The sequence below is a fragment of the Mycobacterium sp. ZZG genome (assembly GCF_054786995.1).
Genome location: NZ_JBTBFV010000028.1, coordinates 1 through 55,788, shown reverse-complemented (window position 1 = coordinate 55,788; position 55,788 = coordinate 1). Strand labels below are relative to the sequence as shown.

Annotated in this window: 56 protein-coding genes and 4 pseudogenes (1 of these 60 only partly in view); 29 read left to right on the top strand and 31 right to left on the bottom strand. The window is 67.3% G+C overall.

What is annotated here, in order from left to right; translation table 11 throughout:
* Nucleotides 1-1,171, bottom strand: the 5' portion of a protein-coding gene (locus ACXMYJ_RS16710; RefSeq protein ID WP_260754897.1) for a cystathionine beta-synthase. 224 nt of this gene lie to the left of the window's left edge; only the first 1,171 of its 1,395 coding nucleotides appear in the window; it begins with the start codon at nt 1,169-1,171; the stop codon falls past the left edge of the window.
* A gap of 53 nt (nt 1,172-1,224) precedes the next feature.
* On the bottom strand, nt 1,225-2,295 hold the full coding sequence (locus ACXMYJ_RS16705; protein ID WP_260754898.1) for an alpha/beta hydrolase: 1,071 nt from the start codon (nt 2,293-2,295) through the stop codon (nt 1,225-1,227).
* A 192-nt stretch (nt 2,296-2,487) separates the two neighbouring features.
* Between ACXMYJ_RS16705 and ACXMYJ_RS16700 the strand changes: the two genes are divergently transcribed.
* Genes ACXMYJ_RS16700 through purT form a run of 3 tightly spaced genes read left to right on the top strand, consistent with a single transcriptional unit; the run spans nt 2,488 to nt 5,963 of the window.
* On the top strand, nt 2,488-3,474 hold the full coding sequence (locus ACXMYJ_RS16700) for an SGNH/GDSL hydrolase family protein (RefSeq protein ID WP_260754899.1): 987 nt from the start codon (nt 2,488-2,490) through the stop codon (nt 3,472-3,474).
* Between the two features lie 46 nt (nt 3,475-3,520).
* Nucleotides 3,521-4,738, top strand: a complete 1,218-nt coding sequence (locus tag ACXMYJ_RS16695) for an acetyl-CoA C-acetyltransferase (protein WP_260754900.1) — start codon at nt 3,521-3,523, stop codon at nt 4,736-4,738.
* A gap of 22 nt (nt 4,739-4,760) precedes the next feature.
* Nucleotides 4,761-5,963: a formate-dependent phosphoribosylglycinamide formyltransferase gene (gene purT / locus ACXMYJ_RS16690; protein ID WP_460357770.1), complete on the top strand. Its 1,203-nt coding sequence runs from the start codon at nt 4,761-4,763 to the stop codon at nt 5,961-5,963.
* Here the strand turns inward: purT and ACXMYJ_RS16685 are convergent.
* Nucleotides 5,944-6,891 (bottom strand): hypothetical protein, encoded by a 948-nt coding sequence (locus tag ACXMYJ_RS16685; protein WP_460357767.1) that lies wholly within the window; start codon nt 6,889-6,891, stop codon nt 5,944-5,946. The two genes, purT and ACXMYJ_RS16685, sit on opposite strands and share 20 nt — an antisense overlap.
* A 214-nt stretch (nt 6,892-7,105) precedes the next feature.
* A complete protein-coding gene (locus ACXMYJ_RS16680) occupies nt 7,106-7,957 on the bottom strand; it encodes a Bax inhibitor-1/YccA family protein (protein ID WP_260754903.1) in 852 nt (283 codons plus the stop codon).
* Between the two features lie 169 nt (nt 7,958-8,126).
* Between ACXMYJ_RS16680 and ACXMYJ_RS16675 the strand changes: the two genes are divergently transcribed.
* From ACXMYJ_RS16675 to ACXMYJ_RS16665, 3 genes are read left to right on the top strand one after another with little or no spacing between them, the layout of a single operon-like run.
* Entirely contained in the window at nt 8,127-9,170 is a 1,044-nt protein-coding gene (locus ACXMYJ_RS16675) for an enoyl-CoA hydratase/isomerase family protein (protein ID WP_460357765.1), read from the top strand.
* Entirely contained in the window at nt 9,167-9,940 is a 774-nt protein-coding gene (locus ACXMYJ_RS16670; RefSeq protein ID WP_260754905.1) for an enoyl-CoA hydratase, read from the top strand. Before ACXMYJ_RS16675 ends, ACXMYJ_RS16670 begins: the two co-directional genes overlap by 4 nt.
* Nucleotides 9,941-9,949: 9 nt before the next feature.
* Nucleotides 9,950-11,662 (top strand): alpha/beta hydrolase, encoded by a 1,713-nt coding sequence (locus ACXMYJ_RS16665; RefSeq protein WP_460357762.1) that lies wholly within the window; start codon nt 9,950-9,952, stop codon nt 11,660-11,662.
* Here the strand turns inward: ACXMYJ_RS16665 and ACXMYJ_RS16660 are convergent.
* Together ACXMYJ_RS16660 and ACXMYJ_RS16655 are read right to left on the bottom strand one after the other, a co-directional pair.
* A complete protein-coding gene (locus ACXMYJ_RS16660) occupies nt 11,659-12,027 on the bottom strand; it encodes a rhodanese-like domain-containing protein (RefSeq protein ID WP_260754907.1) in 369 nt (122 codons plus the stop codon). The two genes, ACXMYJ_RS16665 and ACXMYJ_RS16660, sit on opposite strands and share 4 nt — an antisense overlap.
* Nucleotides 12,027-12,548 carry a cupin domain-containing protein gene (locus tag ACXMYJ_RS16655; protein ID WP_260754908.1) on the bottom strand — a complete coding sequence of 174 codons (522 nt, stop codon included), beginning with the start codon at nt 12,546-12,548 and terminating at the stop codon, nt 12,027-12,029. The genes ACXMYJ_RS16660 and ACXMYJ_RS16655 overlap by 1 nt, the downstream gene beginning before the upstream one ends.
* Before the next feature lie 263 nt (nt 12,549-12,811).
* Here ACXMYJ_RS16655 and lpqV point away from each other — a divergent pair, with 263 nt between their 5' ends.
* Together lpqV and ACXMYJ_RS16645 are read left to right on the top strand one after the other, a co-directional pair.
* A complete protein-coding gene (gene lpqV / locus ACXMYJ_RS16650) occupies nt 12,812-13,258 on the top strand; it encodes a lipoprotein LpqV (protein ID WP_460357759.1) in 447 nt (148 codons plus the stop codon).
* A gap of 78 nt (nt 13,259-13,336) precedes the next feature.
* Nucleotides 13,337-14,326: a patatin-like phospholipase family protein gene (locus ACXMYJ_RS16645; RefSeq protein WP_460357756.1), complete on the top strand. Its 990-nt coding sequence runs from the start codon at nt 13,337-13,339 to the stop codon at nt 14,324-14,326.
* On the opposite strand, the gene ACXMYJ_RS16640 is transcribed toward ACXMYJ_RS16645, so the two are convergent.
* Nucleotides 14,315-15,193, bottom strand: a complete 879-nt coding sequence (locus tag ACXMYJ_RS16640; RefSeq protein ID WP_460357754.1) for a patatin-like phospholipase family protein — start codon at nt 15,191-15,193, stop codon at nt 14,315-14,317. The genes ACXMYJ_RS16645 and ACXMYJ_RS16640 overlap by 12 nt on opposite strands.
* A complete protein-coding gene (locus ACXMYJ_RS16635; RefSeq protein ID WP_460357751.1) occupies nt 15,193-16,242 on the bottom strand; it encodes an NAD(P)H-dependent amine dehydrogenase family protein in 1,050 nt (349 codons plus the stop codon). Before ACXMYJ_RS16635 ends, ACXMYJ_RS16640 begins: the two co-directional genes overlap by 1 nt.
* Nucleotides 16,243-16,412: 170 nt before the next feature.
* Between ACXMYJ_RS16635 and ACXMYJ_RS16630 the strand changes: the two genes are divergently transcribed.
* The 3 genes from ACXMYJ_RS16630 to ACXMYJ_RS16620 all read left to right on the top strand — a co-directional run bounded on the left by ACXMYJ_RS16630 (nt 16,413) and on the right by ACXMYJ_RS16620 (nt 19,775).
* Entirely contained in the window at nt 16,413-18,059 is a 1,647-nt protein-coding gene (locus ACXMYJ_RS16630) for a serine/threonine-protein kinase (RefSeq protein WP_460357748.1), read from the top strand.
* 49 nt (nt 18,060-18,108) lie between these two features.
* Nucleotides 18,109-19,296, top strand: coding sequence for a lipid-transfer protein (locus ACXMYJ_RS16625; protein WP_460357745.1), 1,188 nt, complete (start codon nt 18,109-18,111; stop codon nt 19,294-19,296).
* 173 nt (nt 19,297-19,469) lie between these two features.
* Nucleotides 19,470-19,775, top strand: a complete 306-nt coding sequence (locus ACXMYJ_RS16620) for a hypothetical protein (protein ID WP_460357742.1) — start codon at nt 19,470-19,472, stop codon at nt 19,773-19,775.
* 132 nt (nt 19,776-19,907) lie between these two features.
* Here the strand turns inward: ACXMYJ_RS16620 and ACXMYJ_RS16615 are convergent, their stop codons facing one another.
* Nucleotides 19,908-21,293: a cation:dicarboxylate symporter family transporter gene (locus ACXMYJ_RS16615; RefSeq protein ID WP_260754916.1), complete on the bottom strand. Its 1,386-nt coding sequence runs from the start codon at nt 21,291-21,293 to the stop codon at nt 19,908-19,910.
* Nucleotides 21,294-21,398: 105 nt separating this feature from the next.
* Between ACXMYJ_RS16615 and ACXMYJ_RS16610 the strand changes: the two genes are divergently transcribed.
* Nucleotides 21,399-22,976, top strand: a complete 1,578-nt coding sequence (locus ACXMYJ_RS16610) for a sensor histidine kinase (protein WP_260754917.1) — start codon at nt 21,399-21,401, stop codon at nt 22,974-22,976.
* Entirely contained in the window at nt 22,973-23,662 is a 690-nt protein-coding gene (locus tag ACXMYJ_RS16605) for a response regulator (protein WP_260754918.1), read from the top strand. Before ACXMYJ_RS16610 ends, ACXMYJ_RS16605 begins: the two co-directional genes overlap by 4 nt.
* Nucleotides 23,663-23,677: 15 nt before the next feature.
* Here ACXMYJ_RS16605 and ACXMYJ_RS16600 read toward each other — a convergent pair whose 3' ends face one another.
* The 4 genes from ACXMYJ_RS16600 to ACXMYJ_RS16585 form a co-directional block, all read right to left on the bottom strand.
* Nucleotides 23,678-24,748 (bottom strand): beta-propeller fold lactonase family protein, encoded by a 1,071-nt coding sequence (locus ACXMYJ_RS16600; protein WP_260754919.1) that lies wholly within the window; start codon nt 24,746-24,748, stop codon nt 23,678-23,680.
* 469 nt (nt 24,749-25,217) lie between these two features.
* Nucleotides 25,218-25,625 carry an STAS domain-containing protein gene (locus ACXMYJ_RS16595; protein ID WP_260754920.1) on the bottom strand — a complete coding sequence of 136 codons (408 nt, stop codon included), beginning with the start codon at nt 25,623-25,625 and terminating at the stop codon, nt 25,218-25,220.
* A gap of 26 nt (nt 25,626-25,651) precedes the next feature.
* On the bottom strand, nt 25,652-25,891 hold the full coding sequence (mbp1, locus tag ACXMYJ_RS16590) for a microaggregate-binding protein 1 (RefSeq protein WP_260754921.1): 240 nt from the start codon (nt 25,889-25,891) through the stop codon (nt 25,652-25,654).
* Between the two features lie 67 nt (nt 25,892-25,958).
* Nucleotides 25,959-26,330: an STAS domain-containing protein gene (locus ACXMYJ_RS16585; RefSeq protein WP_260754922.1), complete on the bottom strand. Its 372-nt coding sequence runs from the start codon at nt 26,328-26,330 to the stop codon at nt 25,959-25,961.
* A 264-nt stretch (nt 26,331-26,594) separates the two neighbouring features.
* Here ACXMYJ_RS16585 and ACXMYJ_RS16580 point away from each other — a divergent pair, with 264 nt between their 5' ends.
* From ACXMYJ_RS16580 to ACXMYJ_RS16565, 4 genes are all read left to right on the top strand, one after another.
* On the top strand, nt 26,595-26,873 hold the full coding sequence (locus tag ACXMYJ_RS16580) for a hypothetical protein (RefSeq protein WP_396884632.1): 279 nt from the start codon (nt 26,595-26,597) through the stop codon (nt 26,871-26,873).
* Between the two features lie 139 nt (nt 26,874-27,012).
* On the top strand, nt 27,013-27,300 hold the full coding sequence (locus tag ACXMYJ_RS16575) for a hypothetical protein (protein ID WP_260754923.1): 288 nt from the start codon (nt 27,013-27,015) through the stop codon (nt 27,298-27,300).
* Between the two features lie 91 nt (nt 27,301-27,391).
* Entirely contained in the window at nt 27,392-28,723 is a 1,332-nt protein-coding gene (locus ACXMYJ_RS16570; RefSeq protein ID WP_260758251.1) for an MFS transporter, read from the top strand.
* Nucleotides 28,724-28,808: 85 nt separating this feature from the next.
* On the top strand, nt 28,809-29,057 hold the full coding sequence (locus ACXMYJ_RS16565) for a hypothetical protein (RefSeq protein WP_231750823.1): 249 nt from the start codon (nt 28,809-28,811) through the stop codon (nt 29,055-29,057).
* Here the strand turns inward: ACXMYJ_RS16565 and ACXMYJ_RS16560 are convergent.
* Nucleotides 29,040-29,804 (bottom strand): TMEM165/GDT1 family protein, encoded by a 765-nt coding sequence (locus ACXMYJ_RS16560; RefSeq protein ID WP_443188488.1) that lies wholly within the window; start codon nt 29,802-29,804, stop codon nt 29,040-29,042. The genes ACXMYJ_RS16565 and ACXMYJ_RS16560 overlap by 18 nt on opposite strands.
* 327 nt (nt 29,805-30,131) lie before the next feature.
* Nucleotides 30,132-31,478, bottom strand: a complete 1,347-nt coding sequence (locus ACXMYJ_RS16555) for an acetamidase/formamidase family protein (RefSeq protein WP_260754925.1) — start codon at nt 31,476-31,478, stop codon at nt 30,132-30,134.
* 114 nt (nt 31,479-31,592) lie between these two features.
* Between ACXMYJ_RS16555 and ACXMYJ_RS16550 the strand changes: the two genes are divergently transcribed.
* Nucleotides 31,593-31,997: a hypothetical protein gene (locus tag ACXMYJ_RS16550; protein WP_460357732.1), complete on the top strand. Its 405-nt coding sequence runs from the start codon at nt 31,593-31,595 to the stop codon at nt 31,995-31,997.
* A 72-nt stretch (nt 31,998-32,069) separates the two neighbouring features.
* Entirely contained in the window at nt 32,070-32,219 is a 150-nt protein-coding gene (locus ACXMYJ_RS16545) for a hypothetical protein (RefSeq protein ID WP_260754927.1), read from the top strand.
* Here ACXMYJ_RS16545 and ACXMYJ_RS16540 read toward each other — a convergent pair.
* Entirely contained in the window at nt 32,198-33,502 is a 1,305-nt protein-coding gene (locus ACXMYJ_RS16540) for a ClC family H(+)/Cl(-) exchange transporter (RefSeq protein WP_460357729.1), read from the bottom strand. The two genes, ACXMYJ_RS16545 and ACXMYJ_RS16540, sit on opposite strands and share 22 nt — an antisense overlap.
* 145 nt (nt 33,503-33,647) lie before the next feature.
* Nucleotides 33,648-33,959: a GNAT family N-acetyltransferase gene (locus tag ACXMYJ_RS16535; protein ID WP_460357726.1), complete on the bottom strand. Its 312-nt coding sequence runs from the start codon at nt 33,957-33,959 to the stop codon at nt 33,648-33,650.
* Nucleotides 33,960-34,102: 143 nt separating this feature from the next.
* Here ACXMYJ_RS16535 and ACXMYJ_RS16530 point away from each other — a divergent pair, with 143 nt between their 5' ends.
* Nucleotides 34,103-35,464, top strand: a complete 1,362-nt coding sequence (locus ACXMYJ_RS16530) for a wax ester/triacylglycerol synthase domain-containing protein (protein ID WP_260754930.1) — start codon at nt 34,103-34,105, stop codon at nt 35,462-35,464.
* A 7-nt stretch (nt 35,465-35,471) separates the two neighbouring features.
* Here the strand turns inward: ACXMYJ_RS16530 and ACXMYJ_RS16525 are convergent, their stop codons facing one another.
* Nucleotides 35,472-37,160, bottom strand: coding sequence for a hypothetical protein (locus ACXMYJ_RS16525; protein WP_260754931.1), 1,689 nt, complete (start codon nt 37,158-37,160; stop codon nt 35,472-35,474).
* 277 nt (nt 37,161-37,437) lie between these two features.
* On the opposite strand from ACXMYJ_RS16525, the gene ACXMYJ_RS16520 reads away from it, so the two are divergent.
* Nucleotides 37,438-38,280 carry an aldo/keto reductase gene (locus ACXMYJ_RS16520; RefSeq protein ID WP_260754944.1) on the top strand — a complete coding sequence of 281 codons (843 nt, stop codon included), beginning with the start codon at nt 37,438-37,440 and terminating at the stop codon, nt 38,278-38,280.
* 110 nt (nt 38,281-38,390) lie between these two features.
* Here the strand turns inward: ACXMYJ_RS16520 and ACXMYJ_RS16515 are convergent, their stop codons facing one another.
* From ACXMYJ_RS16515 to ACXMYJ_RS16505, 3 genes are all read right to left on the bottom strand, one after another.
* Nucleotides 38,391-38,879 carry a GreA/GreB family elongation factor gene (locus ACXMYJ_RS16515; RefSeq protein WP_260754945.1) on the bottom strand — a complete coding sequence of 163 codons (489 nt, stop codon included), beginning with the start codon at nt 38,877-38,879 and terminating at the stop codon, nt 38,391-38,393.
* The gene (locus ACXMYJ_RS16510) at nt 38,876-39,277 is read right to left on the bottom strand and encodes a hypothetical protein (protein ID WP_260754946.1); all 402 of its coding nucleotides are present in this window, start codon (nt 39,275-39,277) and stop codon (nt 38,876-38,878) included. The genes ACXMYJ_RS16515 and ACXMYJ_RS16510 overlap by 4 nt, the downstream gene beginning before the upstream one ends.
* Before the next feature lie 311 nt (nt 39,278-39,588).
* Nucleotides 39,589-40,206 (bottom strand): HdeD family acid-resistance protein, encoded by a 618-nt coding sequence (locus ACXMYJ_RS16505; protein WP_396884634.1) that lies wholly within the window; start codon nt 40,204-40,206, stop codon nt 39,589-39,591.
* Between the two features lie 310 nt (nt 40,207-40,516).
* Here ACXMYJ_RS16505 and ACXMYJ_RS16500 point away from each other — a divergent pair, with 310 nt between their 5' ends.
* The 5 genes and pseudogenes from ACXMYJ_RS16500 to ACXMYJ_RS16480 all read left to right on the top strand — a co-directional run bounded on the left by ACXMYJ_RS16500 (nt 40,517) and on the right by ACXMYJ_RS16480 (nt 44,436).
* On the top strand, nt 40,517-40,696 hold the full coding sequence (locus ACXMYJ_RS16500; RefSeq protein WP_443188490.1) for a hypothetical protein: 180 nt from the start codon (nt 40,517-40,519) through the stop codon (nt 40,694-40,696).
* Between the two features lie 226 nt (nt 40,697-40,922).
* Nucleotides 40,923-41,126: pseudogene (locus ACXMYJ_RS16495) on the top strand (transcriptional regulator); the annotation flags it as partial.
* Nucleotides 41,127-41,168: 42 nt separating this feature from the next.
* Entirely contained in the window at nt 41,169-42,293 is a 1,125-nt protein-coding gene (locus tag ACXMYJ_RS16490; RefSeq protein ID WP_460357719.1) for a hypothetical protein, read from the top strand.
* Between the two features lie 985 nt (nt 42,294-43,278).
* Complete coding sequence (locus ACXMYJ_RS16485) at nt 43,279-43,536, top strand: hypothetical protein (protein ID WP_460357717.1); 258 nt, start codon at nt 43,279-43,281, stop codon at nt 43,534-43,536.
* Nucleotides 43,537-44,232: 696 nt separating this feature from the next.
* Nucleotides 44,233-44,436 (top strand): hypothetical protein, encoded by a 204-nt coding sequence (locus tag ACXMYJ_RS16480; protein ID WP_443188493.1) that lies wholly within the window; start codon nt 44,233-44,235, stop codon nt 44,434-44,436.
* A gap of 310 nt (nt 44,437-44,746) precedes the next feature.
* On the opposite strand, the gene ACXMYJ_RS16475 is transcribed toward ACXMYJ_RS16480, so the two are convergent.
* From ACXMYJ_RS16475 to ACXMYJ_RS16435, 9 genes and pseudogenes are all read right to left on the bottom strand, one after another.
* Nucleotides 44,747-45,589, bottom strand: a complete 843-nt coding sequence (locus tag ACXMYJ_RS16475) for an NAD(P)/FAD-dependent oxidoreductase (RefSeq protein WP_460357714.1) — start codon at nt 45,587-45,589, stop codon at nt 44,747-44,749.
* A 61-nt stretch (nt 45,590-45,650) separates the two neighbouring features.
* A pseudogene (locus ACXMYJ_RS16470) lies at nt 45,651-45,836 on the bottom strand (FAD-dependent oxidoreductase); the annotation flags it as partial.
* Nucleotides 45,824-46,126, bottom strand: a complete 303-nt coding sequence (locus tag ACXMYJ_RS16465; RefSeq protein ID WP_460357711.1) for a nitrile hydratase accessory protein — start codon at nt 46,124-46,126, stop codon at nt 45,824-45,826. The pseudogene ACXMYJ_RS16470 and the gene ACXMYJ_RS16465, both read right to left, overlap by 13 nt.
* Nucleotides 46,123-46,716 carry a nitrile hydratase subunit alpha gene (nthA, locus tag ACXMYJ_RS16460; RefSeq protein ID WP_460357708.1) on the bottom strand — a complete coding sequence of 198 codons (594 nt, stop codon included), beginning with the start codon at nt 46,714-46,716 and terminating at the stop codon, nt 46,123-46,125. The genes ACXMYJ_RS16465 and nthA overlap by 4 nt, the downstream gene beginning before the upstream one ends.
* Nucleotides 46,717-46,753: 37 nt before the next feature.
* A pseudogene (gene nthB / locus ACXMYJ_RS16455) lies at nt 46,754-47,369 on the bottom strand (nitrile hydratase subunit beta).
* 91 nt (nt 47,370-47,460) lie between these two features.
* Nucleotides 47,461-49,488 (bottom strand): erythromycin esterase family protein, encoded by a 2,028-nt coding sequence (locus tag ACXMYJ_RS16450; protein WP_460357705.1) that lies wholly within the window; start codon nt 49,486-49,488, stop codon nt 47,461-47,463.
* Nucleotides 49,489-49,588: 100 nt separating this feature from the next.
* Complete coding sequence (locus tag ACXMYJ_RS16445) at nt 49,589-50,173, bottom strand: Rv1733c family protein (RefSeq protein WP_460357702.1); 585 nt, start codon at nt 50,171-50,173, stop codon at nt 49,589-49,591.
* A gap of 58 nt (nt 50,174-50,231) precedes the next feature.
* Nucleotides 50,232-50,606, bottom strand: coding sequence for a hypothetical protein (locus tag ACXMYJ_RS16440; protein ID WP_443189537.1), 375 nt, complete (start codon nt 50,604-50,606; stop codon nt 50,232-50,234).
* A 535-nt stretch (nt 50,607-51,141) separates the two neighbouring features.
* Nucleotides 51,142-51,536, bottom strand: a pseudogene (locus tag ACXMYJ_RS16435) (nitroreductase family deazaflavin-dependent oxidoreductase).
* Nucleotides 51,537-52,253: 717 nt separating this feature from the next.
* On the opposite strand from ACXMYJ_RS16435, the gene ACXMYJ_RS16430 reads away from it, so the two are divergent.
* Nucleotides 52,254-52,736, top strand: a complete 483-nt coding sequence (locus ACXMYJ_RS16430; protein ID WP_460357699.1) for a DUF6416 domain-containing protein — start codon at nt 52,254-52,256, stop codon at nt 52,734-52,736.
* Nucleotides 52,737-53,069: 333 nt separating this feature from the next.
* On the opposite strand, the gene ACXMYJ_RS16425 is transcribed toward ACXMYJ_RS16430, so the two are convergent.
* On the bottom strand, nt 53,070-54,050 hold the full coding sequence (locus ACXMYJ_RS16425) for a hypothetical protein (protein ID WP_460357696.1): 981 nt from the start codon (nt 54,048-54,050) through the stop codon (nt 53,070-53,072).
* Nucleotides 54,051-54,385: 335 nt separating this feature from the next.
* Between ACXMYJ_RS16425 and ACXMYJ_RS16420 the strand changes: the two genes are divergently transcribed.
* A complete protein-coding gene (locus ACXMYJ_RS16420; RefSeq protein WP_460357693.1) occupies nt 54,386-54,652 on the top strand; it encodes a hypothetical protein in 267 nt (88 codons plus the stop codon).
* Nucleotides 54,649-55,149, top strand: coding sequence for a hypothetical protein (locus ACXMYJ_RS16415; RefSeq protein ID WP_460357691.1), 501 nt, complete (start codon nt 54,649-54,651; stop codon nt 55,147-55,149). Before ACXMYJ_RS16420 ends, ACXMYJ_RS16415 begins: the two co-directional genes overlap by 4 nt.
* Nucleotides 55,150-55,788 lie beyond the last annotated feature (639 nt).

Here is a 55,788-nt window from a genome sequence, read left to right as displayed (position 1 = left end):
ACTCGCGTTCGGACACGCTGCCGGCGACCTCGCCGGCCATCACCGGAGGTTCCGCGCCCACCACCGGCATCTGGGACACCCCATACTCGCGCAGGATGCCGATGGCGTCGCGCACCGTCTCGGACGGGTGGGTGTGCACCAGATCGGGCAGGTTCCCGGACTTGCCGCGCAGGACATCGCCGACAGTGGACTCCTCGACGGACCCGTCGAGCCGACTGCGCAGGAATCCGTAGGAGGACATCCAGTTGTCGTCGAAGATCTTGGACAGGTAGCCGCGGCCGCCGTCGGGCAACAGGACCACCACGAGCGAGTCAGGGCCCTCGCGTTCGGCGACCTTGACCGCGGCCACCGCCGCCATTCCGCACGACCCGCCGACGAGCAGCGCCTCTTCGCGGGCCAGCCGCCTGGTCATGTCGAACGAGTCGGCATCGGAGACGGCGATGATCTCGTCGGGAACCGTCGGGTCGTAGGCCGACGGCCAGAAATCCTCGCCGACACCCTCGACCAGATACGGCCGCCCGGTGCCGCCGGAGTACACCGACCCCTCGGGGTCCACGCCGACGACCTTGACCCGTCCGCCGGAAACCTCCTTGAGGTAGCGGCCGGCTCCGGTGATGGTGCCTCCGGTGCCGACCCCGGCGACGAAGTGGGTGATCTTGCCCTCGGTGTCGGCCCAGATCTCCGGGCCCGTCGTCTCGTAGTGGCTCTCCGGCCCCATCGGGTTGGAGTACTGGTCGGGCTTCCACGCACCGTCGATCTCCCGGACCAGCCGGTCCGAGACGCTGTAGTAGCTGGCCGGGTCGTCGGGTGCGACGGCGGTCGGGCACACCACGACCTCCGCCCCGTAGGCGCGCAACACGTTGCGCTTGTCCTCGCTGACCTTGTCGGGGCATACGAAGACGCACTTGTACCCCCGCTGCTGGGCGACCAGGGCCAGCCCCACCCCGGTGTTGCCGGAGGTCGGTTCGACGATGGTGCCGCCCGGTTTGAGCTCACCGCTGGCCTCGGCGGCGTCGATCATCTTGACCGCGATGCGGTCCTTGGAGCTGCCGCCCGGGTTCAGGTACTCGACCTTGGCCGCGACCATGCCCGCGCCAGGCGGCACGACCGAGGTTAGCTCTACCAGAGGAGTGTTACCGACGAGGTCACTGATGTGCCGGGCGATGCGCATGCGTCCATCGTCCCAGGCCCGTCACCGCGCAGCCAGGCGGCCTCCGGCCGGTGCTACCAGGTGGCCTCGCGAATGTACTCACCGATTTGCCGAAGCGAGCGTTTGGCCTCGGGCACCGTGGGCGCGCCCAGCTGGAACACGTGCATCTGCCCCGGCCAGACGCGTACCTCGACGGGCACTCCGGAGGCGGCGAGCAGCCGGGCGGCCTTGCGCGCGTCGCTGAGCAGGACCTCGGACCCCGACACGTGGATCAAGGTGCGCGGCAGGCCGGGTTCGATGTGGTCGAGCGGCTCGTACACCTCTTCCGGCCGGCCGTCGACGATCCGGCGTTCGGCGGCCGCTTCGATGAGCTCGACCAGCGCGTGGAACGCCTTCGGCGGGAACATCGCGTCCGTGCGGGCGTTCGGGTGGTCGGCGCGGGCCTCGTTGTCGATCTCGAACAGCGGGGACATCGTCACGACGGCCGCCGGCGTCTCGCCGACGAAGCCGTTGGTGCCCTCGGCCTGCAGCCGCTCGGCCAGCGACAGCGCGAGATAACCCCCGGCCGAGTCCCCGGCCAGCACGATCTGGTCGGGCTCGTAGCCGAGGTCGCGCAGCCAGCGGTAACCGTCGTAGCAGTCGTCGAGCGCCGTGCCGACCGAGTGCTTCGGGATCATCCGGTAGTTGACCACCAGAACGGGCGCATCGGCGTACCTCGACAGCGCGGTCACCAGGCGCCCGTGGGTGTTCACCCCGCAGGTCAGGAACGCTCCGCCGTGCAGGTAGAGAATCACCGAGCGATTACCGTCGGCGGGCAGCACCCCGGCGGCGCGGACCAGCTGGGCGTTGCAGTGCGGCAGGCCGATGGTGGCGCGCACGGTGCCCGGCGCCGGCTTGAGTACGCGAGCGGCGAAATCGACCAGGCCCCAGGGCCACGGCAGCTTGGGCGCGTAACTGCCCACCGTCAGGAACGGCCTGATGGTGGCCATGGCGGCCAGCCCCATGAGCCGTCCGGCGATGCTCGGACCGTCTTCGACCACCTCGACGGGAGCTCCGTCAGAGACCGGGAAGCGGCGCGGCTTCTGCCCTCGTGCTGCCCTGATGCCCAGCGGGGATGAGCTGGGAATCTTGCTCGGTGCCGTCATCGCCACCACTTCCTACGACGTTGTAGTCCGGGATAAGCCAAGTTATTCAGACGAGCTCGTAACTTAGCTTGACACCTGTAACCACTATCACAATGGGTTAAACGCAGATGGTGTCGGAGTCGATACCGCACTGTGATGGCTCTTCCGCTTAACGAGCCGGGTAGCCGCGCATTTCCGCTCTAAACTTGCGGAGTGGGCATCCTCCGTCGTGCTCCGCGCGGTCGTACACCGCGTCGTTCCACGGTCGCGCTGGCGGCCGCAGCAACGCTGGCGTCCACCGGCACCGCCTACGTCGGGGCCCGCAACCTCCTTAGCGGACAGGCCGATCAGGCGCGCCGCGTCATCCCGAAGGCGTGGGACATCCCGCCCCGCGCCGACGGCGTGTACTCCCCCGGCGGCGGCCCGGTCGAACCTTGGCACCGTGGTGTCCCGTTCGACCTGCACCTGATGATCTTCGGCGACTCGACGGCCACCGGGTACGGCTGCCAGGCCGCCGACGAGGTGCCGGGCGTATTGCTGGCGCGGGGGCTGGCCGCCGAGTCGGGCAAGCGCATCCGGCTGAGCACCAAGGCCATCGTCGGCGCGACGTCGAAAGGGCTGTCGGGGCAAATCGACGCGATGTACGTCGCCGGGCCGCCACCCGATGCGGCCGTGATCATGATCGGCGCCAACGACATCACCAAACCCAACGGCATCGGCCCGTCGGCGCGCCGCCTGGGCCGGGCTGTGCAGCGGCTGCGCGCCAGCGACGCGGTCGTCGTCGTGGGCACCTGCCCGGACTTCGGTGTCATCACCGCGATCCCGCAGCCGTTGCGGTTCGTCGCCCGCAACCAGGGGTTGCGTCTGGCGCGCGCCCAGGCGGCCGCGGTACGTGCCTGCGGCGGGGTGCCGGTGCCGTTCAGCGATCTGCTGGCCCCGGACTTCTACCGGACTCCGGAGCTGCTGTTCTCGCCGGACATGTTCCATCCGTCCGCGGCGGGATACGAGCTGGCCGCGATGCAACTGCTGCCCGCGCTGTGCAACGCGTTGGGAGAGTTCGTCACCGGCATGCCCGCCGCGCCGGCGCTGGAATCGCGCGCGGGCGACGACGGCTCGCTGCTCGCGCGCCTCGGCGGGCTCAGCCGGCTGTGGCGACGCTCGACCGGGGTGCCCGCGCCGATCGTCGCGCCCGCGGGCTAGGTTTCTTGCAACACGTTCCACCCGGTTCGAACCTGAGGAGCCCGTCATGCCCGAAGCCGTCATCGTCGCCACCGCCCGTTCCCCGATCGGCCGGGCCAACAAGGGTTCGCTGGTCTCGATGCGGCCCGACGACCTCGCCGCGCAGATGGTCAAGGCCGTGCTCGACAAGGTGCCCGCGCTGGACCCGCGCGACATCGACGACCTGATGATGGGCTGCGCGCAGCCCGCCGGTGAGGCCGGCTACAACATCGCCCGCGCGGTGGCGGTCGAACTCGGCTACGACTTCCTGCCCGGCACCACCGTCAACCGCTACTGCTCGTCGTCGCTGCAGACCACGCGCATGGCGTTCCACGCGATCAAGGCCGGCGAGGGGCACGCGTTCATCTCGGCCGGGGTGGAGACGGTGTCGCGGTTCGGCAAGGGCGCCGCCGACGGTGCGCCGGATTCGAAGAACCCGGTCTTCGCCGATGCGCAGGCCCGCTCCGAGCAGGCGGCCGCCGGCGCGACGGAGTGGCGCGACCCGCGCGAGGACGGCCTGCTGCCCGACGTCTACATCGCGATGGGTCAGACCGCCGAGAACGTCGCGGCGTTCACCGGCATCAGCCGCGAGGATCAGGACCACTGGGGCGTGCGTTCGCAGAACCGCGCCGAGGAGGCCATCAACAGCGGCTTCTTCGAGCGCGAGATCGTGCCTGTCACGCTGCCCGACGGCACCGTGGTGTCGAAGGACGACGGCCCCCGCGCCGGCACCACCTACGACAAGATCAGCCAGCTCAAGCCGGTGTTCCGGCCCAACGGCACGATCACCGCGGGCAACGCGTGTCCGTTGAACGACGGCGCCGCGGCGGTGGTGATCATGAGCGACACCAAGGCCAAGGAGCTGGGCCTGACCCCGCTGGCGCGGATCGTGTCGACGGGCGTGTCGGGGCTGTCGCCGGAGATCATGGGCCTGGGTCCGATCGAGGCCGTCAAGAAGGCGCTGGCCAACGCGAAGATGAGCATCTCCGACATCGACCTGTACGAGATCAACGAGGCGTTCGCGGTGCAGGTGCTGGGGTCGGCGCGTGAACTGGGCATGGACGAGGACAAGCTCAATGTGTCCGGCGGTGCGATCGCGCTGGGCCACCCGTTCGGCATGACCGGCGCCCGCATCACCGCCACGCTGCTGAACAACCTGGCCACCCACGACAAGACGTTCGGCATCGAGACGATGTGCGTCGGCGGCGGCCAGGGCATGGCGATGGTCGTGGAGCGGCTCAGCTAGCTCGCCATAGAATGCCGTTCCGATGACCACCATCGGAACGCCGCTGTCACCGCGCGCCACCAGAGTCATGTTGTTGGGTTCGGGGGAGCTGGGCCGCGAGGTCCTGATCGCGTTGCAGCGGCTCGGCGTCGAGACCATCGCCGTCGACCGCTACCCGAACGCGCCCGGCCACCAGGTCGCTCACCATGCCCGCACCATCACCATGACCGACCCTGGTCAGTTGCGTGCGCTGATCGAGGACGAGCGCCCCGACCTGGTGGTGCCGGAGATCGAGGCGATTGCCACGCCGGTGCTCGAAGAGCTTGAGGTCGAGGGCGTGGTGACGGTGATCCCGACGGCGCGCGCGGCCCGGCTGACCATGGACCGCGAGGGAATCCGGCGGCTGGCCGCCGAAACCCTCGGCGTGCCGACCAGCCCGTATCGGTTCTGCGATTCGCTGGAGGAACTGCACGCCGCCATCGAGGGTCATATCGGGTATCCATGTGTGGTCAAGCCGGTGATGAGCAGTTCCGGCAAGGGGCAGAGCAAGATTGACGGACCCGAGGGCGTCGCGGCGGCCTGGGAGTACGCGATGTCCGGCAGCCGCGTCAGCAACACCCGGATCATCGTCGAGGGCTTCATCGATTTCGACTACGAGATCACGCTGTTGACGGTGCGCGCCCGCGGTGCTGACGGCGAGATCGAGACCCGGTTCTGCGAGCCGATCGGACACCGGCAGGTCAGCGGTGACTACGTCGAGAGCTGGCAGCCGCACCCGATGTCGGCGACCGCGCTGGAACGCGCGCAGCAGATCGCCGGGGCGGTGACCGGGGATCTGGGCGGACAGGGCATCTTCGGCGTGGAACTGTTCGTCAAGGGTGACCAGGTGTGGTTCAGCGAGGTCAGCCCGCGCCCGCACGACACCGGAATGGTGACGATGGTGACGCAGTGGCAGAACGAGTTCGAGCTGCACGCCCGGGCCATCCTGGGCCTGCCGGTGGACACCGCGCTGAGGACGGCGGGCGCCAGCGCGGTCATTTACGGCGGTGTCGACGCCGAGGGCGTGGTGTTCGACGGCGTGGACGCCGCAATGCAGGTGCCGCACACCGAGCTTCGACTGTTCGGCAAGCCGGAGAGCTTCGCCAACCGGCGGATGGGTGTCGCCTTGGCGTACGCCGACGACGTCGACACCGCACGGCGCAACGCCGCCGAAGCGGCGGACCGCGTCAAGCCACGGGTCCCGTAGACCGCCAGTTCTGCCCCGACTCCCGCACCCACGTCGGCCCCGACAGTGCGCTCAGATCGCGGTCCCGTGGAAGTTCTCGCGCTGCGCGCACTCTCGCGTCGTAGGCGCGCCGGACCCGGCGAAGAACGTCGTCTGCGTGGGCGGCTTTGACCACCCGGACTCGCGTCCACTCGAGTTCGTCGAGGTCCTCGGCGCGCAGGATGTCGTGGGCGAACTGCATCGGGTCGACGCGGTGTTGGTCGCCGTCGTACTCGACAGCCAACTTCAGGTTCTCCCAACCCATGTCGAGGTAGTAGCGCCGTCTGCCGTCGGCGCTGATCACCGGAATCTGCGTGGTCGGGCGTGGGAATCCGCCGCGGATCAGCAGAAGACGTAACCAGGTCTCCCGGGGAGACTGCGCCCCAGGATCGTGGAGGTCGAGCGCGGCCGCCAGTTGTCGCATGCCTCGCTTGCCGGCATGGCGTTCCCTGGCCCACCGCAACAGTTCACCGGCGTCGAACGGGGTTGCATTGCCCAATGCGTCGAGCCTCGCCACCGCAGTATCGAGCGGTCCCCGGCGGCCCAGGTCGAATGCCGTCCGCTGCACCGTCGTCACCGGCAGTCCCCCACGGCGGGTGCTCTCGTCAGGGTGCAGGTCGTGCTTGTGGGTCCTGATGCCGCGCGGCGCCCGCCCGTTCGACCAGACCAGCTCGATGGGCTGCCCGTCCTCGAGGTAGCGCGCCCCGTGTAATGCCGCGGCGGTGAGACCCGCGAGAACGCCACCGCGATGCGACCACAGCCACGCAGCCTTCGCCCGGTGGTGGACGCTCAACTCGATACCGGGCCGGGTGTACACGTCGGGATACAGCGCGACGTATCGGCTGCGCAGCACATGCTTTCCGACCAGCCCGGCGGCCACCGCTTCGCTACCGATGAACGGCACCTGCATGCGTCGAGCCTCGCGTACCGGCGATGCGTCGCACACCCCCAATCTGCGTCCTGTGGAAAGGCGGCCTCCTGGGGGGCAGCGAGGGACCGCTCAGACCGCGAAATATGGTGATTCGACGCGCTGAGCGCACTCTCGCGGCGGGTAGCCGTGCCGCGAGGCCCGGGCACGAAAAAGGGCGCCCGCACGCGGCGGACGCCCTTCTCGTGTCGGACTGCTAGTCCTGATTGAAGTAGCTGAGCAGACGCAGGATCTCCAGGTACAGCCAGACCAGGGTGACGGTCAGGCCGAGGGCGATGCCCCACGCCGCCTTCTCCGGCGCGCCGGCACGAACCATCTGGTCGGCGGAGTCGAAGTCGATCAGGAAGCTGAACGCGGCCAGGCCGATGCACAGCAGCGAGAAGCCGATGGCCAGGGCGCCGCCGTCGCGCAGGCCGAGGCCCGCGCCACCACCGACGCCGAACACGGCCAGCACCAGGTTGAGCAGCATCAGCGCGACGACGCCGAACAGACCCGCCACAATCATCCGGGTGAACTTCGGGGTGACGCGGATGGCGCCGGTCTTGTAGACGACAAGCATGCCGAAGAACACGCCGAGGGTGCCGACGATCGCCTGCGCGATCATTCCGGCGCCACCGACAGAGGCGATGTTGGCGATGACGAAGGACACCGCACCAAGGAACAGGCCCTCCAGCGCCGCGTAGCTCAGCACGATGGCCGGGTTGTCCTGCTTGCGGCCGAAGGTCGCGACCAGCACGAGGGCGAGGCCACCGAGCGCACCCACCAGGGTGAACGGCATGGCCAGGCCGACGTTGCCGCTGACGAGGAAGTACGACACGACCGCGACGGCCGTCAGCACACCCAGCGTCATGCCGGTCTTCATGACGACGTCATCGATGGTCAGCGCCCGCGAGACACCCGCCTGCTGCTGCTCCGGGTACTGCGTGACGTACGGATCGGCGTGTACCGCCTGCGCACCGTAGCCGGCGGCTCCGGTACCGAATTGCGCATAGCCGCCCTGCTGCCCCTTGGGCAGTGTGCGGAACACCGGGTTGCTGCTTTCGCGCACCGTCGTGTCCTTCCTGTCTCGATGTCGTGTGTCAGACCTGTGACGATCACTGGGTCAACGTGTGAGGTTCCCGGGCAGTTCCCGCCGCGGTGGCGGATTTTTCCCAGGGCCTTCACAGGAACCTTACCCGGGCACAGCGTGACCAGGGCGACGATCTAGATTGCATTCCGTGGACGAAAACGAGGATGTCCTAGTAACTGCCGACCGCGGGGTCGGCCGAATCACGCTCAACCGGCCCAAGGCGATCAACTCGCTGACCCATCCGATGGTCGGCGCCATCGCACGGGCGTTGAAGAGCTGGGAGACCGACGACGCGATCGACGCCGTCGTGGTGACCGGCGCCGGCGACCGCGGCCTGTGCGCCGGGGGTGACGTCGTGGCGATCTATCACGACGCCAGATCCGGCGGCCGTGCGTCGCGCGAGTTCTGGCACGACGAATACCTGCTCAACGCCTACATCGGGCGCTACCCGAAGCCCTATGTCGCGATCATGAACGGCATCACGATGGGCGGCGGAGTCGGCATCAGCGCGCACGGCAGCGTCCGGGTCGTCACCGAGACCACCAAGATGGCGATGCCCGAGGTGGGCATCGGGTTCATCCCTGACGTCGGCGGCACCCATATCCTGTCCCGCACCCCGGGTCTGCTCGGCGTCCATGCGGCGCTCACCGGGGCGTCGTTCTCCGGCGCCGACGCGATCGCAATGGGTTTCGCCGACCACTTCGTGCCGCAGGACCGGCTCGCCGCGTTCGTCGACGCGATCGCGTCCGACGGTGTCGACGAGGCGGTCGCCGCATTCGCCCAGGAGCCACCCGCGAGCGAGCTGCTCACCCAGCGCGAGTGGATCGACCGGTGCTATGCGGCTGAGACGGTCGCCGACATCGTCGCCGCGCTGCGCGAGCACGGCGGTGCCGCGGCCGATGCCGCCGACCTGATCGCCTCCCGCTCCCCGATCGCCGCGTCGGTCGCGCTGGAAGCGGTCCGTCGGGCCGCGAAGCTGGACACTCTCGAAGATGTGCTGCGCCAGGAGTTCCGGACCTCGGTGGCGTCCTTGCGGTCGCATGACCTCGTCGAGGGCATCCGCGCGCAGCTGATCGACAAGGACCGCAACCCGAAGTGGTCGCCGGCCTCCCTGTCCGAGGTGACGGCAGCCGACATCGAGGCATACTTCGCATCTGCCGATCCCGACATCAACTTCGAGGAGCAGTCATGACCTTTGAGACCATCCTGGTCGACCGTGACGACCGGGTAGCGACGATCACGCTCAACCGGCCCAAGGCACTCAATGCCCTCAACACCCAGGTGATGTACGAGGTCACCACCGCCGCAGCCGAACTCGACGCGGAGCCGGGTGTCGGCGCCATCATCCTCACCGGCAACGAGAAGGCCTTCGCCGCCGGCGCGGACATCAAGGAGATGGCCGGCCTGTCCTTCGCCGACGTCTTCTCGTCCGACTTCTTCGCCGGCTGGGACAGGTTCGCCGCGACGCGCACCCCGACCATCGCCGCGGTGGCCGGATACGCGCTCGGCGGCGGCTGCGAGCTGGCGATGATGTGCGACATCCTGATCGCCGCCGACACCGCGAAATTCGGGCAGCCCGAGATCAAGCTCGGCGTGCTGCCCGGCATGGGCGGGTCACAGCGACTGACCCGGGCGATCGGCAAGGCCAAGGCGATGGACCTGATCCTGACCGGCCGCAACATGGGCGCCGAAGAAGCCGAGCGCGCCGGGCTGGTGTCGCGGGTGGTTCCGGCCGACACGCTGCTCGAGGAGGCCAAGGCGGTGGCCCAGACCATCGCGGGCATGTCGCTGTCGGCGTCGCGGATGGCCAAGGAGGCGGTCAACCGCGCGTTCGAGACCACGCTGAGCGAGGGCCTGCTCTATGAGCGCAGGCTGTTCCATTCGGCGTTCGCCACCGAGGATCAGACCGAGGGCATGAACGCGTTCACCGAGAAGCGGCCGCCGAACTTCACTCATCGGTAAAGTCCATGCGTGACCGATACCGGTGAAGCCGCCGCCGCGGTGATCGACGAGACGCCGGCGCGCGAACATCCGTCGACCACACGGCGCGGGTGGTGGGTCCGCCGCTACACCTGGACCGGTACCGCAGTCGGTTTCGTCTTCCTCTGGTTGTCGCTAACACCGTCGCTGTTGCCGCGCGGTCCGCTGTTCCAGGGACTGGTCAGCGGCGGCGCGGGCGCGATCGGCTACGGGCTCGGGGTGTTCGCGGTGTGGCTGGTGCGGTTCATGGGCTCCAAGGACTCCAGCCCGCCGGCGCCCCGGCGGGCGTGGCCGGTGCTCGTCGTCATCGGCGTGATCGGCTTGGTCGTCATGGTCATCCAGTTCCACGACTGGCAGGACGACGTCCGTGACCTGATGGGTGTCCCGCGCCTGACGTTCTGGGATTACCCTCTGGCCGCGGTGATCTCGGTCGTGACGCTGTTCGTACTCGTCGAGATCGGGCAGCTGGTCGGCCGTTTCGTGCGCTTTCTGTACCGTCAGCTCACGCGCGTCGCCCCGCCGCGGGTGGCGGCCGTCGTCGCGGTCGCGCTGCTGCTGGCATTGACGGTCGCGCTGCTCAACGGGGTGGTGGTCCGGTTCGCGATGAGCACGATCAACAAAACCTTCGCTGCGGTCAACGACGAGACCGACCCCGACTTCGCGGCGCCCACCTCGGATCTGCGGTCCGGCGGACCGCAGTCGCTGGTGAGTTGGGAGTCGCTGGGACATCAGGGCCGGATCTTCATCTCCGGCGGACCGTCGGTCGAGGAGCTGACCGAGTTCAACGGCAGCACGGCGACCGAACCGATCCGCGCCTACGCGGGACTGAACTCCGCCGACGGCATCAAGGAGACCGCGGCGCTGGCGGCCCGCGAACTACAGCGCACCGGCGGCCTGGACCGCGCGGTGGTCGCGGTGGCCACCACGACCGGCACCGGCTGGATCAACGAGGCCGAAGCCTCCGCGCTGGAGTACATGTACAACGGTGACACTGCGATCGTGTCGATGCAGTACTCGTTTCTGCCCAGTTGGTTGTCGTTCCTGGTGGACAAGGAGAACGCCCGCCAGGCCGGTCAGGCTCTGTTCGAGGCGGTCGACGCGCTGATCCGCGAGATGCCCGAGGCACAGCGCCCGAAGCTGGTGGTGTTCGGCGAGAGCCTGGGCTCGTTCGGCGGTGAAGCGCCGTTCCTGGCGTTGAACAACCTGATCGCCCGCACCGACGGGGCGCTGTTCAGCGGGCCGACCTTCAACAACACCATCTGGACCGACCTGACCCACAATCGCGATCCCGGCTCACCCCAGTGGCTTCCCGTGTACGACAAGGGCGCCAACGTGCGGTTCGTCGCCGAGGCCCGGGACCTGCAGCGACCGCACGACCCGTGGGAGCAGCCGAGAGTGGTCTATCTGCAGCATGCGTCCGATCCGATCGCGTGGTGGAATCCCGACCTGCTGTTCGCCCGGCCGGACTGGTTGCACGAGCGGCGCGGCTACGACGTCTCCCCCGAGATGGAGTGGATCCCGGTCGTGACGTTCCTCCAGGTCAGCGCCGACATGGCGGTCGCGGTGAACGTCCCGGACGGGCACGGTCACGTCTACGTCCGCAATGTCGCGGACGCGTGGGCGTCGATCATGCTGCCGCCGGGATGGACCCAGGCCAAGACCGAGAAACTGCGCGGACTCCTCAGGAGCGACGAGAATTCTTAGCGCAGAACGTTTTTGAGTGCGTGGTAGCCGCCGATGACGTCGGTGGCGCGATGCAGTCCCAATTCCTGCAACGACGCTGCTGCCAGGCTGGAGGTGTAGCCCTCCGAGCACAGCACCACCCACTCGACGTCGTCGTCGACGGCTTGGGTAATCCGCGCGTCACTGGTCGGGTCACACCGCCACTCCAGCACGTTGCGTTCGATCACCAGCGCCTGCGGCACCTCGCCCTCGGCGGCACGCTGGGCCGCCGGCCGGATGTCGACCAGGACCGCGCCCCGGGCCAGAGCGGTGGGCACCTCACCGGCCGGCATGCGGGTGAGTCTGGCCCTGGCGTCGGCGAGGACGGCATCGATTCGGCTGGCCATCAGTCGCCCTCCGGCTGGTCGGTGAGCTCGGTCCGGTTGCGGCGCAACGTGTTCTGTTCAGTGACCTCGTAGTAGGACATCGCGGTCAACGGCGGCGAGTACGCGTGCACGCTCAACGTCGGGCCGGCCGGCGCGGCACCGCCGGCGGGCGCGGTCTCGCGAGCCCACACCACGTCATGCACCCAGCCCAGCGGGAACGCCGCCTGATCACCGGCCCGCAACCGTCGCTGACGCAAAGTCACACCGTCCCAACGGGTTTCGCTCAGCACGCCGGACACGACGGTCAGCGCGCCGAGCGAGCCGCCGTGGTCGTGCAGTTCGGTGGAGCGGTTCGGCACCCAGCTGATCAGCCACACGTCGAGTTCGTCGGTGCCGTGCAACCGGGTGAACCAGCGCTCCCCGGCGGGCAGACCGGCTTCGGGCAGCAGGCGATCGTAGTCGCCGCTGAGAACGTCGTCGGCGAAGCGGTCGGTGACGTGCAGCAGGTCGGCAGGACGCAGACGGGTAGGGGCCAGGATCATGGGGGGACTCCAGGAGGAACGACGGACGGATGCGAGGGGTCGGCGACTAGGCCTGACAACACTCCTGAATCCGCGTCACGTCGATCACGGCGGCCAGTCTGGCACAGCTCACTCACCGGCCGCCAGCGCCAGGGTTTAACTTCACCGTGAATCTAGGAAGCGGCAGGTCACCGCCCCGACTGAAACCGCTGTCCCGGCGCGGCTTCCGGCCGGCTTTCGGCCCTTTGCTGTCACCGGGCGCCACGTTGCATAGATTTGGCGGGATGAGCAGGAACCGTCTGTGGCGCACAGGCGCCGTCGCGGCGGCCGTGATCCTGTCCGGCTGCTCGTCTGAACCCGGACCCCCACCGGATACCACCGCGCTGTCCTCGGCCCCGCCCTCGTCGACCCGCGCGGAGGGGCCTCCCGCCTCCCCTGTGCCGCCGGCCGGCGGAGTCGGTGTGTCCCCCGGCGGGGTGACGACCGCTGTCGCCGCCCCGGCGGAATCCACCGAGGACGACTACTTCCAGGCGTGCCGGGCCGCCCGGACGTGGATGGATCGGCAGGGCGGTGACCCCCACACGCAGATCGAGCCCTACCTGAAGACCGTGCAGGATGCGGAGTCCGTGGGTCCCGGGACGTTCGACCGGAAGTGGTCGGAACTGACACCCGGCCAGCAGTCGGCGGTGATCGTCGCGGTCGAAGCGGCTGCCGACGCGCTCTGCGGCTGACGCCCGGCGCGATCCGGGTCGGCGATGTCACCGAGTCCCCGCGACACGGCCGGACCCGATCCGGCGCAGAATTGTCGGATGCGGGTCGCACTGGCTCTGGGTAGCGGCGGTGCACGCGGCTACGCCCACATCGGCGTCATCAACGAGTTGCACGAACGCGGTCACGAGGTGGTCGGCATCGCCGGCTCGTCGATGGGCGCCCTGGTCGGTGGTCTGCAGGCGGCGGGCAAGCTCGACGAGTTCACGGCGTGGGCGAGCTCGCTGACCCAGCGCGCGGTGCTGCGCCTGCTCGATCCGTCGATCACGTCGGCGGGCGTCCTGCGGGCGGAGAAGATCCTCGACGCCGTCCGCGAGATCCTCGGCGACGTCACGATCGAGGAGCTGCCGATCCCGTTCACGTCCGTGGCCACCGATCTGATCACCGGGAAATCGGTGTGGATGCAGCGCGGTTCGGTCGAGGACGCCATCCGCGCGTCGATCGCCATCCCCGGCCTGATCACCCCGCACGTGCTCGACGGCCGGCTGCTGGCCGACGGCGGCATCCTCGACCCACTCCCGATGGCGCCGGTGGCCGCCATCGCCGCGGACATCACCCTCGCGGTCAGCATCTCCGGCGAGGATCCCGAGGCCAGTCGCCGCGACCGCGACGCCCGGTCACCGTCGGGTGACTGGTTGAACCGGATGTGGCGCAGCTCGTCGTCGCTGCTGGACACCAGGGCGGCGCGGTCGCTGCTGGAGACCCCGACCGGGCGCGCGGTGCTCGGCCGGTTCGTGGCCGGGGACGACGAACCGGTGGACGGGGAGAAGGACCTCGGCGAACCGATCGCACCGGTGATCCCGAAGCTGGGCAGCTTCGAGGTGATGAACCGGGTGATCGACATCGCGCAGGCCGCCCTGGCCCGCCACACACTGGCCGCCTACCCGCCCGACCTGTTGATCGAGGTGCCCCGCACGGTGTGCCGCAGCCTGGATTTCCACCGCGCCACCGAGGTCATCGAGATCGGGCAGGAGCTGGCGGCCACGGCGCTCGACACGATCGAACAGCGTTCCTCAGGCTCAGGCACCTAGGAATTCGGCAACCCGGCCGGCTTCCCGCCGCCCCTGCGCGCGACCGGCCCGCGCCGCGGGCGCACGGCAGGCCGGGTCGAGCGGGTTGGCCCCGAACGCGGCCAGTGACTGCTCGTCGGCGAACACCGCCAGTGTCGCGCCGGGAAACGCGTCGATCTCGGCGACGGTGCCGGTCCCCCACGGCGACGGGCTGTCGGCGCCGGAGGGCACCAACACCACCGCGGCCCCGCAATCCTGTGCGGCGGACATGTTGACCGTGCTTCCGACCCCGCCGTCCATGTAGCGACGGTCCCCGATCGTCACCGGTGGCCAGACGCCCGGCACCGCGCAACTGGCCGCGACGGCGTCGACCAGGCCGACGCCGGAGTCTGCGTCGAACACCACCAACTCGCCGGTGGCGATGTCGATCGCGGTGACCCGCATCGCGCGTGCCGGCCATTGCCGGGTCGGCAGCCGGTGTTCGATCACGGCGCGACGCACCGCTTCTGCGACGGTGTCGGTGTCCGCGGCGACGGCGCCGATCCTGCGCAGTTTCTGTTCTCTGGTGGCACCCGGGGTCGTCATCGCGGTCAGGAACAGGTCGGTGATCGTGTCGATCGAGACGCCGGGGTGGATCTCGCGGGCACCGTGCTCGTCGGAGAGCTGACGGTCGAACAGATCCTGCAGCGGCAGGCCGCTCCCGAGCTGGGCGACGACCGTCGAGCCTGCCGAGGTGCCGACCAGGACGTCGGCGTCGAGCAGCTTCTTGCCCGCGGCGGGTGCCTCCTCGCAGATTCCGAGCAGCACGCCGGTTTCCCAGGCGATGCCGGCCAATCCGCCGCCGGCGAGTACCAGCGCACGTGTGGAGTCGGCCGCCGAGTCACTCATCATCGCAGGTTTCTCGCCGCCTTCCCGCTGACCAGCGGCAGATCCAGGTACGTCGCGATCCCGGGCGGCGCCGCGCACACCGCCGGCACCGAGTTGACGCAGTGCGCGGCCGTGCCGACCACGCCGTATTCCGGCCCCTCACCGCCGATCTCGGACTGAAAGCCCTTGACAGACACCGTGAAATCCGGGTTCCCCCGCACCTCGATCTCGTAGCGCTGCCCTTCGGGGCCGAAAGACCATGCCGGATCCAGGTTCTCCTCACCCATCAGCCAGTTGACCGTCACACGCACCACGGGTTCGCCGTCGACGAGTGCCTCCCAGTGAAATCGGCGGCCTGCCACCTGGCCGGGCTCGATCGCACCCATCGGCGAGTCAATCGGCGCGGTGGCGACCGCGATCTCTTGCGTCGCACGGATTCTGGGATCGGCGGCGAAACCCAGTTGGTCCACGCACATCCGCACCGCCTGGATGAACCCGGTGTCGAGCATCTTCTGCATCGGGCCGGTCAGCGCCTTGTCCGGGGTCTCGCCGAAGCCCATCACGTGGCGCAGCACATCCGGGGCCTCGTAGCTGCGCAGATCCGAGAACTCCTCCGCGCGTACGAAACTCACCCCGGTGGACATGGCCGAGAGCATCAACGGGAACTTCTCGCTGATGCCGCCGGGCGCGATCCCGGTGCCGTGCAGCGTCGCGTTACCCGCCAGCGCGGCCTCCCGGATCGCCGCGCCGCTGCGTGCGCTCGGATACAGCCAGCCCACCGGGGTGACGACGTTCTTGCCGGACCGCAGCAGCGCGGCGACCTCGTCGGGGTCGGCCATCAGCGGCGAGTAGATGACCGCGTCGGCCTCCGCCGCCAGGATGTCTTCGGCACTGTCGGTCGCGAGTACCCCGATCGGGTCGACGCCGGCGATCTCGCCGGCGTCGCGACCCGCCTTCGCCGGTGAGTGCACCCAGCACCCGACCAGCTCCAACTCGGGATGTTCCAGCACGCCTCTGATTGCCGCGACGCCGACACCGCCGGTGGCCCACTGCACGACCCGCAGCGCCATCTCGTCTCCTCTCCGGAGCCTCGGAAAAACTAGAACGCGTTCTATTCACCACTACACCAGATCGCCGACGGAGGTGGCTGGAAATCGGCAACCCGCCCCGTTGGCACTGTGCAGCGGGACCGGCCGCACTAATCTGTGTTCGCCGGTCGAACAACCTCGAAGGAGCCGTGATGACCGATCCGCAGCAGGGTTCCCGCGTCGGCTCCCAGGTTGGCCCCTACCGGTTGCGGCGGCTGCTGGGCAGGGGCGGCATGGGCGAGGTCTACGAGGCCGAGGACACGGTCAGAGACCGCGTCGTTGCGCTGAAGCTGTTACCGGAGGCGGTCTCTCACGATCCGGTGTTCCGGGCCCGGCTGCAGCGCGAGGCGCACGCCGCGGGCCGGTTGCAGGAACCGCACGTGGTGCCGATCCACGATTACGGCGAGATCGACGGACTGCTGTTCGTTGACATGAGGCTGATCGATGGCACCGATCTGCGCAAGATCCTCAAAGAGCAGGGGCCGATGGCGCCCGCGCGGGCCACGGCGATCGTGCGCCAGATCGCGTCGGCGCTCGATGCGGCGCACCAGAACGGCATCCTGCACCGCGACGTCAAGCCGGAGAACATCCTGCTCAACCGCGACGATTTCGCCTACCTGGTCGATTTCGGTATCGCCAACGCCGCCACCGACGAAGCGCTCACCCAGCTGGGTACCGCGGTGGGCACGTACGCCTACATGGCTCCCGAGCGGTTCACCAACGGCGCCGTCGACCACCGCGCCGACGTGTACGCGCTGACCTGCGTGCTGCACGAATGCCTGACGGGGGCACAGCCGTTCCAGGGGGACAGCGTCAGCGTGGTGATCGCCGCGCACCTCAACGAACCGGTGCCGCGGCCGAGTGCGCTGCGGCCCGGGGTTCCGGCCGGCCTGGACCACGTCATCGCCCGCGGCATGGCCAAGCGGCCCGAGGACCGTTACGCCTCGGCCGGCGAGATGGCCAGGGCCGCGGCCGACGCGGCGGCCGGTGTGCCGGAGGACCAGGCGGCGACGATGATGGCGCCGCTGCCGTACCCCGGGGCGCCGACGCCTCCCCCGCCACCGCCCCCGCAGCCACCGTCCGGGGTGTCCGGCTTCGCGACTGCGCCGCCGCCTGCCGGTCCGCCACCCGGTTGGGCACAGCAGTCGCCGCCGTCGTCGCCCGGTGGCGGTTCGAAGGGGCCGATGGTCGCGTTTGTGGCCGCGGGAGTGGTGATCCTGCTGACGCTGGCCGCGCTCGGCATCTGGCTGGCGGTGCGGCCCGACGATTCGACGAACTCGGTGGCGTCGCAGACCAGTTCGTCGGCCGCACCGACGACGTCGTCGCGGGAACCGACCCGGCGGACCAGGACGAGCACCACCCCGCCCCCGGCGTCGGCCTCCTACGACCAGCAGTTGATGGGCCTGCTCTCCGGCGGCCACGACAGCTCCAACTGTCAACCGGTGACTCCGCCCGCCGCGGGCACGGTGGCGACGGTGGACTGCACGCAGGCGATCACTCCCGGCGGTCCGGCGTTCACCCGCTACTCGCTGTTCGGCGACAAGAACACCCTCGACGCCGCGTTCCAGGAGGCGGTCAACGTGAACTCCGAACTGCTGCAGTGCCCGGGCAGCGGCGTCGAGTCCCCCACCACGTGGCACTACACCGACACCCCGGATCAGGTGGTGGGCCAGATCGCCTGCGGCACTTACAACGACAACGCCGACATCGTGTGGACCAAGGACGAGGATCTGCTGCTGGCCGATGCGCAGGGACCGGATCTGGAGGATCTGCACGACTGGTGGCTGGAGTTCGGATAACCCGGGCTAACGTGCTGCAGGAGATTACAACCGCAGCGAAGGGATCGATATGAGCCGGGTTTTTGTCGTCGGCGTGGGAATGACGAAGTTCGAGAAACCCGGGCGACGCGAGGGTTGGGACTATCCCGACATGGCGCGGGAGTCCGGAACCAAGGCGCTACAGGACGCCGGCATCGAGTACAGCGAAGTCCAGCAGGGCTATGTGGGCTACTGCTCCGGTGATTCCACGTCGGGCCAGCGGGCGCTCTACGAGCTGGGCATGACCGGCATCCCGATCGTCAACGTCAACAACAACTGCTCCACCGGATCGACCGCGCTCTACCTGGCGGCCGCCGCAATCCGCGGCGGGCTGGCCGACTGCGTGCTGGCGCTCGGTTTCGAGAAGATGCAGCCGGGCTCGCTGGGCGGCGGTGCCGAGGACCGGGAATCCCCGATGAAGCGACACATCCTGGCGCTCAACGAGATCGACGCCATGCAGTTCCCCGTCGCACCGTGGATGTTCGGTGCGGCGGGGCGTGAGCACATGAAGAAGTACGGCACCACCGCAGAGCATTTCGCCAAGATCGGTTACAAGAACCACAAGCATTCGGTGAACAACCCGTACGCGCAGTTCCAGGATGAGTACACCCTCGACGACATCCTGGCCGCGAAGATGATCTCCGATCCGCTGACCAAGCTGCAGTGCTCACCGACCTCGGACGGGTCCGCGGCAGTGGTGCTCGCCGGCGAGGACTATATCGCCGAGCACGATCTGGCCGGGCAGGCCGTCGAGATCGTCGGTCAGGCGATGACCACCGATTTCGCGTCCACGTTCGACGGCAGCGCGGCCAACATCATCGGATACGACATGAATGTCAAAGCCGCACAACAGGTTTATCAGCAGTCCGGGCTGGGGCCGGAGGACTTCCAGGTGATCGAGTTGCACGACTGCTTCTCGGCCAACGAACTGCTGCTGTACGAGGCGCTGGGCCTGTGCGGGCCCGGTGAGGCGCCGAAGCTGATCGACGACGAGGACACCACCTACGGGGGCCGCTGGGTGGTCAACCCGTCGGGCGGGTTGATCTCCAAGGGCCACCCGCTCGGGGCGACGGGCCTGGCCCAGTGCAGCGAGCTGACCTGGCAGTTGCGCGGCACCGCCGACAAGCGTCAGGTCGACGGCGTCACCGCCGCGCTGCAGCACAACATCGGGCTGGGCGGCGCAGCGGTCGTCACGGCCTACCAGCGGGCCGAGCGGTAGGGCCGGCCCCTTCCGCGAGCGGGGCCCCCACGGCGAGAAGACACAAACTCGCATCTTGCGGGCAGCGTCCATGCGAGTATGCGTCTGGTCGCGGTCAGGGGTGAACCATTCGGGTGCGCGCTTCGTGTCACCGTCGGGAGGCCATGCAGGGCGCCTCCGATGGAGGTCCGGCCATGCGCTGGTGGTGGATCGCGGCGGCAATGCCCGCGGTGCTGGGTGCGCCGGTGGCGCCGGCGGCCGCGCAGCAACAGAACGCGTTCGACGTGATCGAGCAGTGGGAGTCGGCGGGCTACCAGGTCAACATCGACCGGATCGGCAGTGCGCCGATCGGCGACTGCGTGGTGATCGGGGTGCGTAATCCTCAGCAGGTCACCCAACCGGTGCTCGTCATCGGCGACCGCGACGACGATGACGGCCTCGATGTGGTCGACGTCGTGGTGCACCGGTCGATCTCGGTGTCCCTGGACTGTACGGGCTGAGGCCAGTCGGCGAGCAGACGCAAACTCGCACGATTTCCGGTGATTTCGTGTGAGTTTGTGTCTGCTCGCGGGTCCGGGTGCACGGAAAAGCCCGGCCGGCAACAGGACCGACCGGGCTTTCCTACCCGTGACCTACACCGTCGCAGGGACTCTCTCCTGCGGCGGCTCCGCGACACGGGAGCCGTGATCGGAATCCAGCATCGTCAGCTCGTCGAACGGATCCTCGCCTGCCAATACCGAATTCACCTTGCCCTTGTCGATCGTGTGCGTCCACGAACCGACCAGCAGGGTGGCGACCGCGTTGCCGGAGAAGTTGGTCAGCGCCCGCGCCTCGGACATGAACCGGTCGATGCCGACGATGAGCCCGACACCGTCGAGCAGGTCCGGCCGGTGCGCCTGCAGGCCACCGGCCAGCGTGGCCAGCCCGGCGCCGGTCACCCCGGCCGCCCCCTTGGACGCGACGATCATGAAGACCAGCAGCCCGATCTGCTCCGGCAGAGACAGCGGGTCGCCCAGCGCCCCGGCGATGAACAGCGACGCCATCGTCAGGTAGATCGCGGTGCCATCCAAGTTGAACGAATAGCCGGTCGGCACAACCACACCCACGGTCGAGCGGTCCACACCGAGGTGTTCCATCTTGGCGATCAGGCGCGGCAGCGCGGACTCCGACGACGACGTCGACACGATCAGCAGGTACTCGCGGGCCAGGTAGCGGACCAGCTTGAAGATCGACACCCCGGACACCACCCGCAGCAGTGCCCCGAGCACACCGAACACGAAGATCGCGCAGGTCAGATAGAAGCCGAGCATCAACGCCATCAACTGCCCGACGGCCGCCCAGCCGGTCTGACCGACCACGTTCGCGATGGCGCCGAACGCGCCGATCGGCGCCAGCCACAGGATCATCACCAGCACCTTGAATACGAGCTTCTGCAGGTGCTCGATGCCGCGCAGGATCGGCTCACCGGCCGACCCCAGGCCCTGCAGCGCGAAGCCCACCAGCAGCGCGACGAACAACGCCTGCAGCACGCTGCCCTCGGTCAGCGACGAGAACATCGACGTCGGGATGATGCCCTGAACGAAGTCCATCAGCCCACCGGCCTCATGGGCCTTGTCGGCCAGCTCGGCGCCCTTGCCCACGGTGGTGTCGGTGACATGCAATCCGCTGCCGGGGTGCAGCAGGTTGCCGACCACCAGGCCGATCGCCAGTGCGAACGTCGACATCGCCAGGAAGTAGACGAACGCCAGGCCGCCGACCTTGCCGACGGTGGCCGCCTTGCGGACCGACCCGATTCCCAGCACGATCGTGCAGAAGATGACCGGCGCGATCATCATCTTGATCAGCGCCACGAACATGGTGCCCAGGACGCCGACGCTCTTGCCGACGTCGGGGGCCAGGATGCCGACCCCGACACCGGCGAGGACCGCGACGATCACGGCGATGTAGAGCCAGTGCGTGCGGTCTCGTCTGGGTCGGGGGGTGTCGGGTGGGGTCGGCCGGTCCATCGTGGTCGTCATCGCACTGTCCTCCGGGGTCGCTGTGTGCAAAAGGTCTGCAAGGATGCTCTGCGAGGACGTGAGCCAGGTCACGTTTTAGTTCATTACGTTCACGGGAGGCAGGCGATGGGACGGATCCGGCCGCCATCCCGACCCCCGTGGCCGCGGTCGTTGGCGGGCCAGGCCATCGCGTTGCAGATCCTGGTCATCGCGGTGATCGTGCTGGCCGGCAGCGCACTGGCCGCGCTGGACGCCCGCCGCGACGGCGACGCCGCGGCGCAGGAGCAGGTGGTCGGGATCGCGACCGCACTGGCCGACTCACCGTCGACGGCCGAGGCCATCGAGTCCGGGCGGGCCACCGAGATGCTGCAACCGGTCACCGAGCTGGTGCGCAGACAGACCGACATCGCGTTCATCACGATCATGGCGCCCGATCGCACCCGCTTCACCCACACCGATCCGTCCCAGATCGGCGGCGCCTATCTGGGCACCATCGAACCCGCACTGCAGGGCGAGACGTTCACCGAGGTGTACACCGGCACGCTGGGTTCGTCCATCCGTGCGGTGGCCCCGGTCTACGACGGCGACGGCCGCGTCATCGGCCTGGTCGCCGCAGGCATCCTGCAGCAGAGCCTCGCCGAGCGCTGGCAGTCGCAGCTGCCCGTCATCGCGGCCGTCAGCCTTGCCGCGCTTGCGGTTTCACTGCTGGGCGTGTGGGGCATCCGCCGGCGGCTGCTGCGCCAGACGCACGGACTGCGCCCCGACGAACTGCGCGTCATGTACGACCACCACGACGCGATCCTGCACTCGGTGTCCGAGGGACTGATCGTGCTCGACCGCTCCGGCGTGGCGGTGGTCAACGACGAGGCGCGCCGACTGCTGTCGTTGCCGGCCGGGGAGGTCGCCGCCGACGACCTGCCCGAGTTCCTGCGCACCTACAACCCCGGCGCCCGCGATGAGGTTCACGTGACCGACGACCGCGTGCTGGTGGTCAATCGGTCGCGGGTGCGGTCCGATGCCGGTTCGTCGGAAGTGGTCACCATCCGTGACCGCACCGAGTTGCAGGGCGCGCTGGGCGAACTCAACTCGCTGAAGGTGCTGACCGACTCGCTGCGGTCTCAGGCCCACGAGGCGGCCAACAAACTGCACACCGTCGTCACCATGGTGGAGATGGAACGCACCGAGGAAGCCGTCCGGTTCGCCACCGCCGAACTCGAGCTGTCCCAGCAACTCGTCGACAGGCTCTCGGATGCGGTCGGCGAGCCGGCCCTGGTGGCGCTGTTGCTGGGCAAGACAGCCCAGGCCGACGAACGCGGTATCGAGTTGACCGTGACCGAGGATTCCGAATTGCCTTCGGACACCGAAGATCTGCTCTTGACAGGCCAGGAGATGGTGACCGTGGCGGGCAACCTCATCGACAACGCGATGGATGCCTGCGATCCGGACGACCCTTGGGTGGAGGTCACCGTGCAGCAGAACGACGAACGGCTGCTGATCCGGGTGGCCGACAGCGGGGAGGGCATGGACGCCGGCACCTTCGAGAAGGCGATGCAGAGGGGTTACTCGACGAAGTCCGGTGACGACGACGGCAGGCACGGGCTGGGGCTGGCGTTGGTGGCCCAGGTGGTCAAACGCCACGGCGGGCAGCTCACCGCGGATGTGACCTACGGTTCGGTGGTGACGGTGACGGTGAATCGCCCGTGATCACGGTGTTGATCGTCGAGGACGAACCGTTGATCGCCGAGGCGCACCGGACTTATCTGCTGCGGCTGCAGGGGTTTTCGGTGGCGGCAGTGGCGCACACGGCGCGCGATGCGATGCGGGCGGCCTCCGAGGCGGCAGCGTCGGACGCCCCGATCGACCTGGTGCTGCTCGACATCGGGCTGCCGGACGCCAACGGGATCGCGCTCGCGTCGGCGCTGGCCGGCCTGCGGCCGGCGCCGGACATCATCACGATTACCTCAGAGCGCGATCTGGAGATGGTGCGCGCCGCGGTCGGTCACGGCGCGCTGGCGTACCTGTTGAAGCCGTTCACCTTCGCCGCGTTCCGCGAACGACTCGAGAGGTACCGGCGCTACCGCGAAGCGCTGCCTGCCGGTACCGATGCCGCCAGCCAGGCCGAGGTCGACCGGGCGCTGGCCGAGCTACGGGTCAACCCGGACCGGTCGGTGGCACCGAAAGGGGCGGCAGCGGGCACGAACGACGAGATCGCCCGTGCCGTACGCGATTCCACCCACGGTGTGACCGCCGATGAGGTGGCCAGGCAGGTGGGGGTGTCGCGGGTGACGGCCTGGCGTTACCTCGAGCGGCTCACCGACGAGGGAACGGTCAGCCGCCACACCGACTATGGAAAGGCCGGGCGACCGAAAACCCGCTATCAGTGGCGGTGAACTCGAGTGACGCCGTCAGGCGGGGGCTGCCTGCAGCCGGCGCGGGGCGCCCACCGCGATCTGATCGGTCGCCAGGAACTGCGAGTACAGCGTCTCGATCGAGGACTCGACCGAGTACACGCTCACCGCGCCGGAGTAGTCGGCGACGTAGAGGCGCGAACTGTCGGCGCCCTGAGCGACGCACGACGGCCTGGCGTCGACCGTCAGCGCGTCGACGACGTCGAGGCTGAGCGTGCACAGCACCGCGACACGGTCGTAATCCACGATGTATGCGCGGGTCTGGTCGGCGCTCATCGACAACTGCGTGGGGGCACCACCCACGGTCACCCGATCGGTGATCCGCATCGCGCCCAGATCGAGGATGTGGACGGCGCCGCCGACCACTCGGTCCGAGGTGAGCACGTAGACCGCTCCCCCGGCGTAGGCGATGTCGCGGATCGGTGCGCCGACAGGCACCACCCGATGCACCTGCGAGGTTTCGGTGTCGACGACGATCACGCGGCTGCCGACCGCGTCGGTGACGGCGACGTACAGCCGCTTGCCGTTCGGGTCGGCGCAGAGCGCGTCCACGTTGGCGGCCGGACCGGATCCGATGCCGATGGTGCCGACCCGCTCAGCGGTGACGTCGATGACCGCGACGTCGATGCGGTCCTGCGCACCGCGACCGGCATACACCCGCTTACCGCCGGAACCGGCCGTCAGCGCGGTGACCCCGAAGGCCACCGGGTAGGTAGCGACGACGGCGCGGCTGTCCAGGTCGATCACCTTGACCGCGTCGAAGCTGCCGGAGGTGACGCCGACGAAGGCCCGGTCGTCGGACACGGCCACCGCGGTCGGCTCACCGTCGACCGCGACGGTGGCGACCACGTTGAGGGTGGTGTTGTCGATCAGCGACACGCTGGCGTCGGCGGCATTGGCCACGACGACAATGCCCTGAGCCGCGGCGATGTCGCCGATGGGGCCCAGGTTCGGCGTGAGGCGGTGCTCCAGCACCACATCGCCTTTCGCTGTCCCGTCGGTCCCGCGTGTCCCTGCCGCCGCCGACGGCGCATCTGTCACATTCGACTCGGTTTTACCCTTGGACATCAAGCGCCTCATCAGCACCGAAAAGTTTGCCATGTGTTGTGGTACCTCCGCCGGCACGACGTCTGCCAAGCTCTAGATTCCGTGTCAAGGCGCCCGAACGGGCGCCGCCTGAGTCGAGTGTAGCGACGGAAATTCGGTATCGACCCCGACGAATTCGCGCTTCGTCACAGGGAGCGCCGAAGCTCTCAGGGCTCGCTTAAGAAACGTTGCGTTATGAATTCGTTACTTCGAAACAGCAAAGCCGAAACCGCAGCTGAACAGTGCCTGAACGGAGGCAGCAAGCCCACCGGGAAAATCGGCACAAAACATGTTCGTAACGATTTCTTAGCTTTGCCCCGGAAAGTGAGCGCGAGATCACAGCGGCACATCGCAGCAAAACCACAATGTGGATAACGGCTGTGGAGAACTCCGCACCTGGGCGGCAGCACGCGTCTGCGAAGGCTGCGCCGTCGTGTTCGCTGGAAAAGCGTCAGGCAGGTTTGGCGGCGCGCACCGACGGGATCGTTGTTGCCGGGATCAGACCCTCGGGATCACAGAGTTCGAGCACGCGTGCCACTGCCGGCCCGGCGACGACGCACCAGGTCACTTCTTCGCGAGCCAGATGGGCGCTGATGGCGTACAGCGCCGAGGCGCCGTCGAAGGCCATGAAATTCACGTCGGTGAGATCGAGCACCACGGCAGCGCTGCCGGCGCTGACTTCGCGCACGGTGTGGGCGAAGTGTTTGGCGTTGGCCGCGTCCACTTCGCCGCACACCGCTACCGTGGCCTTTCTGTCGGCCCCCACGCCCTCCTCACGCCAGGTGAAGGTCAGCGACGTCGACGCGATTGCGAAGCTCCGACTGTCGGCTGACCTGCTGCGGATGGAGGTAGCGGTCATCGCAGGACAATCTACCTGCGTGACGGTTACGACTGTTCGGCTTTTTGCCGCTCCTCGTTGGCCTTGGCGGCCGCGCGGGCACTCTCGGCCTCGGCTTCCTTCTGTGCGGCCTCGCGCTGTGCGTCGGCCTTGTCCTGCTGGGCCTGGCCCTCGCGTTGCAGGTCATCCCGGCCCGTGACGACGCCGACGACCTCTTTGGCCTTGCCCTTGACGCCTTCGACGACGCCCTTGACGGCTTCTTCCGGACCAGAATTGTGATCGCTCACCAGACACTCCTTTTTTTTCGGCGGGGCTACCGCTGGGCGAAGCGTCTGTTCCCCAGGCGCCAAAATGTCAAACCTGCCGGTCAGCACGACAGACAGGCGACCTAGCTTTGACGTGCGCCACGGCGACGTCGAGCGTCGAGAAGAGATCGACGTAGTCGGCCACCCCGGTGATCTGGAGCGGGCGACTGGTGGCCGGTCCGTCGGCGACGACGGCGAACTCGACCGAACCGTCGACCTGCTTGCGCGTGACCATCAGGACCTGCATGCCCGCCGACCCCAGAAAGTCCACGTCGGTCAGGTCGACGATCAGGCCCGACGGCCTGCGCGCCAGCGCCGCGGCGATCACCGCCTGCAGTTGCGGCGCGGTGAGCATGTCGACAGCGCCGACCGCGGCGACCACCGCGATATCGTCGACCTGCTGTTCGCTGAATTGCTGCACGTCCTCAAGCCTCGTCTCATAAATGCGGCCGAAGAGCGGTCGCAGATGATCTCGGGAGGCTGCAGTCTGAACCCGGAGCGGTGTCTTACGTATGACAACCTCACACAGGTTAGCGAAGTCATCCGCAGAACGAACAATTGCGGCGATCAGCGCCTACCGTCCGTCGGCGCCCGCGCCATCACCGGCTGAACTTCCCGATCCCCCGCGGGACGCACTGGCCGCCGTTAGCGTGACCCTGCACAGGGACCTACGCGGGGAGCCAGCATGCGCGCCACACCGTCACGTCACACCGAAGGCGATCGAGCCACCTCCGGCCGATGTCGGCTCGCCACACTCGTACTGACCGCGCTGGCAACCCTTCTCGGGGTGGGCCTGCTGACCCCGGGGACGGCGGCGGCGCAGGACCCCAACTACGTCATCGCCACCGACACCACCTTCGCGCCCGTCGAATTCCAGGACGCCGGTGGCCAACTCGTGGGCATCGACAGGGATCTGACCCGCGAGCATCCACGGCTGCGGGACTTCCTGTCCAAGGTGCTCTAGGCAGCGGTACGCCGAAACTGCCCGGGATCTCCATGGAATCTCCATCCGGACTCCAAGCGTTGCACGGCACGCGTCGCGACGATGGTGTCACTCGATGTCCTGGCCACGCCGGTGACGCCCTCACACAAGGAGTTGCACGATGACGAAGTTACTTGCCGCGGCCCTGCTGCCGCTCGGTGCCGCGTTGACCCTGGCCGCGCCGGCCCAGGCCGACACCGCGACCTCGACGATCAACCAGCTGCGGTCCCAGGGCTATGACGTGCGGGTCAGCCGCGTCGGCAGCGCCCCGCTCGACCAGTGCACGGTGATCAGCGTGCGCAGCCTGCCGATCGCCAACCAGCAGTTCCCGGTCGACGACGACGACGTCAACGTGTTCACGGTTACGCCCAAGCAGAAGGTGAATGTGACGCTGGACTGCGCCGGCTGATCCGAGCCCGGCGGGCGCTACACACGGTGCCCGTCTAGGTTTGGATCCCGTGTCTTCGGCGCCCCCGTCCCGATCGTCGTTCCCCCGCGGCATGGCGCTGCTCGTGGCCGGTGCCATGTTCATGGAGATCCTGGACGCGACGATCATCGCGACCGCCATCCCGGCCATCGCGGCGAGCTTCGACGTGGCCCCCGTCGATGTCAACATCGCCGTTTCGGCCTACCTGCTGACCGTCGCGGTCCTGATCCCGGCCACCGGGTGGGCGGCCGACCGATTCGGCATCCGGGCCGTGTTCCTCTGCGCGATCGTCATTTTCACGCTGGCCTCGGCGGGATGCGCGCTGAGCGTCTCGCTGCCGATGCTCGTGGCGATGCGGGTCCTGCAGGGGGTCGGCGGCGCGATGATGGTCCCTGTCGGCCGGCTGGCGGTGTTGCGTTACAGCGAAAAGACCGATCTGGTGCGCGCGATCGCACTGCTGACCTGGCCGGCGCTGACCGCGCCGGTGGTCGCACCCGCACTCGGCGGGGCGATCGCGACCTACGGGTCCTGGCGTTGGATCTTCCTGATCAACATCCCGATCGGGATCGTCGGATTCTTGTTGGCGCTCAAGCTGATCCGCGGCGGCCCGACAGCAGAGGTACGGCCGTTCGACTGGCGGGGGCTGCTGTTTCTCGGCACGGGCATCGCGGCGGCGCTGCTGGCCCTGGAGCATGTCCGGGTCAGCGGCACCGACTGGGTGCTGGTCGGAGTCGGCGGCACGGTCGCGGTCGTTCTGCTGGCCGCCGCGCTCTGGCACCTGCGCCGCTCGCCGGCGCCGCTGATGCGGCTGTCCGTGCTGCGGGTGCGGACGTTGCGCATCACGGTATCGGGCGGCTCGCTGTATCGCCTGGTGATCACCGCGGTGCCGTTCCTGCTGCCGCTGCTGTTCCAGCTGGAGTTCGGCTGGTCGGCGTTCACCGCGGGATTGATGGTGGCCGCGCTGTTCGTCGGCAACCTGACGATCAAGCCGATCACCACGCCGTTGATGCGCCGGTTCGGCATCAAGCGTGTGCTGCTGGTCAACGGTCTGGTCTCGGTGGCGTGGTTCGCGGTGCTGGCGGCGTTGCGACCGGACACCCCCGTCGTGGTGATCGCGGTCGCCCTGTATGTCAGCGGCGCGCTGCGGTCGATCGGGTTCACCGCATACAACAGCCTGGCGTTCGCCGATGTCGACGGCGACGAGCTCACTCACGCGAACACGCTCAACGCCACGGTGCAGGAAGTGGCGGCCGGCCTCGGCATCGCGGTGGCCGCGCTGCTCCTGACGGTGCTGGCGTCGTTCTCGTGGGCTTTCGTCGCGCTTGGCGCGCTACTTGCGCTCACCCTCGTCGAGACGCTGCGGTTGCCGGCCGATGCGGGCGCCCATGTCAGCGGCACGCGTTGAGACGCCGCCAACGGAGACGGCTCAGCGCAGTTCTTCGCGCGCGCCTCCCGCAAAAGTCTCGACCATCACTTTAGCCTTGGGGGCCGTGACCACACTGCTCGAGCCGTCGCTGGCGGAACTGGATTTCGACCCCGAGATCCTGTGCACCTGCCGCAAGTTCTGCGGCCCGCTCGCCCACCCGGCGCAATGGTGGGTCACGCTGTCGTGCGGATGCCCCTACCCGATGTGCCGTCGCGCGCTGCGGATCGCCAACATCCGGCTCAAGGTGCGCCCGCTGACCTGCCGACACTGCGAGACCGACCAGATCGCGATCCGGTCAGTCGTGCCGATCTGAGGTTGCCGAACCCGCGCCGACCTCGGACTCCTCCCCGGCCTCGGCCGGGGAGGGCAACCGCGCCGGCGACGTCCTTAACACCGCAGGCCGGAGCCGCTCGGGCAATGCCCACAGGGTCGCACCGAAGGCCGCCACGAGCGCCACGGCGAGGGCCGCGATGGCGACCGTCGACAGCGACGGCCACAGATTCTCCAGCAGCATGGAGAAGCCGAACACCAGGAACAGCGCCGCCGCGGTGACCTGGATGAACCGCTCAGGAAGGTGCTTGCCGGCCACCGCGCCGACCGCGATGGCCAGGCCGTCGGCGGCGACCATGCCCAGGGTCGACCCGATCCACACGCCGAGCCAGTCACGGTCGGCCGCCAGCGTCACGGTCGCCAGCATCGTCTTGTCACCGAGTTCGGCGAGTACGAAGGCCGAGGTGACCACGAAGAACGCAGGTGCGGTGGCCTTGTCCGCGCGTGAGGTCTCGTCGTCGGACAGGCTGTCGCCGCGCAGCGTCCACAAGCCGAAGAACACGAACATCGCGCCGGCGATGAGTCCCAGCAGGTGCGTCGGCAGCGCGGCGCCCAGGTAGTGGCCGATCGCGACCGAGAGCACGTGCACGACGGCGGTGGCGACGGTGATGGCGGACAACACCACCCACCACCGGTACCGCAAGGCGAACATCATCGCCACCAGTTGGGTCTTGTCCCCCAACTCGGCGACGAAGATGACGGCGAAGCTCAACAGCGCAGCGGCGAGCACCACAACTCCTCGGAGTTCGAGGTCTGCCGCTCGGAGAAAAAACGCCTCCGGCCGGCAGACCGAACGGTCTGTACGGCCGAAGGTCTCGCCCACCGGCCGTACAGACCGGTCCGGACAACCGGGCCGCGCAGCACGTCGCGCAGCCAGTATGTCGATTGCCGATTTGGGGGCTACTCCCCTTCGCTTCTGCCACCGTACACAGCCCACCACATACCTCGCAACCCGTGGCAGTCGAAACATGCTCTCGCACAATAAGTTTGGGTTACCCAGCGCGAAAGTTTGGGCACCCTCACTTCAATGGAGAGGGTTCCCGATTCACCAGCCGGCTCAGGCCTGCGTGAAGTGAGACTTGTAGACCTGTCCGTGCACTCCGACGGTCCGATCGACCACCTGTGATACCGAAAAGTCAGCTGCGGCAGAGAGGTACGCGTAAGCCGTGGCACGGTCCATGCCCTGGTCGGTCTGCAGGAAGTCGAGGGCGTTGACCACCGCCCGCCGCATCGCGACGTCGAGGTCACTGCCCTGGCCGCCCACCGAACCGTCCGGATCCGACAGACCGATGGGAACCCACGCGTCAGCGGTCTCGCCGAACGGGTACCGGTAGGCCACCGACGGGGCGTCACCGGAGCCGGGCTTGCACACCGACAGCCGGTAGGTGCCGCGCAGCGAACCCTCCATCGCCGTCAACGCGACCTCCCCGTCCCCCATCGCCATGTGCGGGTCCCCGACGTAGAACAACGCCCCTTCGGCGAACACCGGCAGGTAGAACGTGGCGCCTTCCCCGAGCAGACGGATATCGATGTTGCCGCCGCCGACCGTCGGCGGAATGGAATTGGCCGACGCCGCGGTCGGGTCGGTGTCCTGCGAGTACGCCACTCCCATCATTCCCATGAAGGGACGCAACGGGAAACGCACCCGGGACGCGCCGTAGCTCATGACCCCGTGTCCGTCTTCGACAGCGGTGAACGTGGAGACGTTGCCGTAGCGCTGCGGATCCGGGCTCGGCCTGCCGTCGGTGTCCACCGGCGGCATCACCTCGGCGAGGGTGATACCGGCCGGCGCACCCTGGTCGGCGGTGCGTGCGAGTGCTCCCTTGCCGTGACGGCTCGACACCACGCCGTAGGGAACGCGCGGAACAGCTTCCAATATCTCGATTTTCAGCACGTCGCCGGGCTCTGCGCCCTCGACGAACACCGGACCGGTGACCACGTGCGGCCCGTCCTTGTCGAAGTTGCGCGGGGTGCGGCTGTAGTCGGCGGCGATCGCGATCGCGTCCTGCAGCACCTCCGAATCGGCGACACCCCGGGCACCGAAGTACTCCACGGGATCGCGGCCCTGGTCTTCGAGGATGCCCTCGTGGCTGACCGCGTCGATGGTGACCGTCTGCCCCGAGGTCATCTGCAGCACCGGCGAGGCGTGCACGGTCGGTACGTACCCCCACAGCACCTGGTCCGGGACCGATGGCAGATAGTGGTCGCCGGTCGGCTCCCCCTGCCCAGGCTGCAGAACGGTGAAGCTCTCATCGGTCGACGAGGTGGCCGACGAGCCCGTCGAACAGGCCGCCACCCCGGCGACACCCGCCCCGGCTCCGACGGCGGCGACGGCGCGCAGAAAGTCCCGCCTTCCGAGCCCGTCCCACAGAATTTCGGCGGCGTAGCGTGCGATCTCAGTCATGTCAGGAACGTTCCCGCGGGGTATTTCCGGCCCGCAACGGCCGTGATACATCCTTTTTGCCAGCTTCGCGCGCTTTACTGGAGTGCCCATGGCCCGACGTCCCGGAGGACAGACATGCCGCCAGCCGACCGCCGTCCGTCGTCACCGTGGCTGCGCGCGGCGCGTGTTTTCGCCGTGCTCACCCTCGGCGTGGTCGTCATGATGTTCGTGACCGCCGGTGAAATCGTCCAGTATCACCGGCTCGAGGACTTGCACGGCGCCGGGGCCATCGCGCTGCACGTCACCTCGGGTGGGCTGCTGGTGGGCCTGACGGGTCTGGCCCTCGACCGCAAGACGGGATGGTGGGCCGCCGTCCTGGCCGGGGCGTTGTTCGTGTTCACGTTCGTGCAGGCCGCGATCGGCGAGGCAACGACGCTGGCCCTGCACGTGCCGGGCGCGCTGGCGGTCACCGCGGCCACGGTCTGGCTCACAGCATGGGTCTTCTACGCTGCCGACGCGACCGGCACCGCGCGCGGCTAGCTGGCTGCCCGCATCCCAGCGCCGCGGACGCACCGGGTTTGCGCCCGGGCCGATCGGGACAACCCGTGCGTCATGGAACCCGACAGCGCCGCCAACCCGAAGGACGCCACCGAGGTCACCGAAGAGCAGCGTGACCTCCAGGACAAGCTGAACCACCAGGATGACGATCCGGACGCGCCCGCGCGCGGCCAGACCTACCGTCAGATTCCGGACGAGAACTGACCCGGTTTCATCCGCTCACGCAGGTCGTCATAGATCGGACGGGACCCCACCATCTTCGCGACGGTCACCCCCGCGGCGGTCGCGACCATCATGGGCACCGCCGCCGACGTCGTCGCCGTCATCTCCATCACGATCACCAGCCCGGTCAGCGGCGCACGTACGGTCGCACCGAAGAACGCCGCCATTCCGGAGAGCACCAGCGGGACCGCGAGATGCGTTGTGTCCTCGGGCCATACCGCGTCGAAGCAACCGAAAAACAGCGTTCCCCACAGCGCGCCCACCGCGAGCAGCGGCGCGAACAGCCCGCCGGGCACCGCTGCCGAGTAGCACACCGGGCCGGTCAGGAACCGGGCCAGAAGCAGCCCGGCGACCGCGAGCAGGACGAGGTCATGCCCGTCGAGCAGCATCTGGGTCAGCGTGTCGCCGTCGCCCACGGTCAACGGCGCCGACCACAGCAGCAGCCCGACCGCGGCGCCGATAGCCGCGGCCGTCGCCGGGGCCGGCATCCGGCGGACGGCACCCAGATGGTCCAGCGCCCACAGCACCGCCCGGTTGTACACCGCTGCGAGCAGTCCCGTCCCGACGCCGAACACGAGAAAGACCGGAAGCCAAGCGATGTCGGGCGCAGCGAGCGGTTCGACCTGGAAGTCGGGGCCGTCCCCCAATACCGTCTGGGACGCCCCGACCGCCGCGGCCGCCGCGAGGACCGAGGCAAGCACGATCTGCGGCCGCCACGATTTGGTCACCTCTTCGAGGGCGAACAGCACACCGGCGATCGGCGCGGTGAACGCGACCGCCAGGCCGGCGCCGCTCAACGCCACCTGCATCGTGCGGGCCTCGTCGTCGGGCAGCCGGGTCCGCCGCGCCGCCTCGGCGCCGATCGCCGCCCCCATGTGTACGGTGGGGCCCTCGCGGCCGAGGACGAGTCCCGAACCGATGGCCAGCACACCGCCGACGAAGCGCGCGAGGACGACCTGCAGGCGCGGCGCGGGCGCCCGACCGAGGAAAACCGCCTCGACGTGCGGGATCCCGCTGCCGATCGCCATCGGTTCCCAGCGCACGATCAGCGCGGCCAGGGCGGCGCAGGCGGCCACCGCGGCCACCGGTACGAGCCAGCCCGGTCCGGGAAGCTGCTGCGCCCACTCGAGAAGATCCGACCGGACGGCTTCGGCGGTCTGCAGGCACCAGCGGAACGCCCCGCCGACGAGCCCGACGATCAGACCGCCGATGACCGCTACGGCGCCCAGAATGGCGATGCGGGTGGGCGACGCGTCTGGATGCACCGGTCGAGACCCCTTTCTCCGAGCTGGCCCGGTCCTCCATCCTCGCGCGCAGAATCGGGTGGAGCACGCATTTCCCCGACCGAGGAGGCGACAAGGTTCTCGATCGACCGCACCGACTGGCCCCAAACCATGTTCGGGTAGCTGGTCACCCGCGATCGGTCAGGGCGGCGTACTCCGGGTGCCGGTCGATGTATTCGGCCACCATCCAGCAGGTCGGCACGATGCGCAGCCCCTCGGACTTGGTGACCCGCAGCGCCTCCGCGACGAGAATCGTTGCCAGACCCCGGCCTTGGAACTGCGGCAGCACCTCGGTGTGCGGGAAGACCCGTCGGCCGTCACGGTCGTGGTAGTCGGCGAGCCCCACTGTGCGACCCTCCACCTCGATCACGAAGCGTCCTGGTTCGCGGTTGACGGTGGTCGGGGCCCCGGTACGGTCGGGCGGCGTTTCGACACTCATCACCCCACGATAGGTCCGGTGCCGATCTCCGCTGTGCGGCAGGGGACCTCGGTCGCCTCCCGTAGAGCACAAAGACCCCGATCCGCGCTACACCGCTGTGGCGGGGCCGCATTGCGTTCTACCGTGATCAACGGGAGCACATCATGAGCGAATTCATGCGAAGCAGCGACGCATTCACCTGGTCGATGGAGAGCGATCCGCGACTGAGGTCGACGGTGGTGACCGTGCTGATGCTGGACCGGGTGCCGGACTGGGCGGAGGTCCGCGACCGCGTCGAACGGCTCAGCCACGACCTGCCGATGCTGCGGCAGACCGTCGTCGAGTCGCCGCCCCCGGCGCCGCCGCGATGGCAGGACTGCGCCGACTTCGATCTGGATTTCCATATGCGCAGAGTGGCCGCGCCGGCCGACGGATCGTTCGCGGACGTGCTGGAACTCGCCCGCCTGGCGCAGATGGAGGACTTCGACCGGGCCCGTCCGCTGTGGAAGATCACCCTGATCGAAGGACTGCCCGACGGCGAGGCCGCCGTGCTGTGCGTTTTCCATCACGCACTGTCCGACGGCGTGGGCGGGGTGCAGATCGCGATGGCCCTGTTCGGCCTCTCCCCCGAACCCTCGTCGGCGGACGCCGAGTCGCCGCCTCCTCCGCGCCGATCCCCGCTCGACGACTACCGGGATGCCGCACGGTACGGCCTCGGGGTCGTCGGAAGCGCGGTGATCGGTGTGCTGGCCGCGGCGCCGAGGCTGATCGTCGACGGTGTGCGCAGCCCGCTGCGGACGGTGGCCTCGGCAGCGGGGCTGGCGACGTCGGTGTACCGGACCGTACGGCCGGTCAACGCCACCGGATCACCGCTGATGACACGGCGCAGCCTGATCCGCAGGCTCGACGTGCTCGAGGTGCCGAAAGCCGCGCTGCGCGACGCCGCGCACCGGGGCGGAGGCGCGCTCAACGACGCGTTCGTCGCCGGGGTGGCCGGCGGGTTACGGCGCTACCACGAGAAGCACGACGTCGGTGTGGGGTCGCTGCACCTGACGATGCCGATCAGCCTCCGCACCGAGCGTGACGCCCCTGGCGGGAACCGGATCACGTTGATGCGGTTCGACATTCCGGCTGATGTGGCCGACCCGGCGGAACGGATCCGGCAGATCCACGAGCGCACCGAGCGGGTCCGTCACGAGAAGTCGCTGCCACACACGCAACTGATCGCCGGTTTCCTGAACCGGGTGCCGCGGTGGTACATCGGCACCATCCTGCGGCACGTCGACTTCCTGGCCAGCGACGTGCCCGGGATACCGGTGCCCGTCCAACTCGGTGGGGCGAACGTGCGGGTGCAGTACGCGTTCGGGCCCACGATCGGCTCGGCGGTCAACGTCACCCTGCTGACCTACGTCGACACCTGCGCGATCGGCATCGATGTCGACAGCGGGGCGATCCCCGACATCGCGCTGTTCACCGAGTGCCTGCGAGCGGGTTTCGACGAGGTGCTGGCGCTGGCCGCCGACTGATATCGGATCATGCAGCGTCTCGGTGACCCGCCCGATGAGATCCTGAATCCCCTTTGCCCGCATGCCCTTTGGCATCGCTACCGCCTTTGGCGTCTCCACCGCCGTCATCGCCGGCGTGGTCTTGGGTCTCGGCGTCGTCTTGCGTGCCGGCGTGGTCTTGCTGGGTATCAGCTGAGCCTTCCGTATCGGCGCGGTCTTCGGCGCCGCCACCGCTCTCGGCGCCCAGGCCTCTGCCGCCGTCGACGTGACCCCTCTGCACGTCGTCGGCGCGCGGAGCCGGCACATTCACGTCGCCGTCACCTGGGATGGACTCCTCGGGACTCGACACCGCTTCCAGTCCCTGTGCCGACCTCCACGGCTGCGCATGGCGCGGCCACGGAGAATCGACCCCCGCACCGTCCCCCCTCTCCCCCGTGTAGATCTCGTCGGTGTCCGACGACCAGCCCTCGTCGGTCGCCGTCCCACGCGCGACCGTCGGCTCGGTCGTCGCATCCTCTGTGCCGGGCATACCGGTGCCGGGCCTACCCGGAATCAGCGTGCCGGGATTGGTCGATCCCGGGCGGGTTTCGTCCGCAGGGATCGGCACGAACAGTGCGCACAAACCGCACTGGGTCCCGCGCACGAAAGGATTGAACGCGGTGTTCAGCCCCCGGATGAAGTTGACGATCGTGTTCACGATCATCGTCACGGTGGGGAATCTGATCTGGCTGAAATCTGGTGTCTGGGTGAGCGAGTCGTAGAAGTTCTCGAACGGCGTGAAGATGTTGAGTTCCTGGGTCTGCCGCGACCACGGCTCGGTCACGCCGTTCGGATCCTTGATGTCGCACAACCCGTCCGCGCTGCAGGTGATCGGATTCTTCACCTGCGGGAAGGTGTAGCCGCCCGGCGAAACGAGTGCGACGATGTGGCGCAGGTCGAACATCGTCGACAGGATCTGATCGATACGCTCACAGGCCCCGAGGTTGGTGCCGGTGCACCCGACGTTCATCGGGAGTTGCGAAGCGGCCACCGCCGTAAGGATGTTGCCGAGCCCCACCGACAACGCGGGAAACGGCAGCAGTACGTTGACCAGCGATTGATAACGCGCGACGTCCGCCGCATCGCTGCCGAGCACATTGAAGGGGTGGTATACCCACCAGCTGCCGCCGTACTCGAGGTCGGCCGTCAGACCGACCACGCCGGTTTGGTTGAGGTCGATGCCGTTACGAGAATTGACGAAGCTGAACCCGCTGTTCGGCAGGTCTCCAAGATTCACGTCGCCCTGACCCAGGGCATTGAAGAAGTTGTAGGGGACGTTGGCCAGCGCGATGAACAGATTCGCCGGGATGTTGAAGATGCTCGTGGTCGCTTGGGCAGCGGCGCCGAGCATGGGGCCCTGCGCGGAGCCGGACGGATCGCAGAGCGCCACGGCGGTTTCGCCGCAGGAGTCTGTCGTGGTCGCGGCGGTGAGACGCACCTGCTCACCAGCAGCCCTCATTTGCGCTGTCGTCGGCGTGACCGGCGTGACTGTGATGACTCCGGCCCCCACCAGCGCCACGCTTGCGGTGACCAACGGGGCAAGAAAGGTCATGGCGCCCCCCTTCTGTGATCGACGATGACAGCCCAGAACATAACGAGCAATTTCCAAGATCACATCAATCCTGTTGAAATAGCGTGAAATTCCTCTCCAAGATCGGTGAAAGGTCCAGCTGAACATGTGTCTTTTTGTTTCTTATTTCAATGAATGCATTGCGTGGCAAGCGATCCAGGCGGCTCCCGGCCATCACTGCCACCGGTCAGTGGTATCGCAGCTGAAGTGAACTGTGGGAGTTCATCATCGACCGATGGCGCTTGGACCCGTAAAAACCACATGTGTGGCGCAGTTGTGCCCTGTGAGGTCGAAGTGCAGTGCGTGATGCCGCCTGCAGAATTGGGGCAGTCCGGCGGACCCGTGGCCTTCCCGCCAACAGGGGTGTCAGAAAGGCGATTGGAGGATGAACTCACCTCGCTCGGTATCGTTGCGCTCCGGCGAGAAGATCGTCGCCCTCGGTCAGGGCACCTGGCATTTTGCCGAAAGTCCGGGGTACCGGGCCGAGGAGATCACCGCGATCCGGCTTGGAATCGACTTGGGAATGACGGTGATCGACACCGCCGAGATGTACGGCAACGGCGCGGCGGAAGTCTTGGTCGGCGAGGCGATCGCGGGACGGCGCAATGAAGTATTTCTTGTCGACAAGGTACTACCGCACCACGCAACCCGATTGGGCACCGTGCGCGCGTGCCAGGCAAGCCTGGGCAGGCTCGGCGTTGACTACATTGATCTTTACCTGCTGCACTGGCGCGGTAGCATCCCGCTGATCGAAACTATTGAAGGCTTCGCCGACTTGAAGCTCCACGGGATGATCCGCCACTGGGGCGTGAGCAATCTCGATATCGACGACATGATCGAATTGTCGGGCGTCCCAGGTGGTAATGAGGTCGAGACGAATCAGATTCTCTATAACCTGACCCGCCGCGGCCCGGAGTACGCGCTGATACCGTGGCTGTCCCAACATCGGATATTGACGATGGCCTATTCGCCAATCGAGCAAGGCCGGCTGCTCGCCAACCCGGCGCTGCGACCGATTGCGCAGCGGCACAACGCCACTCCGGCACAGATCGTGCTGGCGTGGGTGTTGCAGCACGACGGGGTCGCCGCTATCCCACGCGCCCGAACTCCCTCCCACGTCAGGCAAAACGCCGCCGCCCGAGACATCGAGCTGACCCGCAACGACCTGCGAGACCTCGACCGAGCGTTCCCTCCACCTACCCGGCCGACCCCGCTTGAAGTTCTGTAAGACGGCCCGCGTGTGATGCACACCTCCACTTGGGAAGTACAGGCGCGTGCAGCTCAGATCCACGGCGTCTTTCGGCTCTGGTGGGGCACTCCAATGCGCGCCAAGGCCCGTTAATCGGGATACCGGATGTCGACCAGCTCGACCTGCAGTGGTCCCTGCGGCGTCTCGTATGTCACGACGTCCCCTGGCTGATGGCCTGCCAGGGCGAGCCCCATCGGGCTGTCCGGCGTTAACGCGTGCTCGTCCACGACCGGCACCTCTCGGACGACGGCGACCACCCGCAGGCGGTCGAGCTCCCCATTCGGATAGCGCACCGTCACCTCGGTCCCGTCCGGCAGCGCGCCGGGCACCTCAGACTCGGGTGGCCCACCGTGCAGATGCCAGTTGATTTCGGCTATCCGGTCGTCGATTGCGGCCAGCTGGTCGGCGAGAGCGATCTGGTTGGCCGCATCGGCGTCGATGAGGTCGCCGACCGTATCGCGGATGCTGTCGAGGTCGGCCGCCACGCGCTCGCGGCGCCGCTTCAGTTCTTCGAGCTCAGCCTCGAGAAGGGCGATCTCGTCCGGCGTCAGCGTCGCCGCTCGGCTGTGCTTACTCACGATCCCGCGCCGGCGTTCAACCCAGGGTGGCGGATGGTGTCGCGCCGCAGCTGACGATTGCTCTTGGGGTCACGCTCGGTCTTGTGCCGATCGATCTGAGTGATCAGGTCCCTCTTGGCTTCGGCGAGGGCCCGCATGAGACCCCGGTCCTGGCCAACAGCCACCAGCGGCGGGAAGCCCGGCAGAAACGCGCGCAGCGTTACGCTCTGCTCTTTACCGCCGCGCTCGCGCACTGACACCTCGACTTGGACTTCGCTCGGATCCCACCTGGCCAGGTGCGGACCCAGCGCGGACAGTTCGTCGAGCACCAGCTCACGTTCATCTTCCTTGAACCCGGCGCCCAGAAGAAGGGAGCGCTCATCGAGGCGGTCCCGCCGCGCGTTGTCGGTGCTACTCATGCCTATGAGCATTGGGCACAAAGGACGTGAACCGCTTCCCCTCCTCAGGCCCGATCTCAGGGTGGATTGTGGGCCTGCGAGGACATGGCGCGAGGTCAGGACTTGGCCGGGCGCTTCTGCTTGGACACGAGCGCCCACTCCCTGCGCGGCCGGGTCGACACGTCGACTGTCGACGGCGGTCGCCCGCTTCTCCATCGTCGACATCGTGTCTCCTGGGAACCCCGGTGCTCCAGCAGTTTTCGAGTACCGATGCAACGACAACAGGTGGGTCCAGTAGAGCTGATGACTGGAACCGAACCCGCGTATTCGCGCTATGTGGCCGTTGCCGTACGCACGTTCACCGGCACCTTGGCGCGGTCGCGGCGAGCATTGAACGCGGACACGATCTCGAACAGGCCGAGGGCAACGAGGAACGCGCCCGTCACCATGGCGAGAAGGACGATCGACGAGAACGGCAGCAGCAGCACGACGATGCCGGCCAGCACGGACACGATTCCGAACAAGATATCCCAGGCACGTCCAGACGTTTCGGTGCCGCTGATCGCCGCGACCGTCGTCGCGACCCCTCTGATGATGAAGCTGATACCGATGTAGATGCTGAACAGCAGAATCGAGAACGGTTCGCCGAAGTACCGAAAGGTCAGAACCGCGAGAATTACCGATACGGCGCCGCTGACGAACAGGAGTGCGCGACCACCACCCGATAGGTCCGCCGCCATCGCAATGAACAGCTGTCCAAGGCCGACGACAAGCAGTGACACACCGAACAGCGCCGCGGCGACGAGGACGGTCTTTCCCGGCCACACCAGCATCAGCACGCCGAGGATGATCGCCAGCACCCCAGACGCCAAAAACACTTTCCACCTGTGCGGCACGAGTTTCGAAGGGTCGACGATCGGCGTTTCCGGCTGGCCTACCGCAGAAGTCACAAGAAATCTCCCCTAGATCCGGGTCATTGAGTTCCAACAGGAGTCTGCTCGGCTCACGCGTCGACCGCGTGCGCCCGTCAGGACCAAAATCGCACGTGTCGCTGGTCCTCGCAGGATGACCGGCATAAGGGTTCGCGGCGCCCACGAAACGCCGGCCGGCGCAGCGTTGCGCCACGCTGTCATCTCAATGCGATACATACGGCGCCGGCTGCGGTCGTTCTCTTTACGGCGTCCAGCAAGCAGCTGACCCCTGGATAGGTGGAGCCGGAGACGAAAATCGAATCCGCTTACTCAACTTGGGAAGTACTTTATGGGGCGACCGGTCGCCATGTTCAGCGGTCGCGTCGAGCAGGCCGCAGAAGATCTCGCCATCAGCCAGTGGGTGCGGCAAACTCAGGAGCGCATCGCCGCCAGCTGGCGACGGAATCATCTCGAATTCAGGTTTCCCGCGGGCAGCCAGAAGGGTGCTCAGCCAGCGGAATTCGGGTGAGTCACATTGTGCGTTGCCCGTGGCTAGCGCATACAGGCTCGTCGCCGGGGGTGGACGTACGGGGGGCGTGCCACCAGAGCAAACGCCCAGCGGGTCGAGGCTGCGCCAGCGGTTCAATTCAGTACCCACCGGATTCGCCAATAAGCCGGCTATTACGGATCCAGTATCTATCCTGGGTTGGCGGGCACAGCACGCCACTCGAAGGCTCACGGGGTGGGAGGCGGATATGACTACATTTGCAGAGCGATTGAACCGACTGTTCGACACGGTTTATCCGCCAGGCCGGGGACCGCACACCTCAGCCGAAGTGGTGGCAGCGCTGAAGGCAGAGGGCTTGACGATGTCAGCCCCCTACCTGTCGCAGCTGAGATCGGGAAACCGGACGAATCCGTCCCGCGCGACAATGGCTGCGTTGGCAAACTTCTTTCGGGAATGAACGCACCTTCTTCGGTGGGTGTTGGCTCTTCCGAGAATGGTTGCGGAACGTCGCGAATCCACAGTGCTGTTCGGTGCCGAAGCGACGTCGCCGGAGGATGACCCCCTTTGGCGAGATTGTTCTTTGACAGTATTCGCAGAGGCGGCTTCTGCGGCGTCGTCGGCTTTCCTGTTCCTCGTCCCTGTCGGTGACGTCGACAACGAGCTCCGTTTTTGCTGGCAGGCGGGCGATGCGTCGGCCGTAACGTCTGCGGATCCCTCATCCTCGACGTCTCCGGACTCGTCGGACGCGCCGCTGGACGCGCCGATCATTCCGGCCGAAGACAACCCCACAACCGACCCGAGCCCACCCGCGCAAGACAATGGACCCGCCACCGAGGTCGTCTCCTGGCCGGAGCCGTCGATCACCGCGCCGGACGGGCCGACCATTCCGGCCGAAGACAACCCGACAATTGACCCGAGCCCACCTGCGCAGGACACCGGATCTAATACCGGGCCCAATTCATCGAATCCCGAGCCAGATTCGCCCTCGGGCTCGAGCGGGTTGCCGACCACGAATGAGATACCTGCGATCACAGACGGCCCGACGGCGGGCACCACGACAGCCCCGGTCAGCACCATCACCGTGAGCGTCTTAACGCCCACTACCGATCCCGCGTCAGTCGCCGGTGACTCCTCCACCGTCGAGAGTGTCCCCGCCACCGTTGTTCAGCCGACTCCGCCCACTGTCGAACCGAGTGTCGTTGCGCCCGTTCCCCTTACAGAGGTTCCCGTGCCGGTCCCGATTGTCCCGGTAGCAGCGGCGGCCGCACCGCCCGGCATACTGCAGTGGTTGGTCTTGTTGACATGGTTTCAGCTGCAATGGCTGATGCAGTGGCAGCAGCAACTGAACGGCACGAACGCTACACCCGTCGTGAATCGCTTCGGCGACAGAGACACCCGGCTGGTCAGCGCCATGTTCGAGAACTCGGTGACAACGGCGTTTTTCGCGAAGCAGTTTGCGTGGCTCAAGCCGACACTGGGCGCTCTGCGAGCAATGCCACGGGTCGACCTGGCGACCGATCACGCCTTGCTGCATGAGTTTTCGATGACACTGGGGGCCGAGACGGCATCGTTGCCCGCCATCGCGGAAGCTGTCACCAACCAGGTGCATTCCCCCTGAGATTTCCGACGGGCAACCCCTGCGTCAGCACGTTCGTCCGCACCGTGTCGGTGTGGGCACTATTCACAGCTGCCGCCCTGGGACTTTTCGGCTTGATCAGCATGACGGGCCTTGGCGTCACGGTCGGCTTCCGCCAGGCGAAGGCCGGCTTCGCGGTCCAGGCATGTGGCTATGCCCGGTTCACCAGGCCCGGACCGTTGGGCGTCGTCCGCGAAGCAGGGATCGTTTCCCTTCGGACGCCACGCTCGAGTGCTGGTCCGCCGCTCCTGCGCGTCGTCGGTACCGATGTGCGGGATACCGCCTGACGATTGCGGATCGGGCAGGATCGACATTCCCTGGCCGGCCTGCAGGTGGCGTTTGCTGGCTGGATCGCAGACTCGATACACGAGCGACCAGATTTCATTTCCGACACTGGCTAGCGCACCGTGCGTATACCGGCACGATCCGTCTATTCTGTCTGTCAGTAACGCACTGAAACGGGGGCGACGCAGATCACGTCAAGGGCGACAAAAGCTGGAAGTGCCTGACAGGCGAGGGCCCGCGAGGCGTGCCCACATTGATACGGTCACGTCACCCCGATCGGCCCGACGAGCGCACGACCATTAAGGCCCGTTGGCTAGGCATTGATTGTTTGCTGATGATTCATGACTCGGTTTGCTCAAGGGTTGCAGGCACCGTTTCCTCGGGCGGAATCATCGGCATGGGCGTCACCGGCGGCGCGGCCGACGGTGGAAGCATCTGCGGCAGGCCGTTGCCGAAGGCGAGCGGTATCGGCGCCCTCAACTCGTGTTCGGTATACCGATAGGCGCCGCGGTGGGCAACCTCGACCTGGTAGAAAATCGCCCCCGCCGGAACGCGCCTCGACACTGAACGTCAGAAGGCACGAACCGAGTTCAGTCGAGCCGCGATCCAGCGTCCCCCTGGCCAGCACGGTGTTCGACTGGTCAGTCACCGTCACCGCCGCATTGGGACCGATATCGCCGTATTGGCCAGCGCCGGCGCACATGAAGCCGGGCGGCAGATCGGTGGTCGTGACGCTGTCGGCAGTCACTCGAATGGTGCCGCTGAGCGTGAACGGGACGGCCTCGACGACGGTGGCGGCCTCAAGCGCTCTGCCGCCGAACTCGACGAGCGTAACCGCGGCGGCGAAGCCACCGAGGGCTGCGATGCCGATATTGCGCCGCTGTGCAGACCGGCTCCGGCGCCGATGACGATGAGACTCCGCGTCGCGCTGCTCGGATAGCTGTATGCGCGACGCGTCGGGCCGCTGTTGTGGTGGACCACGGTTTCCTCCATACCGGGACTGCTTTGCTACACCTCAACGTAGGGACGCAGACCCGTTCGCCCTGAACGCCGCAGCAAAGTCGACGACAATTTACCTAGTTGTCAAAAAAGTTGCAAGGGCAGAAGGTTTGCCCGGGTGGGTGCAGACCATCGTGGCCCAGGTGACGCACCAGTCGGGAAAGCAAGACCGGTCCGTGGCGCCGCCGATGCGGCGGTAGGGCGACGATTCGTCCGCCACCAGCGCCGGGAGCCCTCCCCGCGCGCGGCCTCTGGCTTCTTGTGGACAGCCATCGAGCGACGCTAAGACTGGCGAAGAAAAAATCGACGGATCGATCTCGGGTTTGCTGCAGGAATAGGTGACATCGGCGACCTGACCTGATTTTGCAGCAAACCCCCAACCAGAACCGCTTATATGGCCCGACCCCGGCAGGTCACCGCGACGGGGATTGTTGTGAAGTATTCGCGCGCAGGGAGCTGCGCGCAGCGACCTGTTCTGACTCCGGTCTACGAGTGGTCCACCCAAGGTTCGACACCCTGGACCTGCAAGAGAGCGGGTCCTGCTGGACGAAGTCCACTGACATGGCTGAACTGGTTCCGCTCGCGGATGCGGTAGCGGACAATCGTCACAGAGCCACTCCGGCGAAAGGTTCGTGCGATGTCGGAATATCCCCAGAAGCCGCGACCGGCCCGTCTTCTCATCCCGCGGACCAGAACCGGCGGCGACGTGATGCCGAGCGAAGCCGACTGCTCGGACTGTCCGGCCGACCACGCCGGCACAGTGAACGGACAAGCCGTCGTGTGGCATCTGATCGGGTGCACCGAGGACGACTGCGAATACGAGGCGCAGGGCGTGGTCTAGGTCGACGCATGACCGATTCGTTTGTCTTGCAGTAATCTTCGTACGGACACTGCGCGGATCAAGTCCCGCTAAAGGCGTACGGGTGCGTTCGTCGACATACGTATTCCCAACCAGGACAGTCGATTTCGTCCGATTGCATTCGTCGGCTTCCGCCCGTGCATCAGGCGTGTTGTGACAACGAGGTGATACTTAATGGCAGTGACCCCGCCCCGCCGGCTGCCCATGCGTGCGGACGTGTCCGACCTTCACAGCTTCAGCTGGCCGGACTTGAGCCGAGCGCGGGCGCGTCGTTTGGGACGCGCGACGGCGTTCACGGCACCTCGCCCAGGGGCCGGAGGCGGGCGGGATCGAACGGGGTCAGGTCGGTGCTCCGCGCGTGCCCGGCGACGATGAGCTCGGCTAAGGCCTCGCCGGTCGCCGGAGCCTCCAGCATGCCCCAGACGCTGTGGCCGGTGGCCACGTAGGCACCGTCGACGCCGGGCACCCGGCCGATCAGCGGCAGCCCGTCCTGGGTGACCGGCCGGTGGCAGGCCTGCCGGACCAGAATGCGGTTCCGGTCGAAGGCCGGTGACAGCCGGGCGCACACCGCCTCGAGCCGGCTGATCGCCACCGGGTCCGGGGTGACCTCGGCGGGGTCGGTCGGCAGCGGAGCCCGCTCGGAGAACGCGGTGACGTAGGTCGTGCCGTCCGCACGGGGGAACACCTCGGGCGTCAGCACACCGCCGGTCTCGTCCTGGTACTCCAGGAAGAGGGCGTCCGGTGGTACCGCCGTGCCCGTGTCGAAGACGAGGCTGTGGCCCCGATCGGGGACGACGGCGGGCAGCGGCAGCCACGCTGCTGCATGGGCCGTCCACGGCCCCATCGCGACGACGACGGCGTCGGCGGGAACGGGGGCGCCGTCGACCTCGGCACCGGTGGCCCGCGAGCCGTCGCGGATGACCCCGGTGACCCGGCCGACCCGCAGCTGGGCGCCCCGGCGGCGCGCCGCGCCCAGGACGGCCTCGGTGAACAGGGCCGGATGGATCACCGCGGTGTCCTCGGGCGTGCCCAGCCGGCCGGCGACGACCACGGCATCGCTGAGCCAGTCCAGGGTGATCGGGCCGCGGCCCGGCCTGGCCTGCCCCGCCGGGACGTACCCCGCGTACGCGGTCACGCCGTGGAACGCCCAATCGGCGTCGACCTTCGTCCCGGAGCCGGACGTGCAGCTCGAAGCTGCGGCGGGTGAGCGCGTCCAGCGGGGTGCCGGCGTTCCAGTCCCGGGCGAGGAACGCCCCTGAGCGGCCGGACGCCGCGCAGGCGACGCCGGTCTGCTCGACGACGGTCACCTCGACCCCGGCGCGGGTCAGGAAGTACGCCGTGCAGGCTCCGATCACGCCGCCGCCGCAGATCACCACCCGCATCGGCTGCCGCTCAGTCCGCGATCCGCCGGGCCACCGCGTCCCGGGCCACCAGGCCGGGCGCCGACCACCAGCTCCTCCAGCGCAGCGGTCCAGCTGTCCCAATACGCCCGCTCGGGCCGGTCGGCGATCGCGGCCACGAGGCAGCGGCGGAACGGGGCCCAATCGCCGTCGAAGCTGCGCTCCACCACCCCCGCGGCCAGGCCGAAGACCCGGCCCTGCCAGGGCGCGTCGAAGACCGGCTCGCCGTTGCGGCCCGGCGGGGCCGCCGGCCCGTCCACGTCGAGCCTCACAGGACCGCCACCCCAACCATCGAGTCCCGGGTCACCAGCGCGGCCAGCTCTGCCTCGGACAGGCCCTCGGTGCCGGGGGGCTGCTCCGGCAGCACCAGATACCGGGTCTCGGCGGAGCTGTCCCACACCTGGATCTCCACGGACTCGTGGAGCAGGCAGCCCATCTCGGCGAGCAGGGTCCGCGGCTCGCGCACCATGCGGGCGCGATACGGCGGGTCCTTGTACCAGTTCGGCGGCAGCCCGAGCACCGCCCACGGGTAGCACGAGCACAGCGTGCACACGACGACGTGGTGCACCTCGGGGCCGTTCGCCACGACGGTGAGGTGCTCGATCTCGGGCCCCTGGATGCCGAGCTCGTGCACCGCCCGCGTGCCGTTCTCGAGCAGGCGCTCCCGGTAGGCCGGGTCCACCCAGGCCCGCGCGACCACGCGGGCGCCGTGCATTGGGCCGAGCTGGGCCTCGTACGCCTGCTGCATCGCGTCGATGTACTCGGGGCTGACCAGCCCCTGCTCGGCGAGCAGCTCCTCCAGCGCGGCCGCGCGGCGTTCGATCGGCGCCGGTGGCGTGCCGTGGTGGTGGCCGGTGGTCATGGGTGCCTCCCAGGTGGTCGCGGTATGTCGCCGGTTGCTACGGCGGCTCCAGATAGCTGTCCCAGAGGTCGGCGTTCAGCCGGACGCCGGTCTGCCGGTCGCCCCAGACCTCACCGGCGTCGAAGCGGACCGTGTAGACGGTCTCCCGCAGCCGCCGCGTGGCGTGGACCTCCACGTCGGGGAGGCTCACCGCGCCGCAGCACCGTGCCGACGTGCCCCCGCAGGTACCCGGGGCAGCGGGTGTGGCCCAGTGGATGCCACTGCCGGACCCGGACGCTGTCACCGGCGGTGAACCGCGCCGCACCGGTTCCCGGGTTCTCGACCCCGTGCACCCGGGGCGGGTGGGCGAGCGGGAAGGGGCCACCCGCCCGCTTCTCCAGCTGCTCGGGGCTGAGCAGCCCCGTCTCCACCGCGGTCGTCGCCGCGGCGGTGAGCCAGTGCTCGTAGTACGGGGAGCCGAGGTAGTGCACCGGGTCCATGCGCTCCACGGCGTACCGGAAAGAGGACAACGTGTAGTTCGGGGCCCGCGCCGCCGCCGCGGAGACCAGCACCATCGCGGCGGCCTCCCAGCGGGCTCGAAAGACCGGCTCGCGGGGGTCGACGAGGACGGCGCCGAAGTCCATTCGGCCGCCCAGGTCGTGGGGACCGTCCACGAATCCCAGTGTGGCACTTCGGGAGGCGGCGGGCCATCGGTGTCCGCGGTCCGGTTGACGGGGGTGTACCGCCCCGCCGAGGTGCACAGGGCTAGAGGCCCGATGGATACGTCTCGGGCAGCTCGCCGGCGATCCACTCACTGGTCAGCTCGAGGGGCTCCAAAGCGCGCGTGTTGTCGATGTGAATCATCGCGTCGAACTGGTCGGCCGGCCGCACGTGGAAGTAGTGGCTCTGCCGTTCTGTCGCGGGTAGGTAGATCACGCCGATCGCACGCCCAAGCCAGATATAATCCAGCGGGTCGGCCGATGGCCGGCCGTCGGTACGCATCTTCACGTAGCACGCGTCCTTTTCGGTGTCGTGGAACAGTTCCTCGACGCTGTTGGGCAAGCCGGGCCGGACAGTCTTGCGTTCGGCGATCCCGCCCCATTCGCTGGCCGCAGTCACCGTTCCGGTGTAGGTGCTGAAACCGATCAGGCGCGTTGTGCCGGGGTAGAGCTCCCGCGCCAATGCGCCGAGTGTGGTTTGGCCGTCCGAGTAGACCTCGGTTGCCCGGGCATCGCCTACGTGAGAATTGTGCGCCCACACCACGATTCGGGATTCCCCAGCATCGTCGTGATCCAGGTGATCAAGCAGGGCGCTCAGGGTGTCGGCCATGTGCTGGTCGCGCAGGTTCCAGGAGCTGACCCGCCCGCTGAACATCGCGCGGTAGTAGGTCTCGGCGTTGCGAACGACGTGCGCGTTACGCTCGGCGTAGAACGCTTCGTCCTCGGCGAGCAACCCGTCGCGCCGCGCGTACACCACCGAATTCCGCTGAAAGTCGATCAATTGCTCGACGGCCTGCTGCTCGCACGTCTGGCCCGCACCGAACGCCGCAGCGAATCCGTACGCCTTTCCGTCGTCGTCTGCTGACGCATGGTCGAAGCACGAATAGCGTTGGCGGGCACGGGCCGCCGCCTCCGGGTCCACCTTCTCCAGGTAGGTGATCACATCCTGCATCGACCGATGCAGGCTGTAGAGGTCCAAACCGTAGAAACCCGCCTGCCGCTGCGCCTCCACCCGCCCATTGCGGTCACGCAACCAATCGGCGAAGTCGCGAACGACGGTGTTGCGCCACATCCAGGCCGGAAAGCGCTGGAATCCCCGCAGCGCCTCCTCGGCGGCCTCGTCCTCACCGATGCCGCGCACGAAGCGATTCACCCGGTACGCATCGGGCCAGTCCGCTTCCGCGGCCACCCCGAGGAACCCCTTGTGGTCGATCAACCATTTCGTGATCTGGGCGCGCGCTTGGTAGAACTCGTGCGTGCCATGAGAACTCTCGCCGATAAGTACCACCCGGGCGTCGCCGATAAACTCATCGAGCACCTGAAGTGGCGGAATTCCGTCGGGCGCGTCGACGGCGATGCGGCGGACCTGAGCCGGAGGGCTGTCGCCCACGGCCGTCGGCGGAGCGGGAGTCGTCGGGGTCCCGAGCAGTGCGCACACCTCCTCGTCGCTGACTTGGCTGAACTCCCAATAGGATTCGCCGACCGCGAGGAACGGGTGGGGCATTGACGCGCAGACGACGTCGTCGACGAGTCCAGCGAACTCCCGCCACGTGGATTCCGGAGCCGCCGGTACCGCGATAGCGATTTGCGCGGGTTCCCTCTCCCGAAGCGCCTGCACCGCGGCCAGCATGCTGGCTCCGGTGGCCAGTCCGTCGTCGACGAGAATCACCGTCTTGCCCGTAACGTCCGCCGGCGGCCGGCCACCGCGGTAGGACGCCTCGCGTCGGACCAACTCCCGCCCCTCGCGTTCGGCAACTTCGCGCAGTTGGTCCGGCGTGATGCTCAAGCCCCGTAGTACGTCGTCGTTGACCACAACGCGACCCCCGAATGCCATTGCTCCCAGCGCGAATTCCTCGCGTCCGGGAACCCCGAGCTTGCGAACGACGAACGCGTCCAGCGGGGCGCCGAGCGCCGCGGCCACCTCCCAAGCGACGGGGATGCCACCCCGCGGAAGCCCAAGCACCACGACGTCGGGCTTACCGCGGTACGCATGCAACAACCGGGCCAGCACGCGGCCGGCCTCGCGGCGATCGCGGAACATCCGTCGCCGTGTTTGCGTCCCTGTTTGAGTCATCGTTTCGTACTCCCTTCCGACTCCGATGCCACTGGCCGATGGGATAGGGGCCAGGCCGCGGGCGCCGGAACCCGCTCCCACCGGTGATCGCCAGGCATTCTCAGTCCGCCCACCGTCTGTCGGCTAGGCCCCTGATCTCACGCTCCCAATCAGTTTCGTGACGGCAGTCAACCCGCCAACGCACTACGGCGACCAGCGCCGCCGCTGCGCCCACCACGGCCAGCCAGAACAGTATTCCGACCCAGACCGCGTCAACCGCGGCCTGAGAGGCTGGCATTGGCGGCGCGACCCGCTCTCCTGTGTCGTCGACCCAGATATCGATCTCATCGCCAACTGTGACTGCACGTTTCGAGCTGAAGGTGTCGGCGTGCTCGACGCCCTCCGCAAACCAGCGGGCTTGAATGATGTTGGGCGCGTAAGGACGGACGACTTCGGCGCTGTCCGTGGTTGTAGCGACGATCGCCTTGATAGGTTGACGCGAGTGTGCTTGTTCGGCGTAGACCCTGCTGCGGGCGTCGTGAACGGTGGTGCCGATAGCGCCGGCGATCGGAGCGGCAAGTAGCGAGATCGCCACTGCTGAAACCACCACAATCGCTTCAATCCGGTCGCTGACGCGGACCAGCGGGTTAGTCCCGAAGGCACGCACGGTCGGCCATCGCTTCGGGATGAACCTCAAGGCCTGCATCACAACTTCTCGGACAGTCGCTAGCCGTGCCCGGCCGGGAGTCATAGGTCGATGAGGATCATTGGCGATCCGGTACAGCCGAACTTTGTAACGCTTCAAGCATGCCGTGTAAGTGAGCCACCGCGAGTTCGATGTCGTGATACTTACGTTGTCCGGCACGAGATTCCGCCGCCAGCAGCCCGCAACGGTGGACGTTGTGAAGGTCGCCGTACGGAAATTTGTAGCGGCCCTTCCGGTTCTCGTCCATCTCGTCGTCGATCCCGAGGTGCCACTTTGCGTACTCGGGGATCCCGTGCCGCTCGATGTAGTCGTTTTCCTGCCGGGCCGAGGGTTGGTGCTCGCTCCACGCGTCGCGGTCATCGATGACGTACCTGCCCGCCGCGATCAGGTTGCGCGCGTGCGCGTACGCCGTCTCGTTCAGTTTGGCCGCCATACATTCAATGCTCGCAGCCACCGCAGGTCTCCGGCGTCGACCTGGCGTGCCGGAATGAGTCACCCGTGTTCGTCCGGCCCTGCCAAGGCTCTTAGCGTCGTGCGACTGACGCATCCTGGAAATGCTGGAGGCTCCCGACCTTGATTCCGCCTGCGGTCCGGTTCGGTGTCGCCGACGACAGTGCCCACGTTTTGTGTTGGCTTGCGGGGCCGACCTGCAGCTTTGGAGCGGAGGTAACGAGTGGCCCATCCTTCGGGTACCCCGGTGTTCGCACGGTGTTTCGGTCGGTCGCAAACATCAAGATCGACAAGAACGACCAGCAGGCGATCATGACCGCCCCACGCCATGTCCTGGCGCGGCGGTTCGGATCGCAGCTCGTACGGCCGTGACCTCGCGCGGCGCCTGGGCCGCTCACCTTCGGGCGCCGGTTCAGCTCGCGTTCCAGGTCGGCGCGCGGTGCGCCCGTACGTCCCGCGACCCAGAGAAGGACTACCGCGACGGCTCGACCGGCTCTAAGTCCGGTGCAGTACAGAGTTCAGCCCGCAGAGCCCGCATTCGTCAGCAGAACGGCTGCCTCGTTGTAGGGAAACGCTCGGTAGAGCAGCCGAGAACGCGGTATGACGTGGGCCGCGGCCTCGGCCTTGCTCACCACCCGTGGGTTGACGAGCGCGACCGTCCGTCCACGCTTGCGCAGCACCGTCGGTCCGCCGGCCAGCACGTTCTTCAACCAGTCCGTCTGTAGGCCGTAGCCGATGAGGATGGCGTAGCCATCATGGGTCTTGATACCAGAAGGGGCGTGCGATACCGCTTACCCGACTTCCGCCCGACGTGCTCGAGCGTCCCGAGGTTCGGAAGCCACGGTGTGATCGTGCGAGCCGCCGGATTGGTGACTCGCTTGTTGAACTCTGCGATTCGGCGAGGAACGCGCATTCTCGGAGTCTAGATATTGGTCGAAGTTCCTCGCTGACGCGGTGCTGACGCAGGGAGCTGCCAACGACAGCGACCGCTCGAATGTTCGAGCCGCAATCGGCCCATACCTGCAAGAACTACGGTGCCCCCAGTCGGACTCGAACCGACACTTGGCGGATTTTAAGAACGGACCGCCCGCTTTCGACGGCCAGGCGAAAGTATTCGCCGAGACGGTCATATTCACTGCAGGACAGCACTTTTGAGCGTTGTCGGTACGCCTCCGGTACGGGCTCGATTCGCCCTAGAATCGCCCCCGGTCGCCGGGGTGACGCCGGGGTAGGACAATGGTCTGCCTAGAACCTGCGTTCTCAGCTTGGGAAGTATTTTCGACGCCAACGAGCGTGCGATAGCCGCTGGTCGGAGGGCTGATTAAAAGCGACGTTTGCGCTGATAAACCATAGTTTCGGTACGGATCGCGGCGCGCTCCGGTACGGCCAAAGTACGCCCTCGATTCGGCTGCGTCTACGGGACCGAAACGGGACCGCGAGGGTTGATCTGCCCGGAGGGAGCCTGCCCCGAAAACGACACGGTCAGAAAGCCTACGGACCAGTGCTTACTCCGGTCACAAACCCTCCAATATGCGATCCGAGGGTATTTACCCTTGACAGACCCCCTCTGAGGGTTCCATACTGTTCCCCAACGAGGCCACCAGGGTCTTATACGAGCAGGAGGGCAAAAATGATGGACGTCACGGTGAAGGTTCCCGAAGAGCGGCTGGTGGAGTTCTACGCGATGCATGCCGCGTGGCTGAGCGCTCCGCCCAATGCGGCGTCATCGCGCAGCGATCAGCTCGTTGCTATACCGCAGCCGGTTTCTCAAGCTGGCGAGAGCGCCGATGGTCGTCTGCCGTGGTCGGCGGATAGAGACGCCGCGCTGGCTGCCAAGTTGTGGGACAAATTTAGCGACCCGGCGAAGGCCTTGTTCTCCACGCTGATGGATGAACCGGACCGTCAGTTCAACGGCGAAGAGCTTGCCGGGATGCTGAATATCCCCAATGGTCACAGTGGCGTGGCTGGAGTCCTGGCGTGGCCCGGGAAGTATTGCAAGAAGGAGAACCGAGAGCTGTTGTGGAAGTGGGCCTACCCGGTGGAAGGGGAGCCCGTCGTCTACTGGATGACGCCAGAGGTGGCGGCGTTACTCCGCGAGGCGCGCAGCAGCTAGGTGCACTGAGTAGGGCAGCCGGCCACGGGGCGTCGAAAGGCAGTAAGTCCGCCCCGTGACCGCGCCGATCTGGGGCGCGTCTCAGCCGATGCGCTCGCCGGGGTAGCCGTGCGGCGGGTCGCCTCGCCTCCATCGGGTTTCACGCGCACGCACGCTGAGGTCGTCGCTAGGGGTGAGCTCCACCGGCGAGCACTTCGCTCGGTACACACCGCCCTGGCTCGGCGGAGCTGTCTCCTTACCGGGCGGCACCAGGCCTGCGCCGAATCCAAACTCTGATATGTCGCGGTAGTCCCTGTCAGGGTCACGTGAATTGCGGCATCTCTCTGGCATGGTTTACACCTGAATTGTGGTCGGCGGGGCGTAGGACGAGTTCGTGGTCACTTGCATGACGACCGCTGCACCGCGATGCCGAACGCCAACACCAAAACCTCTCGCGTAGAACGAGTCGACCAGCGGGTAGGGACCGCGACCAGGAATGTGGCGCAGCCCGTGATAGGCCGTATTGACGTGCTCCCGAAAGCCGACCGGGTTCATGTCCGAGTCGAGCCCACCCGTCGCAGCCACAATCACGTAGCCGCTTGGGACGTAGTGCGATTCGATCAGCCAGGCGTCGCCGTAGCTGCCGAGGACTTGGAGGCCGTTAAAGTCGGTGGGCGGGATCGCGCCGACAAGGTGCTCAGTGGTGAAGTACGCGGGCTGGGCAGCGGACGGCACGAAGTCCCACTTGGGCTTCTTGCCCGTGGCGTACTCTACGCCCGCTCGCCAAAACGTTATGTCCTCAACCTCATTCGGGTGGGCGAGGATGACGAGCTGTCCGCCTTGGCTGCCGAACCTGCCGTAGCCGTGCTCGGTGACGTGGCGAATCATGTCCTCGATGTCGGCGGAGTCGACGTTAGTTGAGCCGCTGGTGAGGTAGTGGGTGTGGGTGGCGTCAAACGTCTTGCCGAGGTGGTCCGGCGGAACCATGCCGTCGCCTGACCAGAGGCCGTAGCACGTATGCTGCCACTCGTTGGAGCGGGGCGCGGGATCGAGTAACCGGCGCAGTATCGTGCCACTGACGAGACGGTTATCGGCCTCGAAGATGCGTGTCACCTGAGCGGTAACCTGTTCGGCGGTAGCCGATCGGAGCCACTTCCACGAAGCGCCGAGCCGCTTGTCGTAGTCCTGGAAGTTGTAACCCAGACGGAGATAGTCGGCGGGCTCGCGCAGTGCGGTCGGGATGCCCATTTCAGTGGCAATCTCGAAGCTCTCGCCTTCCACGCTCTGCGGGATGATGTCGGCGACGGCGATCGTGGGGTATGAAAGCAACCGCACGATCGTTGAGCGGTGGGTGTTGTAGAGCGTCAGGGCCTTCTCGATCTCAGCCCAGAGGTCGTTGAGGTTGACTCCATCCGCCGTCTCGTTGACGAGTACATCGCCAACGACACTGATGCCCTTGGTGTTTCAAATTTTCCTTCTCACCGTCTTTCGGGTTAGCCGTTCGATCGAGCGTACCGCCGACGCCCGGCCCCGCGCTCGAATAGCGTTTCAGCGCAGCGCTATTGGTACGAAGTACGCCTTCTTAAGTCGGCGTAGGTATGCCTCGGCCCGGTAAACTAGGACTCGGAGAGAGGGCGAAAGCTATGGCCAGAGTGAATATCCCGGTTCCCGTGCCGGACCCGCCAACATCGTTGGTGCTGTCGCCGGTTCCTGACAGGACCGTCACAGACGCCGTTGCTTGGTACCGAAGTATCGGCGTCGAGGTCACCGAGCGATGGCTCAAGTCAGTGACCGACCGCCGAGAACTGGCGTGCCGCATCGTCGCGGGACGGCGCATGTACTCGACCGAAGAACTGTGGCGCTTCATCGTCACGCGGCCGTCCCGAACCGCCGGGGCGGCGCGCTACAACAACCGGAAAGGCAATCAAACAGCATGAGCATCAACGAATCTGAGCGCGGGAGGATCATGGCGAAGTTCCCGGTCATCGGTGCGTCGCCAGACCCGAATAACTCGGACGCCAAGGAGATACTCGACGCCAATCGTAATAACCCCGGCAACTGGCTGTTGTGCGATCCTGTGCGCTCGCCGGAGATGTACCAACGAATCTCAGCGGCTTATCGCAGCCTGCGGACGATATATGCGCCGGATCGCAAGCGCGCTCACCCTGAGATGTACCCAGAGGATCAAGTACTTGTATGGCGGAGCTTCTGGAACTGCAACATCAACGTCGCCGACCGCTGCGACGGCGAGCCTGAGGACTTCCCCGTCTCGTTCGGCGGGCTCAAAATGATCTTCAAGTGTTGCCAGGCCTGCAAGGCCAAGGCGGTGGAGACGGCGGAGACGGGTATGAACACGAGCGAAATACTTGCCCAAGCACAGCTGCCACCCGGCGCGCGGATCGACCCCGGCTCGCCGGTCCCACCGACGCCGTAGACGCCGCCGTCCGGGCCGCTCATCTCGACGGAGAGCTGATGCGGCGCGCGACGAGAGGGATCGGCTGCGAGGGCCGCGGCAGCGCGCGTAGGGGCTGGGCGGGGTGTGGTTCTTTGGCTACCATCGTCGTCACCAGCGGTGGCCGACAGCCGTTTGGTTCAAGGTCAGCTCAAGTATCCATCACCGAGCGCAAGCGTCGAAGGTTAGCCCCAGAAGAGTCCTTCACCAAAGGGGTGGCCCTTCGGGTTTGCGCTTTCTTGCTCTCCTAGGGCCTGCACTCCCAACCCGAATCAAGAAGGAGAGGACACGTGATTGAGACAACTTGGAAGGACAGCGCCAGGGCGAGGGTCGACACCCTCTTGCAAGAAGCTGGTAGCGAGCATCGCGACGAACTCGTTGCCGTGCTGAGGGCAACGCTTCATGCGCTGATCGATGTCACGCCGTCCGAGGAGCCTCGGCGCAAAATCAGACGGCTGACCGACGTGCCTGCCGTTAACCTCGACGTTTCGTGGAATAGGCTGTTGACACGACCTGTAATGCACGGAAGTGCCTGTCCTGTTTGAGAAAATGTGACTTGTCTAGGGTCCATGTTCACAAAGCGGGAAGGCACTCCGTAGGTGAAGCGTAGCGCGGTTCGTT

Coding starts and splice junctions, on each gene's coding strand:
- ACXMYJ_RS16635 (WP_460357751.1), bottom strand. CDS start 16,242: ATGGCGCTGCGGGTCGTGCAGTGGGCCACCGGCGGTGTCGGCGTCGCG.
- ACXMYJ_RS16480 (WP_443188493.1), top strand. CDS start 44,233: ATGTCGGAATATCCCCAGAAGCCGCGACCGGCCCGTCTTCTCATCCCG.
- ACXMYJ_RS16500 (WP_443188490.1), top strand. CDS start 40,517: ATGGGGCGACCGGTCGCCATGTTCAGCGGTCGCGTCGAGCAGGCCGCA.
- ACXMYJ_RS16670 (WP_260754905.1), top strand. CDS start 9,167: ATGACCTTTGAGACCATCCTGGTCGACCGTGACGACCGGGTAGCGACG.
- ACXMYJ_RS16595 (WP_260754920.1), bottom strand. CDS start 25,625: ATGACCGCTACCTCCATCCGCAGCAGGTCAGCCGACAGTCGGAGCTTC.
- ACXMYJ_RS16510 (WP_260754946.1), bottom strand. CDS start 39,277: ATGAGTAGCACCGACAACGCGCGGCGGGACCGCCTCGATGAGCGCTCC.
- ACXMYJ_RS16655 (WP_260754908.1), bottom strand. CDS start 12,548: ATGATCCTGGCCCCTACCCGTCTGCGTCCTGCCGACCTGCTGCACGTC.
- ACXMYJ_RS16600 (WP_260754919.1), bottom strand. CDS start 24,748: ATGTCCAAGGGTAAAACCGAGTCGAATGTGACAGATGCGCCGTCGGCG.
- ACXMYJ_RS16520 (WP_260754944.1), top strand. CDS start 37,438: ATGAACTCACCTCGCTCGGTATCGTTGCGCTCCGGCGAGAAGATCGTC.
- ACXMYJ_RS16620 (WP_460357742.1), top strand. CDS start 19,470: ATGCGCTGGTGGTGGATCGCGGCGGCAATGCCCGCGGTGCTGGGTGCG.
- ACXMYJ_RS16630 (WP_460357748.1), top strand. CDS start 16,413: ATGACCGATCCGCAGCAGGGTTCCCGCGTCGGCTCCCAGGTTGGCCCC.
- ACXMYJ_RS16685 (WP_460357767.1), bottom strand. CDS start 6,891: ATGCAGGTGCCGTTCATCGGTAGCGAAGCGGTGGCCGCCGGGCTGGTC.
- ACXMYJ_RS16530 (WP_260754930.1), top strand. CDS start 34,103: ATGAGCGAATTCATGCGAAGCAGCGACGCATTCACCTGGTCGATGGAG.
- ACXMYJ_RS16580 (WP_396884632.1), top strand. CDS start 26,595: ATGCGCGCCACACCGTCACGTCACACCGAAGGCGATCGAGCCACCTCC.
- ACXMYJ_RS16535 (WP_460357726.1), bottom strand. CDS start 33,959: ATGAGTGTCGAAACGCCGCCCGACCGTACCGGGGCCCCGACCACCGTC.
- lpqV (WP_460357759.1), top strand. CDS start 12,812: ATGAGCAGGAACCGTCTGTGGCGCACAGGCGCCGTCGCGGCGGCCGTG.
- ACXMYJ_RS16445 (WP_460357702.1), bottom strand. CDS start 50,173: ATGCAGGCCTTGAGGTTCATCCCGAAGCGATGGCCGACCGTGCGTGCC.
- ACXMYJ_RS16575 (WP_260754923.1), top strand. CDS start 27,013: ATGACGAAGTTACTTGCCGCGGCCCTGCTGCCGCTCGGTGCCGCGTTG.
- ACXMYJ_RS16450 (WP_460357705.1), bottom strand. CDS start 49,488: ATGACTCAAACAGGGACGCAAACACGGCGACGGATGTTCCGCGATCGC.
- ACXMYJ_RS16705 (WP_260754898.1), bottom strand. CDS start 2,295: ATGACGGCACCGAGCAAGATTCCCAGCTCATCCCCGCTGGGCATCAGG.
- nthA (WP_460357708.1), bottom strand. CDS start 46,716: ATGACCACCGGCCACCACCACGGCACGCCACCGGCGCCGATCGAACGC.
- ACXMYJ_RS16550 (WP_460357732.1), top strand. CDS start 31,593: ATGCCGCCAGCCGACCGCCGTCCGTCGTCACCGTGGCTGCGCGCGGCG.
- purT (WP_460357770.1), top strand. CDS start 4,761: ATGACCACCATCGGAACGCCGCTGTCACCGCGCGCCACCAGAGTCATG.
- ACXMYJ_RS16610 (WP_260754917.1), top strand. CDS start 21,399: ATGGGACGGATCCGGCCGCCATCCCGACCCCCGTGGCCGCGGTCGTTG.
- ACXMYJ_RS16615 (WP_260754916.1), bottom strand. CDS start 21,293: ATGACGACCACGATGGACCGGCCGACCCCACCCGACACCCCCCGACCC.
- ACXMYJ_RS16545 (WP_260754927.1), top strand. CDS start 32,070: ATGGAACCCGACAGCGCCGCCAACCCGAAGGACGCCACCGAGGTCACC.
- ACXMYJ_RS16525 (WP_260754931.1), bottom strand. CDS start 37,160: ATGTTCAGCTGGACCTTTCACCGATCTTGGAGAGGAATTTCACGCTAT.
- ACXMYJ_RS16430 (WP_460357699.1), top strand. CDS start 52,254: ATGATGGACGTCACGGTGAAGGTTCCCGAAGAGCGGCTGGTGGAGTTC.
- ACXMYJ_RS16695 (WP_260754900.1), top strand. CDS start 3,521: ATGCCCGAAGCCGTCATCGTCGCCACCGCCCGTTCCCCGATCGGCCGG.
- ACXMYJ_RS16660 (WP_260754907.1), bottom strand. CDS start 12,027: ATGGCCAGCCGAATCGATGCCGTCCTCGCCGACGCCAGGGCCAGACTC.
- ACXMYJ_RS16645 (WP_460357756.1), top strand. CDS start 13,337: ATGCGGGTCGCACTGGCTCTGGGTAGCGGCGGTGCACGCGGCTACGCC.
- ACXMYJ_RS16415 (WP_460357691.1), top strand. CDS start 54,649: ATGAGCATCAACGAATCTGAGCGCGGGAGGATCATGGCGAAGTTCCCG.
- ACXMYJ_RS16570 (WP_260758251.1), top strand. CDS start 27,392: ATGGCGCTGCTCGTGGCCGGTGCCATGTTCATGGAGATCCTGGACGCG.
- ACXMYJ_RS16440 (WP_443189537.1), bottom strand. CDS start 50,606: ATGGCGGCCAAACTGAACGAGACGGCGTACGCGCACGCGCGCAACCTG.
- ACXMYJ_RS16640 (WP_460357754.1), bottom strand. CDS start 15,193: ATGAGTGACTCGGCGGCCGACTCCACACGTGCGCTGGTACTCGCCGGC.
- ACXMYJ_RS16490 (WP_460357719.1), top strand. CDS start 41,169: ATGGTTGCGGAACGTCGCGAATCCACAGTGCTGTTCGGTGCCGAAGCG.
- ACXMYJ_RS16625 (WP_460357745.1), top strand. CDS start 18,109: ATGAGCCGGGTTTTTGTCGTCGGCGTGGGAATGACGAAGTTCGAGAAA.
- ACXMYJ_RS16555 (WP_260754925.1), bottom strand. CDS start 31,478: ATGACTGAGATCGCACGCTACGCCGCCGAAATTCTGTGGGACGGGCTC.